Annotated in this window: 56 protein-coding genes and 1 tRNA gene (2 of these 57 cut by a window edge); 35 read left to right on the forward strand and 22 right to left on the reverse strand. The window is 69.4% G+C overall.

Going from position 1 to position 56,198, the window contains the following annotated elements; all coding sequences use genetic code 11:
• The 3 genes in view from SHK19_RS08280 to SHK19_RS08290 are tightly spaced (at most 16 nt apart) and all read left to right on the forward strand, a layout consistent with a single transcriptional unit that may run on beyond the window.
• Positions 1-75 carry the 3' portion of a phage tail protein gene (locus tag SHK19_RS08280; RefSeq protein ID WP_322458104.1) on the forward strand. Its footprint begins 441 nt before the window's first position, so only the last 75 of its 516 coding nucleotides appear in the window; its start codon lies beyond the left edge, outside the window; it ends in the stop codon at positions 73-75.
• A gap of 16 nt (positions 76-91) precedes the next feature.
• Positions 92-619, forward strand: coding sequence for a phage tail protein (locus tag SHK19_RS08285; protein WP_322458105.1), 528 nt, complete (start codon positions 92-94; stop codon positions 617-619).
• Between the two features lie 2 nt (positions 620-621).
• Positions 622-1,107 carry a GNAT family N-acetyltransferase gene (locus SHK19_RS08290; protein ID WP_322458106.1) on the forward strand — a complete coding sequence of 162 codons (486 nt, stop codon included), beginning with the start codon at positions 622-624 and terminating at the stop codon, positions 1,105-1,107.
• Positions 1,108-1,124: 17 nt separating this feature from the next.
• Here SHK19_RS08290 and SHK19_RS08295 read toward each other — a convergent pair whose 3' ends face one another.
• The gene (locus tag SHK19_RS08295) at positions 1,125-1,439 is read right to left on the reverse strand and encodes a DUF6916 family protein (RefSeq protein ID WP_322458107.1); all 315 of its coding nucleotides are present in this window, start codon (positions 1,437-1,439) and stop codon (positions 1,125-1,127) included.
• A 41-nt stretch (positions 1,440-1,480) separates the two neighbouring features.
• Here SHK19_RS08295 and SHK19_RS08300 point away from each other — a divergent pair, with 41 nt between their 5' ends.
• Positions 1,481-1,882, forward strand: a complete 402-nt coding sequence (locus tag SHK19_RS08300) for a DUF6916 family protein (RefSeq protein ID WP_322938359.1) — start codon at positions 1,481-1,483, stop codon at positions 1,880-1,882.
• Here the strand turns inward: SHK19_RS08300 and SHK19_RS08305 are convergent.
• Entirely contained in the window at positions 1,874-4,075 is a 2,202-nt protein-coding gene (locus SHK19_RS08305; RefSeq protein WP_322938360.1) for a molybdopterin-containing oxidoreductase family protein, read from the reverse strand. The genes SHK19_RS08300 and SHK19_RS08305 overlap by 9 nt on opposite strands.
• Before the next feature lie 35 nt (positions 4,076-4,110).
• Here SHK19_RS08305 and SHK19_RS08310 point away from each other — a divergent pair, with 35 nt between their 5' ends.
• The 4 genes from SHK19_RS08310 (at position 4,111) to SHK19_RS08325 (ending at position 7,578) form a co-directional block, all read left to right on the forward strand.
• Positions 4,111-4,920: a siderophore-interacting protein gene (locus SHK19_RS08310; RefSeq protein ID WP_322938361.1), complete on the forward strand. Its 810-nt coding sequence runs from the start codon at positions 4,111-4,113 to the stop codon at positions 4,918-4,920.
• Between the two features lie 77 nt (positions 4,921-4,997).
• On the forward strand, positions 4,998-5,948 hold the full coding sequence (gene era, locus SHK19_RS08315; RefSeq protein WP_322938681.1) for a GTPase Era: 951 nt from the start codon (positions 4,998-5,000) through the stop codon (positions 5,946-5,948).
• Positions 5,949-6,133: 185 nt separating this feature from the next.
• Entirely contained in the window at positions 6,134-7,162 is a 1,029-nt protein-coding gene (locus SHK19_RS08320; RefSeq protein ID WP_322938362.1) for a hypothetical protein, read from the forward strand.
• Positions 7,102-7,578, forward strand: coding sequence for a hypothetical protein (locus SHK19_RS08325; protein ID WP_322938363.1), 477 nt, complete (start codon positions 7,102-7,104; stop codon positions 7,576-7,578). The genes SHK19_RS08320 and SHK19_RS08325 overlap by 61 nt, the downstream gene beginning before the upstream one ends.
• A gap of 23 nt (positions 7,579-7,601) precedes the next feature.
• Here the strand turns inward: SHK19_RS08325 and SHK19_RS08330 are convergent, their stop codons facing one another.
• The 4 genes from SHK19_RS08330 to SHK19_RS08345 all read right to left on the reverse strand — a co-directional run bounded on the left by SHK19_RS08330 (position 7,602) and on the right by SHK19_RS08345 (position 10,595).
• Positions 7,602-8,339, reverse strand: coding sequence for a nucleotidyltransferase domain-containing protein (locus SHK19_RS08330; RefSeq protein WP_322938364.1), 738 nt, complete (start codon positions 8,337-8,339; stop codon positions 7,602-7,604).
• Between the two features lie 69 nt (positions 8,340-8,408).
• Positions 8,409-9,257 carry a septum formation family protein gene (locus tag SHK19_RS08335; protein WP_322458114.1) on the reverse strand — a complete coding sequence of 283 codons (849 nt, stop codon included), beginning with the start codon at positions 9,255-9,257 and terminating at the stop codon, positions 8,409-8,411.
• Complete coding sequence (locus SHK19_RS08340) at positions 9,250-10,056, reverse strand: septum formation family protein (protein ID WP_322938365.1); 807 nt, start codon at positions 10,054-10,056, stop codon at positions 9,250-9,252. Before SHK19_RS08340 ends, SHK19_RS08335 begins: the two co-directional genes overlap by 8 nt.
• Before the next feature lie 29 nt (positions 10,057-10,085).
• Positions 10,086-10,595, reverse strand: coding sequence for a flavodoxin family protein (locus SHK19_RS08345; protein WP_322458116.1), 510 nt, complete (start codon positions 10,593-10,595; stop codon positions 10,086-10,088).
• A 188-nt stretch (positions 10,596-10,783) separates the two neighbouring features.
• Here SHK19_RS08345 and leuA point away from each other — a divergent pair, with 188 nt between their 5' ends.
• Both leuA and SHK19_RS08355 read left to right on the forward strand, forming a co-directional pair.
• Positions 10,784-12,514, forward strand: coding sequence for a 2-isopropylmalate synthase (gene leuA, locus SHK19_RS08350; RefSeq protein ID WP_322938366.1), 1,731 nt, complete (start codon positions 10,784-10,786; stop codon positions 12,512-12,514).
• 21 nt (positions 12,515-12,535) lie between these two features.
• Positions 12,536-13,405 (forward strand): alpha/beta fold hydrolase, encoded by an 870-nt coding sequence (locus SHK19_RS08355; protein WP_322938367.1) that lies wholly within the window; start codon positions 12,536-12,538, stop codon positions 13,403-13,405.
• On the opposite strand, the gene SHK19_RS08360 is transcribed toward SHK19_RS08355, so the two are convergent.
• Positions 13,406-13,921 (reverse strand): gluconokinase, encoded by a 516-nt coding sequence (locus tag SHK19_RS08360; protein WP_322458119.1) that lies wholly within the window; start codon positions 13,919-13,921, stop codon positions 13,406-13,408.
• A gap of 11 nt (positions 13,922-13,932) precedes the next feature.
• Positions 13,933-15,339, reverse strand: coding sequence for a GntP family permease (locus tag SHK19_RS08365; protein WP_322938368.1), 1,407 nt, complete (start codon positions 15,337-15,339; stop codon positions 13,933-13,935).
• A gap of 139 nt (positions 15,340-15,478) precedes the next feature.
• Here SHK19_RS08365 and recO point away from each other — a divergent pair, with 139 nt between their 5' ends.
• The 5 genes from recO (at position 15,479) to SHK19_RS08390 (ending at position 20,002) form a co-directional block, all read left to right on the forward strand.
• Complete coding sequence (gene recO, locus SHK19_RS08370) at positions 15,479-16,234, forward strand: DNA repair protein RecO (protein ID WP_322458121.1); 756 nt, start codon at positions 15,479-15,481, stop codon at positions 16,232-16,234.
• Between the two features lie 29 nt (positions 16,235-16,263).
• Complete coding sequence (locus SHK19_RS08375; protein ID WP_322938369.1) at positions 16,264-17,064, forward strand: isoprenyl transferase; 801 nt, start codon at positions 16,264-16,266, stop codon at positions 17,062-17,064.
• A 244-nt stretch (positions 17,065-17,308) separates the two neighbouring features.
• Positions 17,309-18,241, forward strand: coding sequence for an ABC transporter ATP-binding protein (locus SHK19_RS08380; RefSeq protein WP_322938370.1), 933 nt, complete (start codon positions 17,309-17,311; stop codon positions 18,239-18,241).
• Positions 18,238-19,089 carry an ABC transporter permease gene (locus tag SHK19_RS08385; protein WP_322938371.1) on the forward strand — a complete coding sequence of 284 codons (852 nt, stop codon included), beginning with the start codon at positions 18,238-18,240 and terminating at the stop codon, positions 19,087-19,089. Before SHK19_RS08380 ends, SHK19_RS08385 begins: the two co-directional genes overlap by 4 nt.
• Before the next feature lie 94 nt (positions 19,090-19,183).
• Complete coding sequence (locus tag SHK19_RS08390; RefSeq protein WP_322458125.1) at positions 19,184-20,002, forward strand: neutral zinc metallopeptidase; 819 nt, start codon at positions 19,184-19,186, stop codon at positions 20,000-20,002.
• A gap of 21 nt (positions 20,003-20,023) precedes the next feature.
• Here the strand turns inward: SHK19_RS08390 and SHK19_RS08395 are convergent, their stop codons facing one another.
• Genes SHK19_RS08395 through SHK19_RS08405 form a run of 3 tightly spaced genes read right to left on the reverse strand, consistent with a single transcriptional unit; the run spans position 20,024 to position 22,772 of the window.
• The gene (locus SHK19_RS08395) at positions 20,024-21,031 is read right to left on the reverse strand and encodes a metal ABC transporter permease (RefSeq protein ID WP_322458126.1); all 1,008 of its coding nucleotides are present in this window, start codon (positions 21,029-21,031) and stop codon (positions 20,024-20,026) included.
• The gene (locus SHK19_RS08400; RefSeq protein WP_322458127.1) at positions 21,028-21,843 is read right to left on the reverse strand and encodes a metal ABC transporter ATP-binding protein; all 816 of its coding nucleotides are present in this window, start codon (positions 21,841-21,843) and stop codon (positions 21,028-21,030) included. Before SHK19_RS08400 ends, SHK19_RS08395 begins: the two co-directional genes overlap by 4 nt.
• On the reverse strand, positions 21,840-22,772 hold the full coding sequence (locus SHK19_RS08405) for a metal ABC transporter substrate-binding protein (protein ID WP_322458128.1): 933 nt from the start codon (positions 22,770-22,772) through the stop codon (positions 21,840-21,842). The genes SHK19_RS08400 and SHK19_RS08405 overlap by 4 nt, the downstream gene beginning before the upstream one ends.
• Before the next feature lie 64 nt (positions 22,773-22,836).
• Here SHK19_RS08405 and SHK19_RS08410 point away from each other — a divergent pair, with 64 nt between their 5' ends.
• The 5 genes from SHK19_RS08410 (at position 22,837) to SHK19_RS08430 (ending at position 27,614) form a co-directional block, all read left to right on the forward strand.
• Positions 22,837-23,154 (forward strand): antibiotic biosynthesis monooxygenase family protein, encoded by a 318-nt coding sequence (locus SHK19_RS08410; protein WP_322938372.1) that lies wholly within the window; start codon positions 22,837-22,839, stop codon positions 23,152-23,154.
• A 91-nt stretch (positions 23,155-23,245) separates the two neighbouring features.
• Positions 23,246-24,643, forward strand: a complete 1,398-nt coding sequence (locus SHK19_RS08415; protein ID WP_322458130.1) for a glycine--tRNA ligase — start codon at positions 23,246-23,248, stop codon at positions 24,641-24,643.
• Positions 24,644-24,671: 28 nt separating this feature from the next.
• Positions 24,672-25,415, forward strand: a complete 744-nt coding sequence (locus SHK19_RS08420) for a hypothetical protein (RefSeq protein ID WP_322938373.1) — start codon at positions 24,672-24,674, stop codon at positions 25,413-25,415.
• Between the two features lie 37 nt (positions 25,416-25,452).
• Positions 25,453-26,601 carry a tRNA dihydrouridine synthase DusB gene (dusB, locus tag SHK19_RS08425; protein ID WP_322938374.1) on the forward strand — a complete coding sequence of 383 codons (1,149 nt, stop codon included), beginning with the start codon at positions 25,453-25,455 and terminating at the stop codon, positions 26,599-26,601.
• Positions 26,602-26,846: 245 nt separating this feature from the next.
• Entirely contained in the window at positions 26,847-27,614 is a 768-nt protein-coding gene (locus SHK19_RS08430) for a mucin-2 protein (RefSeq protein ID WP_322938375.1), read from the forward strand.
• 85 nt (positions 27,615-27,699) lie between these two features.
• On the opposite strand, the gene SHK19_RS08435 is transcribed toward SHK19_RS08430, so the two are convergent.
• A complete protein-coding gene (locus SHK19_RS08435; protein WP_322938376.1) occupies positions 27,700-28,311 on the reverse strand; it encodes a hypothetical protein in 612 nt (203 codons plus the stop codon).
• 139 nt (positions 28,312-28,450) lie between these two features.
• On the opposite strand from SHK19_RS08435, the gene SHK19_RS08440 reads away from it, so the two are divergent.
• Both SHK19_RS08440 and SHK19_RS08445 read left to right on the forward strand, forming a co-directional pair.
• Positions 28,451-29,527 carry a sensor histidine kinase gene (locus SHK19_RS08440; RefSeq protein ID WP_322938377.1) on the forward strand — a complete coding sequence of 359 codons (1,077 nt, stop codon included), beginning with the start codon at positions 28,451-28,453 and terminating at the stop codon, positions 29,525-29,527.
• The gene (locus SHK19_RS08445; protein WP_322458136.1) at positions 29,524-30,195 is read left to right on the forward strand and encodes a response regulator transcription factor; all 672 of its coding nucleotides are present in this window, start codon (positions 29,524-29,526) and stop codon (positions 30,193-30,195) included. Before SHK19_RS08440 ends, SHK19_RS08445 begins: the two co-directional genes overlap by 4 nt.
• 221 nt (positions 30,196-30,416) lie before the next feature.
• Here the strand turns inward: SHK19_RS08445 and SHK19_RS08450 are convergent, their stop codons facing one another.
• Together SHK19_RS08450 and SHK19_RS08455 are read right to left on the reverse strand one after the other, a co-directional pair.
• Positions 30,417-30,797: a DUF5994 family protein gene (locus SHK19_RS08450; RefSeq protein WP_322938378.1), complete on the reverse strand. Its 381-nt coding sequence runs from the start codon at positions 30,795-30,797 to the stop codon at positions 30,417-30,419.
• Positions 30,798-30,928: 131 nt separating this feature from the next.
• Entirely contained in the window at positions 30,929-32,197 is a 1,269-nt protein-coding gene (locus SHK19_RS08455; RefSeq protein WP_322938379.1) for a deoxyguanosinetriphosphate triphosphohydrolase, read from the reverse strand.
• A gap of 41 nt (positions 32,198-32,238) precedes the next feature.
• Here SHK19_RS08455 and SHK19_RS08460 point away from each other — a divergent pair, with 41 nt between their 5' ends.
• The 4 genes from SHK19_RS08460 (at position 32,239) to SHK19_RS08475 (ending at position 35,692) form a co-directional block, all read left to right on the forward strand.
• Positions 32,239-33,153, forward strand: a complete 915-nt coding sequence (locus SHK19_RS08460; RefSeq protein ID WP_322938380.1) for a 2-hydroxyacid dehydrogenase — start codon at positions 32,239-32,241, stop codon at positions 33,151-33,153.
• Positions 33,154-33,187: 34 nt separating this feature from the next.
• The gene (dnaG, locus tag SHK19_RS08465) at positions 33,188-35,062 is read left to right on the forward strand and encodes a DNA primase (RefSeq protein WP_322938381.1); all 1,875 of its coding nucleotides are present in this window, start codon (positions 33,188-33,190) and stop codon (positions 35,060-35,062) included.
• Positions 35,059-35,544 carry a hypothetical protein gene (locus SHK19_RS08470; protein ID WP_322938382.1) on the forward strand — a complete coding sequence of 162 codons (486 nt, stop codon included), beginning with the start codon at positions 35,059-35,061 and terminating at the stop codon, positions 35,542-35,544. Before dnaG ends, SHK19_RS08470 begins: the two co-directional genes overlap by 4 nt.
• A 72-nt stretch (positions 35,545-35,616) precedes the next feature.
• Positions 35,617-35,692, forward strand: a tRNA-Asn gene (locus SHK19_RS08475).
• A 308-nt stretch (positions 35,693-36,000) separates the two neighbouring features.
• On the opposite strand, the gene SHK19_RS08480 is transcribed toward SHK19_RS08475, so the two are convergent.
• Complete coding sequence (locus tag SHK19_RS08480; protein WP_322938383.1) at positions 36,001-36,516, reverse strand: LURP-one-related/scramblase family protein; 516 nt, start codon at positions 36,514-36,516, stop codon at positions 36,001-36,003.
• An 89-nt stretch (positions 36,517-36,605) separates the two neighbouring features.
• Between SHK19_RS08480 and cls the strand changes: the two genes are divergently transcribed.
• On the forward strand, positions 36,606-38,138 hold the full coding sequence (cls, locus tag SHK19_RS08485) for a cardiolipin synthase (RefSeq protein ID WP_322938384.1): 1,533 nt from the start codon (positions 36,606-36,608) through the stop codon (positions 38,136-38,138).
• Positions 38,139-38,764: 626 nt separating this feature from the next.
• On the opposite strand, the gene SHK19_RS08490 is transcribed toward cls, so the two are convergent.
• Both SHK19_RS08490 and SHK19_RS08495 read right to left on the reverse strand, forming a co-directional pair.
• Positions 38,765-39,907 (reverse strand): AI-2E family transporter, encoded by a 1,143-nt coding sequence (locus SHK19_RS08490; RefSeq protein WP_322938385.1) that lies wholly within the window; start codon positions 39,905-39,907, stop codon positions 38,765-38,767.
• 4 nt (positions 39,908-39,911) lie between these two features.
• On the reverse strand, positions 39,912-40,247 hold the full coding sequence (locus tag SHK19_RS08495; RefSeq protein WP_322938386.1) for a carboxymuconolactone decarboxylase family protein: 336 nt from the start codon (positions 40,245-40,247) through the stop codon (positions 39,912-39,914).
• A gap of 227 nt (positions 40,248-40,474) precedes the next feature.
• Here SHK19_RS08495 and SHK19_RS08500 point away from each other — a divergent pair, with 227 nt between their 5' ends.
• Positions 40,475-40,900 (forward strand): DUF7144 family membrane protein, encoded by a 426-nt coding sequence (locus tag SHK19_RS08500; RefSeq protein WP_322938387.1) that lies wholly within the window; start codon positions 40,475-40,477, stop codon positions 40,898-40,900.
• Positions 40,901-41,093: 193 nt separating this feature from the next.
• Positions 41,094-41,993 carry a YhjD/YihY/BrkB family envelope integrity protein gene (locus tag SHK19_RS08505; protein ID WP_322938388.1) on the forward strand — a complete coding sequence of 300 codons (900 nt, stop codon included), beginning with the start codon at positions 41,094-41,096 and terminating at the stop codon, positions 41,991-41,993.
• A 223-nt stretch (positions 41,994-42,216) separates the two neighbouring features.
• Here the strand turns inward: SHK19_RS08505 and SHK19_RS08510 are convergent, their stop codons facing one another.
• Positions 42,217-42,696 (reverse strand): hypothetical protein, encoded by a 480-nt coding sequence (locus SHK19_RS08510; RefSeq protein ID WP_322938389.1) that lies wholly within the window; start codon positions 42,694-42,696, stop codon positions 42,217-42,219.
• A gap of 174 nt (positions 42,697-42,870) precedes the next feature.
• Here SHK19_RS08510 and SHK19_RS22095 point away from each other — a divergent pair, with 174 nt between their 5' ends.
• The 3 genes from SHK19_RS22095 (at position 42,871) to SHK19_RS08520 (ending at position 47,240) form a co-directional block, all read left to right on the forward strand.
• Positions 42,871-43,113 carry a sulfatase-like hydrolase/transferase gene (locus SHK19_RS22095; RefSeq protein WP_405030491.1) on the forward strand — a complete coding sequence of 81 codons (243 nt, stop codon included), beginning with the start codon at positions 42,871-42,873 and terminating at the stop codon, positions 43,111-43,113.
• A complete protein-coding gene (locus tag SHK19_RS08515) occupies positions 43,110-44,843 on the forward strand; it encodes a SulP family inorganic anion transporter (RefSeq protein WP_322938390.1) in 1,734 nt (577 codons plus the stop codon). The genes SHK19_RS22095 and SHK19_RS08515 overlap by 4 nt, the downstream gene beginning before the upstream one ends.
• A gap of 153 nt (positions 44,844-44,996) precedes the next feature.
• On the forward strand, positions 44,997-47,240 hold the full coding sequence (locus SHK19_RS08520; protein ID WP_322938391.1) for a LuxR C-terminal-related transcriptional regulator: 2,244 nt from the start codon (positions 44,997-44,999) through the stop codon (positions 47,238-47,240).
• A gap of 26 nt (positions 47,241-47,266) precedes the next feature.
• Here SHK19_RS08520 and SHK19_RS08525 read toward each other — a convergent pair whose 3' ends face one another.
• Positions 47,267-47,599, reverse strand: a complete 333-nt coding sequence (locus SHK19_RS08525; RefSeq protein WP_322938392.1) for a carboxymuconolactone decarboxylase family protein — start codon at positions 47,597-47,599, stop codon at positions 47,267-47,269.
• Between the two features lie 288 nt (positions 47,600-47,887).
• Between SHK19_RS08525 and SHK19_RS08530 the strand changes: the two genes are divergently transcribed.
• The 3 genes from SHK19_RS08530 (at position 47,888) to SHK19_RS08540 (ending at position 50,925) form a co-directional block, all read left to right on the forward strand.
• Positions 47,888-49,456 carry a DUF1254 domain-containing protein gene (locus SHK19_RS08530; RefSeq protein ID WP_322938393.1) on the forward strand — a complete coding sequence of 523 codons (1,569 nt, stop codon included), beginning with the start codon at positions 47,888-47,890 and terminating at the stop codon, positions 49,454-49,456.
• A gap of 56 nt (positions 49,457-49,512) precedes the next feature.
• Positions 49,513-50,265, forward strand: a complete 753-nt coding sequence (locus SHK19_RS08535; RefSeq protein ID WP_322938394.1) for a ZIP family metal transporter — start codon at positions 49,513-49,515, stop codon at positions 50,263-50,265.
• 129 nt (positions 50,266-50,394) lie between these two features.
• Positions 50,395-50,925: a potassium channel family protein gene (locus SHK19_RS08540; RefSeq protein WP_322938395.1), complete on the forward strand. Its 531-nt coding sequence runs from the start codon at positions 50,395-50,397 to the stop codon at positions 50,923-50,925.
• 753 nt (positions 50,926-51,678) lie between these two features.
• Here the strand turns inward: SHK19_RS08540 and SHK19_RS08545 are convergent.
• The 3 genes in view from SHK19_RS08545 to SHK19_RS08555 are tightly spaced (at most 44 nt apart) and all read right to left on the reverse strand, a layout consistent with a single transcriptional unit that may run on beyond the window.
• Positions 51,679-53,265 carry a phytoene desaturase family protein gene (locus tag SHK19_RS08545; protein ID WP_322938396.1) on the reverse strand — a complete coding sequence of 529 codons (1,587 nt, stop codon included), beginning with the start codon at positions 53,263-53,265 and terminating at the stop codon, positions 51,679-51,681.
• Between the two features lie 7 nt (positions 53,266-53,272).
• Positions 53,273-54,475, reverse strand: a complete 1,203-nt coding sequence (locus SHK19_RS08550; RefSeq protein WP_322458143.1) for an aminomethyltransferase family protein — start codon at positions 54,473-54,475, stop codon at positions 53,273-53,275.
• A gap of 44 nt (positions 54,476-54,519) precedes the next feature.
• Positions 54,520-56,198: the 3' portion of a prolyl oligopeptidase family serine peptidase gene (locus SHK19_RS08555; protein WP_322938397.1), read on the reverse strand. Its footprint extends 337 nt past the window's final position; 1,679 of the gene's 2,016 nt are visible here — the last part of the coding sequence; its start codon lies off the right edge, out of view; it ends in the stop codon at positions 54,520-54,522.

A 56,198-nucleotide genomic window follows, 5' to 3' on the forward strand; every position in this document is an offset into this window, starting at 1 on the left:
CACGAGAACCGGCAGCCCTTCCTCTGCATCAACTTCATCATCTCGCTGTTCGGGGTCTACCCGAGCCAGACCTGAGGACTCAAGGAGCACCATGTCCGACCAGTTCCTGGCCGAGATCCGCATCTTCACGGCCAACTTCCCGCCGACCGGCTGGGCGTACTGCAACGGCCAGCTGATGCCGATCTCCCAGAACACGGCTCTCTTCGCCCTGCTCGGCACGACGTACGGCGGCGACGGCAAGTCGACCTTCGCCCTGCCCAACCTGATGAACAACGCGCCGATGCAGCCCGGTCAAGACATACCGGGCCTCAGCAACTACGACCTGGGGCAGGAAGGCGGCGTCGAGTTCGTCACCCTGTTGGAGAGCGAGATGCCCGCCCACGCGCACTCGATGAACGGCGCGTCCCAGGACCCGGCGCTCGCCAAGGCAGTCAACCCGGCCGCGTCGTGGGCACTGAGCCAGGGCGGCGGCATCTACCAGGACACCCAGAACACCCAGCTGTCCCCGCAGGCGCTCTCGATCGCGGGCGGCAGCCTGCCCCACAACAACCTGCAGCCCTACCTGACCCTGAACTTCTGCATCGCGCTGCAGGGGATCTTCCCGTCGAGGTGGTCGTGACCGTGACTGCCCTGACCCTGCCCGCCCAGGTCGTTCTGCGTCCCGTCACCGGCGACGACCACGAGTTCCTCGTCGGGCTCTACGCGTCGACCCGCGCCGACCTGGCGCTGCTGCCGCTCGACGAGGAGCAGCGTGACGACCTCGTACGGATGCAGTTCCATGCCCAGGACCTTCACTACCGTCAGACCAGCCCGAACGGCAGCTTCGACCTGGTCGAGATCGACGGCAAGCCGGTCGGGCGCCTCTACGTCGATCGGACCGTCGGCGACATCCGGATCATCGACGTCAGCCTGCTGCCCAGCCTGCGCGCCGCGGGGATCGGGAGCGCCCTGATCCGGGCCGTGCAGGACGAGGCGGCCGCGACCGACCGGACCGTGAGCCTGCACGTGGCGATGGGCAACCGGGCCGAGGTGCTGTACGAGCGCCTCGGGTTCCGGCTGTCCGCCGACCTCGGCGTCTACCGGCTCCTCGAGTGGCGGGCGCCGTGATCATCCGAAGCGACGGCTCAGGCGAACGCAGCCTCGAAACGCGGACCGTCGGCGTCCGGTTCGATCGGCACCAGGAACAGCGCGAGCTCGCCCATCCGGTCGTGCTCGAGCTCCCAGGTGCCCTGGCTCAGCTGGTGGCCGGACGGACTGCGGAAGATCAGCGAGAACTGCTGGCGCTCCGCGCCGTCGGGACCCGTACCGCTGGGCTCGGCGCCGGCTGTCACCTCGCTCAGGACCAGGGTGAGGTGGTCCGCGTCGGGGACGCGCACCCGGAACTCGTCTCCGACACGGTCGGCGAAGTCGTCGTACGTGAACCACGCGGTCTCGGCCACGCGCCGATGCTATCCGGACCGCCGCACCTCAGGAGGAACCCATGACCGACGTCTCTCGCCGCAGCCTGATCGGAGCCGGTGCTGCCGCGCTCGCCGCGGGCGCCCTGGGCGTCGGTCCGCCTACCGTCGCCCACGCCGCCGACCCGTCGTACACCTCGGCGGCGAGCCTCTACCGGCGGTCGCGGTTCGCAGTGCTCCGCGGCAGGGGTTTCGCCATCTCGGCGGGCGGGGCGCGGTTCCGCGTCCGACTCACCGGGGTCGCCGACCTTCCGGAGGAGGCGGCGGGCTCCGAGACCAGCTTCCGGCTGACCTTCACGTCGCGTTCGCCCGGTCCGGAGCAGGGCACCTACGCGCTGCGCCGCGACGGCTTCGCGAAGACCTCCGTGTTCCTCGTGCCCGATGCCGGCCGGCGGACCTACACGGCGGTCGTCCACTCAGCCTGAGACGGCCGCCGCCTCGATCCGCACCGGCACGCCGTTGAGGTGTGCCATCCCGGACGCGCGCTCGAGGTCCGCCGCCTCGGCCGGGAGCACCTCGTTGACGTTGGCGCCGCCCGCGGCGTTGGCGATCTGCCAGCCGCCGTCGAGATGACCCCAGCCGTGCGGGACCGCGATGCAGCCCTGCACCACCTCGTCGGTCACCCGGGCCGGGACCTCGATCGAACCCTTGGCCGTTCTCACCCGCACCAGCTCGCCGTCGGACAGGCCGATGTCGGCGGCGTCCTTCGGATGGACCATCGCCCATTGCCGGCGCTCGGGGTCACGATGCTTGGGGGTGTTGTGCATCCACGAGTTGTGGGAGCGCACGTCGCGGCGGCCGATGAGCAGGAGCGGGTAGTCGACGTCGGGCGGCGGGCTGCCGAGCAGCCGGTCGAGCTCGCGCTCGATCACGTCGCCGTCGAGGCGGACGTGGTGACCTCGGTGGAACACCCGTCGCCTCAACATCCCGCCCTCGAGGTGCTCGGCGAGCACGACGCCGCGCGGGTTGGCCTTCAGCTTCTTGAGCGACAGGCCGCCGCGGCGCAGCCCGAACCGGTCGCCGTCACGGCCGGTGCGGATCAGCAGGTCGATCAGCAGCGCCGGAGTGACCCGTCCGGCAGCCGGCGCGAAGGCGCGCAGAGCGAGCCGTCCCAGCCTTCCGGTCCCCACGAGCTTGGTGGCCAGTCCGGAGACAGCGGCGAACCCGAGCTCGCGAGCGAGGTCGTCGATGATCTCCCAGTCCGGTCGCGCCTCGCCCCGCGGCGGCACGACCGCCTCGGTCCACTGGACGAACGGCTTGAGGTGGAAGTCGAGCGCGGCGATGACCAGGTCGTCGCGCTCGAGGAAGGTGGCGGCCGGCAGCACGTAGTCGGCGTGCTTGTGCGTCTCGTTGAGATACAGGTCGATGCCGACCTGGAGGTCGAGCTTGCCGAGTGCCCGCTCCAGTCCGGTGCTGCCGGGCACCGAGAGCACCGGGTTGCCGGCCGAGACGATGAGGGCCCGCAGCTGCCCCTTGCCGGGCGTCTCTATCTCCGCGGCCATGAGCGGAGCGGGCAGCTGACCGATCACCTCCGGCAGGTCGCCGACGCGCGAGCGGTAGGTGTCATAGGTGTCGACGCCCGCCAGGTGGGCGATGCGGGTCAGGTCGACGGTGCCCCGGCCGAAGAGGAGGCCGCCCTCCTTGTCGAGGTTGCCCGTGACGATGGTGAGCGCGTCGATCAGGTAGTTGACCAGCGTCGCGTGGGCGCCCAGGCAGGCTCCGGTCCGCCCGTGCGCAGCAGCGGTGGGAGCGGTCGCGAAGGCACGGGCGAGCCCGCGGATGTCGGCAGCGGGTACGCCGCACCGCGGCTCGGCCAGCTCCGGTGGGCACCGGTCGGCCGCCGCGCGCAGCGCCTCGTTGCCGGTGGTCTGCGCGGCGATCGCCGCTTCGTCGGCGAGCCCCTCGGTGAAGATCACGTGGAGCATCGCGAGCAGCAGCCAGGCATCGCCGTCGGGACGGACGGCGACGTGCTCGAAGGCGTTGGCCGTCTCGGTCCGGCGCGGGTCGACCACGACGACGCGACCGCCGCGGGCGACGATCTCGGTGAACCGCTCGCGCAGGTTGCCGGCACTGATCAGGCTGCCCCGGGAGACGAGGGGGTTGGTGCCGATCAGGAGCAGGAAGTCGGTGCGGTCGAGGTCGGGCACCGGCACGACCACGGGGGAGCCGTAGAGGAGGGCGGACGCGACGAACCGGCTGGACGTGTCCTGGGTGTTGGGCGTGTAGAGGTGGCGCGAGCCGATGCCGCGGAGGAACCAGCCCAGCCAGAGGGCGTGGGAGTGGCTGAACGCGGTCGGGTTGCCGCCGTACCAACCGATCGACTCGCCGCCGTGCTCGCGGCGGATCTCGCGCAGCCGGGCACCGATCTCGCTGAGAGCGGTCTCCCAGGAGATCTGCTCGAACCCGCCGTCCGGGCGCCGCCGCAACGGGTGGAGCACGCGGTCCTGGTCGTTCTGGACGTGCACGAACTCGAGACCCTTGGGACAGGAGAAACCGGCCGTGATCGGGTGCTCCTTGTCCGGCCGGAGCTTGATGAGACGTCCGTCCTCGACCGTGGCGATCAGGCCGCAGGTCGGCTCGCAGATCCGGCAGAACGTCGGCTGTTCGGCGGGGAGCACCCGTCGATGCTAGCCCCGATCGCTAGCCTGAGCAGGTGAGCACCCGCGCCGAGCAGTACGTCGCCGACGTGCTCCGACGCGAGCAGCTCTCGCCCCACCTCGTGCGGCTCACTCTCGGCGGCCCCGGCCTCCTCGGCTTCGCGTCGACCGGGATCCCGGACGAGTGGGTCGGCCTGGTCGTGCCCGGCCAGTTCCAGAGCCGCTACTACACCGTGCGGGCCTGGGACCGTTCGACAGGCTCAGGAGGGACCGGCGCCGAGCTGGTCCTCGACGTCGTCGTCCACGACGTGGGGCTGGTGACGGAATGGGCCCGGGGCGAGTGCGTCGGTGACCAGGTGACCATCACCGAGCCCAAGGGCTCCTTCGCGATGCCGGACGGCGCCGCATGGCTGCTGCTCGTCGGTGATCTCACCGCGCTGCCGGCGATGGCCCGGATCGCGGAGACCCACGCCGGTGCGGTGCCGACCCGGATCTGGGCCGAGGTGGCCGACGTTCCGGAGCTCGAGGGCTACCTGCCGGGTGCCGCCGACGTGACCTGGCTGCCGTCGGACGGATCCAGCCGACTGGCAACGGTGGTCGAGGAGATCGACTGGCCCGAGGGCGACGGCTACTTCTGGATGGCGGGGGAGTCCGCGCAGATGCGGGCGATCCGGAAGTTCCTGATGCGGGAGCGACGGCTACCGTCGACGGCGTACGACGTGATGGGCTATTGGCGCGCCGTCACCGCCCGGCAACCCCGGCCCGTCGACCCGGGACCGATCTGGCGCGCTGGCAAGGCCGCCGGCAAGTCCGACGACGAGATCTGGGCCGACTACGACCGGGCCAGCCAGGAGCAGGTGCAGTAATGAGCCGCGAGTTCGACCACGAGAACGACGACCTCGACGACGAGCGCGACGACGAGCTCGACCCTGGCCCGGCCGGGATGCCGGCGCCGGCGCCGCCGACGTTCAGGGCGACCGAGGGGTTCCGGAGCGGTTTTGCCTGCTTCGTGGGCCGTCCCAACGCGGGCAAGTCGACGCTCACCAACGCCGTCGTGGGCCAGAAGATCGTCATCACCTCCGACAAGCCGCAGACCACCCGCACGGTCGTTCGCGGCATCGTGCACCGCGAGGACGGCCAACTGGTGCTGGTCGACACCCCCGGGCTGCACAAGCCACGCACGCTGTTGGGGGAGCGCCTCAACGACCTGGTGATGGCGACCTGGTCAGAGGTCGACGTGGTTGCGGTCTGTTTCCCGAGCGACGAGAAGATCGGCCCGGGCGACAGGTTCCTGGTCAACGAGCTGGCCAAGGTCCGCCGTACGACGAAGATCGCGGTCGCCACCAAGACCGACCTCGCCGACCCCGAGCGGATCGCGAGCCACCTCGTGGACATCGCCGAGCTCGGTCGCGAGACGGGCACCGAGTGGGCGGAGATCGTGCCGGTCTCCGCAGTGGCTGGCGACCAGGTCGACCTGCTGGCGCAGCTCCTCGTCGGGCTGATGCCGGAGGGTCCCGCCCTCTACCCCGACGGCGACCTCACCGACGCCCCCGAGGAGGTGCTCGCCGCGGAGCTGATCCGTGAGGCCGCGCTCGACGGCGTCCACGACGAGCTGCCCCACTCGATCGCCGTCGTGGTCGACGAGATGGGGCTGCGCGAGGGGCGGCCCGACGACAAGCCGTTGCTCGACATCTACGCCAACCTCTATGTCGAACGCGACTCGCAGAAGGGCATCGTCATCGGCAAGAAGGGCGCGCGGCTCCGCCAGGTCGGCACCGTCGCCCGCAAGCAGATCGAGTCACTGCTCGGCACTCCCGTCTACCTCGACCTCCACGTCAAGGTCGCCAAGGACTGGCAGCGGGACCCACGTCAGCTGCGGAAGCTGGGGTTCTGACCGCGACCCCCCGTGGGTTCCCGCGCCGCCCGCGCAAGCGAGGGCACGGCAGCAGCCCGTTGGTCGAGTAGCCCGAGCCGCTGGGCGAGGGCGTATCGAGACCCGGTGACTGTGACGAATTCCCTGTCCACAGGCGGGTTCTGAGACATCTCGAAGTGTCGGAGGTGCATTGTTGGATAGGTGTCATGGATCTCGGGAGCGACTCACTCGGTGACCTCGACGCGGCGGCCACGCTGGCGCTCGCCGAGCGCGACGTGCCGACCCGGCGCCAACAGGCGGTGGACCGGCTGCTGCTGCTGCAGCACTGGGCCGTCCTGCATGCGGAGGACCCGCAAGCCCGGCCGGGTGCGGTGCCGGTGAGCAGGGGTGGTGACCGGCTGGTCCGGCTGGGCGGGGAGGGCACGCCGTTGGCGTCGGAGCTGTGCTGGGCCGAGCTCGCGATAGCGTTCGAGACCGGTGCGATCGCGCTGCGGAACCAGGCCGGGCAGGCGTTGGACCTGCGGCACCGGCTCCCTTTGTTGTGGGCATTGGTCCAGGAGCTGCGGGTCGAGCCGTGGGTGGGCCAGAAGGTCGCGGCGATGACCCGCGGACTGACCCGGGAGCAGGCAGCGGTCGTCGACGCAGCGGTCGCCGACGCCGCAGCGGAGTCCCCGGGGCGGCTGTTGGCGATCGCGGAGGCCAAGACCATCGAGGCCGACCTGGAGGGCTACCGCGCCCGGCTGGCCGAGGAGGCGAAGCGGACCGGTGTGTGGGTCTCCCGGCCCAAGGCGGGGGACCTGGTGGACGCCGAGAAGGGTGAGCCGGGCACCGGTCGGATGTCGGCGAAGCTTCCCCTCACCGAGGTGGTCGAGGGCGCTGCGATGGTCGACGACGTGGCCGAGGTCCTCGCCGTGCACGGCGACCACGACCCCCACGATCCGCCGACCAGGGACCAGCTCCGCGCCCAGGCGTTCGGGCTGCTGGTCACCGACCCACACGCCGCGGCCGCGTTGCTCGACCAGGCCGACGCCCCACCCTCCCCGGAGACCGAGGACCGCGAACCCGCACGGTGCCGAAGAGGAAGCGTCGCCCGGCCACCTTGTTGGTGCACCTCACCGACCGCGTCCTATCCGGACAAGAAGACGGGATCACCCGGGTGGAGGGCATCGGCCCGATGCTGCTGGAGCAGGTCGCAGACCTCCTCAAGCATCGTCAGATCACCGTGCAGCCGGTGATCGACCTCAACAGCGGTCACAGCGTCAACGGCTACGAACACCCCACCGCGGTCAAGCTCCGCACCCGGCTGCGCACCGTCTACGACGTCTTCCCGCACAGCACCAGCCGCGCCACCGCCCGGCTCGACCACGACCACCCCACGCCCTATGACCCCGACGGGCCGCCCGGCCAGACCGGCGACCACAACGACGCACCCCTGACCCGGTTCCACCACCGCGCCAAGACCCACGACCGCTACACCGTCGACCAGCTCGGCCTCGGCGCCTACCGCTGGGTCACCCGCCACGGCCTCGCCCGGGTGGTGACACCGCGGGGCACGAAGAAGGTCCAGCTCATCCGAGCACGCGACGGCACCATCACCGGCGAGATCTACCGAGACGCCCGCATCGACATCGACTACCGACCCCGACCCTGACCGCGGCCCGCCGATCGCTGAGCTCATGGAGCCGTGGATCGCATGACCGACGACGTAGTCCGCCGGACGTCTCGCCAGGCGGCGTAGGCCGCACGCCACCGGGGGGAGGTGGTGCTCTCACCGCGACGGCGGGCACGGAGGTCGTCTGCAAGCCATCGCGGGGCGCGTGCCTGCTCGATTGCCGCGGTCTTGGTCAGCAGCTCGCCGGTGGAGAGTGCATGCCTGCCCCGCGCCATTGCGGTCAGTCCGAGATCGACCATCACAGGGAGACGTAGGAACATCTGCGGCCGGCGAGCCGCGTATGACCAATAGCCGGCCAGCTCGGCGCGAGCGGCGCTCCGCACGTCGTCCGGCGTTACTGGTGGCAGCAACTCGTGGGGTGGCGGGCCGAGAACCGGGAACCCGTGCAGGACGAGCTCGGCGCGCGTCACCAGGGAGACGCTCCTCTCGACCATTTCGCCGTGCGTCCACGTGGGGTGCTTGATCGCGATGTGAAGGAGCCGCCCAGCGTCGGCGTACTGACAGCCGAGGTCCATCCCTCTGGCGAGGCCAGCGTCGAGCTCCTCGTGAATGCGCACGACCTGCTCCAGCGCATCGCCGACCACCGGTTCCGAGGTGACGGCGACGAGGTCAAGGTCGCTCACGCCCGGGACGTAGTCGCCAGTGGCGAGCGAGCCTCCCACCCAGAGTGCGTCCACGACGCCCGCCGCCTCAAGACGGCGCCCGAGCTCACGCAGGACGAAGTCGACGTTGGTCGGCACAGGCCGAACTCTGTCACCACAGAAGGTGCCGAGCGCTCGCTCCTCCTCGGTGTCGGACAGACGGGTGCCTCAGTCAGGGGCCCAGCACAGACCCCAGGTCTGGCCCATCTCCCACTGCTCCTCGGTGGGGTACTCATAGCCCCACTCGTAGTCCAGCGGGTCGTCGGCGACGTCGAGGCCGGCGTTCTCGCATGGTTCCGTGAGCCGGTCGCGGACGGTTTCCTCGCCGGGATAGCTGCCGGGCTCATAGGGCACGACCTGGATCGCCCGCCACGAGTGCTCCGCGGCGCAGATCACCCGCTCGAAGTCCTCGTCGTCGGGAGCAGCCGTGCCGCACATGGCGTAGCGGTCGCGCACCTCGTCTTCGTCCAGCGCACCCTGCAGGCTGCCATCGGGCTCGGCCAGCTCCATGTCGCCGGCGATGACGACCACGTCGCAGCGGTACCAGTCCGCGCCGCGGTCGGACTGGGCGAGGCTCGGGGTGAACCAGACGGGTCGGATCATGCTGAGCCGCAGGTCGGCCTGGTCGCCGCCGAGGAACGGCGCGAGCGCGTCCGGGCACCGGTCGGCGACCTGCTCCTGCACCCGGTCGGAGTCCACGGCCAGCAAGTGCCCGTCGACCACGGTGTCGAGGGTCCCGACGGCGTAGGTCTCCGACGTGTGCGGTCCGCCGCACGGCGTCGGCTTCCGGGTGGTGGTCGGAGCAAGAGCCTGGCGGAAGCTGAGGGCGTAGCAGGCACCTTCCTCGGGAGGACGGGGCGGCGTACCGGCCGTCGGCCGGGGAGCGGGCGCAGTCGTCGTGCCCGGCGCGGTCGGGTCCTCCTCGTCGGTGCCGGAGCACCCGGCGAACGCGGTCAGTCCGACGGCGACCGCCAGCAGGACAGCGGCGGCGCGACGTCGTACGACGCGCTCAGTCACTCGTCTTCGCCCAGCACACCGAGCGCCGGTTGCCGGCCTGCCACTCGGCCTCGTGGAAGTGCGTGTAGGCGTACTCGAACGTCGCCGGGTAGTTGAGCCAGGCCTTGATCGAGTTGGCGCAGAACGCCTTGGTGCGGCTGGCCACGACCTCGTCGCCGGGGTACTTGTCCTCCGGCTCGCCCAGCTTGATGGTGGTCGCCGCCCGCCAGTCGTGGTCCTGCGCGCACGGAACCTTCTCGGCCGCGGCCACCGTCTCGCCCACCGCGCAGATCAGCCACCTGTCGTCGGGGCGCCCGAGGAGGAGCCCCTTCGCCGTGGGTGGAAGCGGCCGGTACTCCTCGCTGGTCGCGCTGCCGCCGATCACGTCACAGCGGTACCAGCGGGCGCCGTCGTCCCACGCCTTCTGCGACGGTCGGAACCAGGCCCAGCTGACGATCGTGCGGAGCACCAGGCTCTCGTCGGACGCACCGAGGAACTTCTCGAACCTCTTCGTGCAGGTCCGGTAGGCGTACTCGCCGACCTCCTTGTCGTCGTACTCGACGTCCTCGAACTCGTCGGGGAGCTCGCCGATGGCGAACGTCTCGGCCGTGTGCTTGTCGTCGCAGTCGACCGTGCGGGTGGCGTTCGCGGGCTGCTCGACGTCCGCCGGCGTCAGCAGCCGGCACGCGCCGAGCTCGGGGATCTCGGTCGAGTCGACCTGGTCGGGATCGACGTTCTCGCCCTGCGGCTCGGAGGAGCAGCCGACGAGGACGAAGACCGCCGCGACGGCGGCAGCGACCGCTGCGCGAGCGTGCGGCATCGCCCATCCCCCTCGTGTCCCGGTGTACTTCAACTGCTGAGCAGTGCGGCGATCGTAGCGCCCAGCTCGTACGCCGCCGACCGCTCCTCCTCGCCCACCTCGCCGAGCACCGCGAGCACGTCGTACGACTGCTTCCAGCCGAGCGCGCCCACGATCGACTGCACCGCCCGGACACCGCCAGTGAGGTCGTAGCGCCCGTGCATCCAGAGCCCGTACGGACGGCCCGTGGTCGCGCCGCCTTCGCTGGCCGAGCCTGTCGAGACGTCCGCACGGCCGCTCGGGTCGAGCGCGCCACCGACACTGAGGAAGACGGTGTCGAAGAAGTGCTTGAGGGCCCCGCTCATGTACCCGAAGTTCACGGGCGACCCGAGCAGGTAGCCGTCGGCGTCGAGCACGTCGTCCGCGGTCGCTTCCAGTGCCGGCCGTACGACGACCTCGACCCCTTCGATCGCGTCGTCCTGCGCTCCCGCCAGCACCGACTCGAGCAAGGCCTGCGTCGAGCGGGTGGGCGAGTGGTGGACGACGAGCAGTCGGGCCATCCGGTCAGGCTATCCAGGGCGCGCCGACCGTCCGGCAGGTGCGCTAGAGTGACCTCGTCATGATGCGCGCGCTTCTCCTTGGTTGCCGCAGCGAGGTCCCAGCCGAAATGGCTCAGTAGCCGGACCCCCTCGCTGCGGGCGTTTGTGCGCGACCGGCGCCCATCCTTCGCCGATCTCCGAGGTAAGTCATGACCACGATTCCCCCGCAACAGCCCAGCGGGATGCCGTTCCACCGGTACACCGCGTTCGAGCCCGTCACCGTCCCGGACCGCACCTGGCCGGACCGCAAGATCACCCGCGCGCCGCGATGGTTGTCGACCGACCTGCGCGACGGCAACCAGGCGCTCATCGACCCGATGAGCCCCTCGCGCAAGATGAAGATGTTCGAGCTCCTCGTCCGGATGGGCTACAAGGAGATCGAGGTCGGCTTCCCGGCCGCGAGCCAGACCGACTTCGACTTCGTCCGCCAGCTCGTCCAGAGCGACAAGATCCCGGATGACGTACGCATCTCCGTGCTGACCCAGGCCCGCGAGGACCTGATCGAGCGGACCGTCGAGTCGCTGGTCGGAGCCGACAAGGCGACCGTGCACCTCTACAACGCGACCGCGCCGCTCTTCCAGCGGGTCGTCTTCGGCGTCTCCGAGGCCGAGTGCATCGCGATCGCGACGCGCGGCACCGAGTGGGTGATGAAGTACGCCGAGGGCCTGCTCGCCGGCACCGACTTCGGCTACCAGTACAGCCCCGAGATCTTCACCCAGACACCCACCGACTTCGCGCTCGAGGTGTGTGAGCGGGTCTCCGACGTCTGGCAGCCGGAGCCCGGCCGCGAGATCATCCTCAACCTGCCGGCGACGGTCGAGATGTCGACGCCCAACACCTACGCCGACCAGATCGAGTACTTCGGCCGCGGCCTGACCCGGCGCGACGTCACCGCGATCAGCCTGCACCCGCACAACGACAGGGGTACGGCGGTCGCCGCGACCGAGCTGGCACTGATGGCCGGCGCCGACCGGGTCGAGGGCTGTCTGTTCGGGCATGGCGAGCGCACCGGCAACGTCGACCTGGTGACGCTGGCGATGAACCTGTTCAGCCAGGGCATCGACCCGCAGGTGGACCTCTCGGACATCGACGAGGTCCGGCGCACCGTGGAGTACTGCACCCAGCTGCCCGTCCACCCGCGCCACCCCTACGCCGGCGACCTCGTCTACACGGCGTTCTCCGGGTCCCACCAGGACGCCATCAAGAAGGGCCTCGAGGACCTCGACCGGATCGCGGCCGAGGTCGGCCGGCCGGTCAGCGAGATCCCGTGGGAGGCGCCGTACCTCCCGATCGACCCGAAGGACGTCGGCCGCACCTACGAGGCCGTGATCCGCGTCAACAGCCAGTCCGGCAAGGGTGGTGTCGCCTACGTGCTCAAGGCCGAGCACAGCCTCGACCTGCCACGGCGGGCGCAGATCGAGTTCAGCCGGGTGATCCAGCAGCACACCGACACCCAGGGCGGCGAGGTGACACCGGAGGAGATCTGGTCGATCTTCCGCGCCGAGTACCTCGACCGCGACCAGCCCTACGCCCTCGAGCGGTGGACGTCCGTCACCGACGCCGAGGGCGACGACCAGCAGGAGGTACACCTCGTCGTCCGCGGTGAGGAGCGCACCTTCTCCGGCATGGGCAACGGCCCGGTCGCGGCGTTCGTCGACGGCATGCGACAGGCAGGTGCCGACATCCGCGTGCTCGACTACGCCGAGCACGCCCTCTCCTCGGGCGGCGACGCGGTCGCGGCGGCGTACGTCGAGTGCGAGATCGCCGGCGAGATCGTCTGGGGCATCGGCATCCACCACAACATCGTCACCGCGTCCCTGCGTGCGGTGGTGTGTGCCGCCAACCGGGCACAGGCGGAGACCATCCCCCAGGTCGGCTGAGCGGCCTGTCAGGATGGAGGTGTGAGCGAACGACACCTCGCGTCCGAGCGGGTCGGACAGTTCTTCGTCGAGACCGACAGCGGTCGCGACCGGCTGGAGTACACCGAGTACGGCACCGGCGACAAGTGGGTCGTGCTGCTGCCCGGGCTGTTGATGCCGCGGCGCATGCACGACCACCTCGCCCGGACGCTGGCGTCCGCCGGGGCCCACGTGGTCACCCTCGACTTCCTCGGGCACGGACGCTCGGACCAGCCGGACGACCCGTTCGGCTACTCCGTGTCGTCGTTCGCCCGACAGGTCGTCGCGCTGCTCGACGAGCTCGGAGCGGCGCAGGCGGTGGTCGGCGGCACGTCGCTCGGGGCCAACGTCGCACTCGAGGTGGCGGCGATCGCCCCTGACCGGGTGCGCGGCCTGATCCTCGAGATGCCGGTGCTCGACAACGCGCTCGAGGTGGCGATCGTGGCGTTCGCGCCGCTGCTGCTCGGCGCTCGGGTGTTCCCGTTCGCGTTCTCGGGCATCCGGTTCCTCAGTCGCCGGGTACCGCGCGGGGTCGTGCCGTGGTGGCTCGGCATCGGCCTCGACACGGTCGACCACAAGCCCGGCCCGCTGGCGTCGTACGTCCACGGCCTCTTCTTCGGCCGGGTGGCGCCGCCGCGTGCCGAGCGCCGCCGGATCACCGCGCCGGCCCTCGTCGTCGGTCACCCGCGCGACCTGCTGCACCCCGCCTCCGACGCGGCGATGGTGGCCGACGAGCTGCCCAACGCGACCCTCGTGACGGCAACCTCGATCCTCGAGTGGCGGCGCAAGCCCGAGCGACTCGACCTGGTGACGACCAAGTTCGTGCTCGACAGCTGGCGGCCGGCGCGCCGCGCGCGGCGGACCGGCGCCTGATCAGAGCCGACGCACGATCGCGAGCGTCTCCTCCACGACCTGCTCGAGCGGTCGGTCGACGTCGACGACCTCGCCGTCCTCGTCCGGCTCCAGATCCTCGAGCGTCTCGAGCTGCGAGTCGAGGAGCGATGCCGGCATGAAGTGGTCGCGCGCTTCGATCCGTTCGGTCAGGACGTCCGCGGAGCCGACGAGGTGGATGAAGAACGTCGACTCCGGGACGCCGCCGCGGAGCGTGTCGCGATAGGGCCGGCGCAGGGCGGAGCAGGTGAGCACCGTGTCGTGCCCTGCCTCGTGCTGCTCCCGCGTCCACTGGGCGAGGGCCTCGAGCCACGGCGTCCGGTCGTCATCGTCGAGGGCTATCCCAGCGCTCATCTTCTCGATGTTGGCCTCTGGGTGGTAGTCGTCGCCCTCGGCCATCACCAGGTCGAGCTCGGCCGCGAGCGCCTGCGCCACCGTCGACTTGCCGGTGCCGGTCACGCCCATCACCACGATGTGCAGGTGCTGCGAGTCGCTCACTGTGGACGCACCTAGACCCCGACCGCGCCGGCCACGCCCCAGAGCACGACCGCGACCGCGAACGCGGTGAGGCCGATCGTCGTCTCCATCACCGTCCAGGTGCGTAGTGTCTGCTTCTCGTCCATCTGGAAGAACCTGCTGACCAGCCAGAAGCCGGAGTCGTTCACGTGCGAGAGCACGGTCGCGCCGGCCGCGATCGCGACCACGAGAAGGGCGATCCGGAAGTCACCGAAGCCCTCCTCGGCGACAGGAGCGGCGATCACGCCGGCGGTGGTGGTGAGCGCGACCGTCGCCGATCCCTGAGCGACCCGCAGGGCGGTGGCGATGACGAACGCCTGGGCAAGCACCGGCATTCCGATGTCCTCCAACGACGTGGTCAGCGCCTCGCCGATCCCGCTGATGTAGAGCACGCCACCGAACATGCCGCCGGCGCCGGTGATCAGGATGATCGAGCAGATCGGCCCCAGCGCATCATCGAGGACCGAGGTCGTCTCCTCGTAAGTGCGCCCCCTCCGGCCGAGGACCACAATGGCGACGAGAAGGGTGATCAGCAACGCCACCGGCGTGTTGCCGACGAGCAGGAGGATCCCGGTGAGGGTGCTCTCGTCGAGTGTCCCCGACTCGATGAGTGTCGAGACGAGGGTGTTGAACGAGATGAGCACCATCGGCAGCAGCAGCAGGCCGAGGACCAGCGCGAAAGGCGGTGCGTCGGCGTCAGAACGCTCCTGGTGCTCCTCGCCGCCGTTCTCCTCGCCGAACAGGACGGTCGGTACGTCGACGTGCACCCGCCGACCCACCGCTTGGGAGAAGAGGTACGAGCCGAAGTACCACGCGATCACCGCGGTGGGGACGCCGACGAGGAGGATCACGCCGATGTCGCCCCCCAGGCTCACGCCGGCAGCCACCGGGCCCGGGTGCGGCGGCACGAGTGCGTGCATCGCTGCGAACCCGCCCGCTGCGGGGAACGCGTAGAGCAGCAGCGAACCGCCGAAGCGCCGGGCGACCGTGAAGATGATCGGCAGGAACACCACCAGGCCAGCGTCGAAGAAGATCGGGAAGCCGAAGAGCAGCGCGGCGACGCCCAAGGCGAACGGAGCCCGCTTCTCGCCGAAGCGAGAGATCAGGGTGTCGGCGAGCACCTGTGCGCCTCCGGTGACCTCGAGCAGTCGGCCGAGCATCACGCCGAAGCCGACCAGCAGCGCGACCTCGCCGAGGGTCTCGCTGAATCCGGCGAAGAGCGCGTCCGGTACGTCACCGATCGGGATCCCCGCCGCGACCGCGGTGATCACGCTCACGAGGACCAGGGAGATCATGGCGTGCAACCGCACGACCATGATCAGGATCAGGAGCAACGCGACCGCTGCGGCCGCGATGAGAAGCAGGGCGACGGAGCCGTAGGCCGGTTCGATCGGTTCCATGGCAAACCTTCCGAGTCAGGTTGGCGCTGGGAGCACAGCGTGCGGCAACTTTGCCTCTGGTGGCGACGGAGGGCAAGGGTCGCGGGGTCGAGCCGGAGCGTCGCCCCGGTTGTGCCCGCACGAGGGGCAGAATGGGACGGTGCCGCTCTACAGTGACGAGGCGATCGTCCTCCGTACCCACAAGCTGGGCGAGGCCGACCGCATCATCACGCTGCTCACCCGTCAGCACGGCCGCGTACGTGCGGTGGCGAAGGGCGTCCGTCGTACCACCTCGCGCTTCGGCTCCCGGCTCGAGCCGTTCACCCACGTCGACCTCCAGCTCGCCGAGGGACGCAACCTCGACACGATCACGCAGGCCGACACGCGGGGGGCGTACGCCGCCGCCGTCGGCGCCGACTACGAGCGCTACACGGCGGGCACCGCAATGCTCGAGACCGCCGAGCGGCTGGTGGTCGAGGAGCGTGAGCCGGCCGTCCAGCAGTTCCTGCTGCTGCTCGGTGCGCTGAAGGCGATGGCGTCGGGGGAGCGGCGGTCCGGGCACGTGCTCGACTCCTACCTGCTGCGCTCGCTGGCCGTTGCCGGCTACGCCCCGTCCTGTGTCGACTGCGCCCACTGCGGCCGCGCGCCCGGGCCGAGCTCCGACGGCGGGACAGGTAGCCACCGGTGGTTCAACCCGGCGATGGGCGGCGTGCTGTGCGCGACCTGCCGGATCCCGGGCTCCGCGAGCCCGGCACCCGAGACCCTCGCGCTGCTGGGCGGGCTGCTCGCGGGCGACTGGCCGGTCGTCGAGGCCGCCGAGCCCCGCCACCTCCGCGAGGCGAGCGGGCTGGTCGCGGCGTTCGTCCAGTGGCAGCTGGAGCGGGGCCTGAAGTCGCTGGCGTACGTCGAGCGCTGACGACTCCGGCAGCCCACTAGCCTTCATCCGTGCGCAGCACCCGCCGAACCGCCAACTCGCGACGCGAGCCGCGACCGCCGACGCCGCATCCCTCGGGCGCGCGACCGCCGGCGATCCCCGCGGAGCTGGTCCCGGAACACGTCGCGATCGTGATGGACGGCAACGGGCGGTGGGCAAAGGAGCGGGGGCTGCCGCGCACCAGGGGCCACGAGCAGGGTGAGCACTCGCTCTTCGACGTCGTCGAGGGTGCGATCGAGATCGGGGTGAAGGCGGTCTCGGCCTACGCGTTCTCCACCGAGAACTGGTCGCGGAGTCCGGACGAGGTCAAGTTCCTCATGGGGTTCAACCGCGACGTGATCCGCCGTCGTCGCGACGAGATGCACGAGCTGGGGGTGCGGGTGCGCTGGGCGGGCAGGGCACCGCGGCTGTGGAAGTCGGTGATCAAGGAGCTCCAGGTCGCCGAGGAGATGACCCAGCACAACGACGTCCTGACGCTGACCATGTGCGTCAACTACGGCGGCCGGTCCGAGCTCGGTGACGCCGCCCGGGCGCTGGCGAAGGACGTCGCGGCCGGCCGCGTCAACCCCGACAAGGTCACCGACGCCACGCTCGGTCGCTACCTCTACGTCCCCGAGCTGCCCGACGCCGACCTGATCTGGCGGACGTCGGGGGAGCAACGGCTCTCGAACTTCATGCTCTACCAGGCGGCGTACGCCGAGCTCGTCTTCACCGACGTGCTGTGGCCCGACGTCGACCGACGGTACCTGTGGCAGGCGCTCGACATCTACGCGCGGCGCGACCGGCGGTACGGCGGCGCCGAGGACGTCTAGGAGTGCGCTGAACAATCCGGCCGTCGCGAGCGGCGCATCCGCGGGATGCTCCGCAAGGCGCGGTCGCGACGGCGCTGTAGGCCCATCTCCGAGCGGCCGCAACGCCGCGGAGCGCCCGCGGGGCGTCGCGCAGCAGGTCGGATTGTTCAGCGGGCTCCTAGATCCGGCCCCCTCCCAACGGCTGTGCCGGACCCCGACCAAAGTTCGTTGTCCCGCGGGCCCTGAGCCGCATAGCGTCGGTCGCGTGGGCGAGGTCGTGATCCGGGCACGGGACCTGCGGATGCGGTACGGCACGAAGGACGTGCTCACTGGCGTCGACCTCGACCTGCGAGCAGGCGAGGTCGTCTGCCTGCTCGGGCCGAACGGCGCCGGGAAGACGACCACGATCGAGATCCTCGAAGGGTTCCGGATCCGCTCGGCGGGTGAGGTCGAGGTCCTCGGCCAGGACCCGGCCACGGCGAGCGAGGACTGGCGCGCTCGGACCGGCGTCGTCCTCCAGTCCTGGCGCGACCATCCGCGATGGACCCCTCGCCGGTTGCTCACCCAGCTCGGTGAGTACTACCGGCCGTACGCGACCCCCGACCGGCAGCGACCGCACGACATCGACGACCTGCTCGAGACTGTCGGGTTGAGCCAGCTCGCGGACCAGAAGATCAACACCCTGTCGGGAGGTCAGCGCCGCCGGCTCGACGTCGCGATCGGGATCGTCGGTCGCCCCGAGCTGCTGTTCCTCGACGAGCCGACGGCTGGGTTCGACCCGCAGGCTCGCCGCGAGTTCCACGAGCTGATCCGTCGCCTGTCCCAGGTCGACCGCACCACGATCCTGCTCACCACGCACGACCTGGACGAGGCCGAGCGGCTCGCGACCCGGGTCCTGGTGCTCGCCGGCGGCCGGATCGTCGCCGATGACACGGTCTCCGGGCTCGCGGACCGCGTCGAAGGGGAGACCGAGGTGCGGTGGCGCCAGGGGGGCACCGCCCACACCGAGCGCGTGCCCGACGGCACCGCATTCGTGCGCGAGCTGTTCGCCCGGTCGGGCGAGGAGGTCCACGACCTCGAGGTACGCCGTTCGAGCCTCGAGGACGCCTACCTCGCGCTCGTCCAGCAGCACGAGGCCGGGCACGAGGACGCCGCCGCCCGATTGTTCTCGGCCACGACAGCGGAGGTGGAGCCATGAGCCCGACCGTTCACGCCGTACGGATCGGTGTCCGCCGGGGGCTGCGGGAGTTCTGGCAGAGCGTGCGGAGCACCCAGGACCAGGGGTTCTACCTGTTCACCGGGATCCTCACGGTCGGCTACCTCTTCCTCCGTCGCAACACGGAGGTCGAGGGCACCGATCTGTTGCTCCCGTCGGTCGCCCTGCCGAGCCTGCTGGGCCTGCTGGTCGCGTTCGGCGTCGTGATCGGTCCCGCCTACGCGCTGGCGATGGAGAAGGAGGACGGGACCCTCCTGCGCCACAAGGCGGTGCCGCACGGGCTCAAGGGCTACTTCGCGGGGCAGCTGACCTTCCAGTCCCTCTCCCTCGTCCCGCAGATGCTCGTCATCCTGGTGCCGAGCTTCTTGCTGTTCGACGACCTGATGGCCGCGCCGTCAGGATGGCTCACGGTCGCGTGGGTGCTGGGACTCGGGATGATGGCAACGATGCCGATCGGCATGGCCATCGGCGCGCTGGTGCCGAGCAGCCAGAAGGTCGGCACCTGGGGGATGTTGCCGGTGATGGTGCTCGCCGGCACCTCCGGGATCTTCTACCCGGTGCAGCGGTTGTGGGACTGGGTGGAGGTCGTCGTCCAGGTCTTCCCGCTCTACTGGATCGGCCTCGGGATGCGCTCGGCGTTCCTGCCGGACTCGGCTGCGGCGGTCGAGGCCGGCGGCAGCTGGCGTACGCTCGAGACCGTCGCTGTTCTGGGCGTCTGGGCGGTCGCGGGTGCACTCGTGACACCGGTGCTCCTCCGCCGGATGGCCCGCCGCCAGACCGGGTCGCAGGTGGAGGCGGCCCGCGACGCGGCGGTGCAGTGGGTGAAGTGAGGGCTGGTCCGGAGGGATGAAACTCGGTCTCGGCCGGAACGAATCACCCCAGATCTCCGGACGGCGGGCGCCCGGTCGCCGTACGCTTCGCGCCATGCATCCCACCCGACTCGCTGGTCTGGTCGCGCTCGCTCTGGTCGGTCCTCTCTCGCTCGCCGGCTGTGGCGGAGATGACGACGACAGCGCATCCGACCCCGAGACCGTCGCCACCGTCACGGTGCCCCCGTCCCCGGCCGCATCCGAGACGACCACCACGACGGAGCCTCCGACGGAGTCGGTCACGACCGACACGACAGACACGACCGAGTCGATGACGATCGCCCCCACCGGCACCGTCGACGAGGAGGAGCTCGCGGGGGACATCGACAGCGCCGTGGCCATCACCGACGACTGGTGGCAGCGGCACTGGAAGGACTACTTCACCGGTCGTTACACACCGCCGAACGTCGTCGGCCTCTACGACGGCTACGACGAGGCGAGCGCGCCGACCTGCTTCGGTGAGTCGCTCCCGCCGGGCAACGCGTTCTACTGCCCGGACGGCGACTACGTCGCGTGGGACAAGACGCTGCTCGAGCTCGGCTACGAGATCGGTGATGCCTGGCCCTACCTGATCATCGCCCACGAATGGGGCCACGCGATCCAGGCCGACCTCTCGATGGAGCTGCAGTCCGAGAAGTACGAGCTGCAGGCCGACTGCCTCGCTGCCGCCGTGCTCTACGGACAGGAGGCTGACGGCAACCTGACCTTCGAGGACGGCGATGAGAAGGAGATCGTCGACGGCCTCAACTTCATCGCCGACGAGGTGCCGTGGGGCATGAGCGGCGACCACGGCGACTCGTTCCAGCGGATCGAGGCGTTCAACCTCGGTCGCACCGCCGGCGTGCCCGGCTGCCTCCCCGGCATGACCAACTGACCTGGAGCAACGCCGTCCAGCTCAGTGCTCGTCGTAGTGGGCACCGTGCTCGGCGTGTCGGTGCCCGTCGTGCACGTAGTCGATGTGGTCGTCGTGCGGGACCGCCAGGTGCCCGCAGTCCGGACCGTGCTGGTGCGGATGGGTCTCGGTCGGCTCGTGCTCGGTCGGGCCCGCGTCCGGGAAGGGAGCTCGCAGCCGGGCCCGGTGACGGGTCCACACGCCGACCGGCCACGCGACGACGTACCCGGCGAGCGCCAGCAGCACGATGGTCGGCCCGGGCATTGCGTTGACGTCGTAGGTCGACGCGACCGCCGCCAGCACCAGTCCGCCCACCGACGCCACGGTGCCGAGCACCATGGCGGCGGCGATGGTCGTACGGAACGATCGCGTGAGCTGCTGGGACGTGGCGACCGGCACCACCATCAGCGCTGAGACCAGCAGCAGGCCGACCGTCCGCATGGCCACCGTCACGCTGACGGCTGCGAGCACCGCGACCAGCACGTTGTAGAAGGAGACGCGGAGGCCGGCCACCCGGGCGAAGTCCTGGTCCTGAGCGACGGCGAACAGCTGTGGCGCCAGGCCGAGGCACAGCACGATCACCACGGCGGCCAGCACCATGGTCACGATGACGTCGTCCACCGAGATGGTCGTCAGCGAGCCGAAGAGGTAGCGCTGGAGGGTCGCGGTGCTGTTGCCGCCGATGCCGCTGATCAGGATGCCGCTGGCGAGACCGCCGTAGAAGAGCAGGGCCAGGGCAACGTCGCCGCTGGTCCGGCCGCGCTCCCGGATGATCTCGAGCAGGACTGCGCCGCCGATGGCGACGAGCACGGCGGTCCAGGTGGGCGAGGTGCCGGTCACAAGTCCGAGCGCGACGCCGGTGACGGCCACGTGGCCGATGCCGTCACCCATCAGCGCCAGCCGCCGCTGGACCAGGAACGTTCCCACCGCGGGAGCCGCGAGGCCGGTGAACAGCGCGGCGATGAGCGCCCGCTGCATGAATGGCTCCGAGAGCAGCTCGGCCGGGCTCATGTCGAGGATCCGTTCGGCCGGTCGAGCGGGGACGCGACCTGGGGGGTGTGGTCGTGAGGGGTCGTCGCGGCGTGGTGGTGGGTGTGCGGCTCGCCGAACCAGGGCTCGTGTGCCTCGTGGTCACCCAGTGGCTCGCCGTCGTAGATCACACGACCGTCGCGCATCACGACGGCCCGGTCGACGAGGGAGGCGAGCGGCCCCAGCTCATGGGTCACCAGCACGACGGTCGCCTGCCGCGCCTTGAGGGCGGCGAGCGCGCCCGCGAGCGCCTGCTGGTTCGGACGGTCGACGCCGGCCGTCGGTTCGTCGAGGAAGAACAGGTCCGGCTCGCCGGCGAGTGCGCGGGCGATGAGGACCCGCTGCTGCTGGCCGCCGGAGAGGTGGCTCACGGCGTCGCGCCCGCGATGCGCGAGGCCGACGATCTCGAGCGCCTCCTCGATCGCGGCGCGATCGGCGCGGGACAACGGCCGGAGCAGCTTGCGTCGGGTCAGTCGGCCGGCGGCGACGACCTCCCAGACCGAGGCCGGCACTCCGGAAGCCGCGGTCGCGCGCTGTGGCACGAAGCCGATCCGCTGCCACGAGCCGAAGGCGCTCAGCGGCGTGCCGTAGATCCGGACCTCGCCGCTGCTCAGCGGCCAGAGGCCCAGCAGGGCGCGGACCAACGTGGACTTGCCGGACCCGTTGGCCCCCATCAGGGCGAGGAAGTCGCCCACCTCGACCGTCAGGTCGATCCCGCGGAGCACCGGACGGCCGCCGATCTCGACCGCGCCGTCGGCGATCGATACGGCTGCCGTCCTCGAGTCGGGCGTCACGTGCATTCGTTGGCTTTGCGGATCGCCTCGAGATTGTTCTGCATCAGTGAAAGGTAGTCCTCGTCCGAGGACGCGTCTGCCAGACCCTCGATCGGGTCGAGCGTCGCGGTGGTGAGGTCGAGGTCGGAGGCGAGACCCTCGACCAGGTCCGGCTCGAGCGGCTCGCTGAACACGGTCGTGATCCCTTCCTTCCTGATGAGCTCCTGCAGCTCGCCGATCACTGCGGGCGACGGCTCGGCGTCGGGGGAGAGGCCGACCAGTGGTGCGATGTGCACCCCGTACTTCTCGAGGTAGCCGAACGCGTCGTGCGACACGACGATGGTGTCCCGCTCGCATGCGGCGAGACCGCTGGTGAACTGACTGTCGAGCCCCTCGAGCTCGCTGCGGAGGTCGGTCGCGTTCGCCCGGTAGTCGTCGGCGTGGTCGGGGTCGATCTCGGCGAGCTCGTCGGCGACGGCGTCGGCGAGGTCGGCCACCCGCAGCGGGTCCTGCCAGAAGTGCGGGTCGGTGTCGCCGTGGTCGTGCTCCTCCTCGCCCTCGTGCTCGGCGTGCTCCTCGTGCGACTCCTCGGCTGCGACCAGGTCGACGACGTCGGCAGCGTCGAGTGCAACACCCTCGGCGTTCTGCTCGACGGCGTCATCCACGGCGGGCTGGAAGCCATGCTCGAACACGACCAGGTCAGCGCCTGCGATCTCGGCGGTCTCGTTGACGTTGAGCTCGAGGTCGTGCGGCTCGGTCCCGGGCTGGGTCAGCAGCTCCACGTCCGCGTTGTCGCCGGCAACCCGCTCAGCGACGTACGCAAGGGGATAGAACGCGGCCGCAACGGTCACGCCGTCCTCCGCGCTGGCGCCGCCCTCGTCGAACGCGGAGCAGCCGGCACCGGTCAGGGCGAGGACGGTCAGGGCAGGCAGGAGTACTCTGGAGCGCATGAGAATCATTCTCAACTCCGGATCCGGTTGCGTCAATTCCGCACTGTCGCCGTAGGGTCGTCCGGTGCTCGTCGTCAGTCGTTTCCGCGTCCCTGCGCGGGAGGCCGACGGGATCCGCGCCCAGCTCCACGAGGCGCACGCGCTGCTCGCCGCCAAGGCCGGGTACGTCGACGGCACCCTCGGCCGCAACCTCGACGAGCCCGACCTCTGGGTGCTCGCCACCCGGTGGGACAGCGTCGGCGCCTACCGGCGGGCGCTGTCGTCGTACGACGTGAAGCTCGCCGCGGTCCCGACGCTGAGCCGGGCGATCGACGAACCCAGCGCCTACGAGGTCGTGGAACCGAACGCGGTTCTGAACGTGCAGGAACCCCGCGTAACCTAAGGGTCTCGTGACGCTCGCCAGAACGAGCTCCTCGACCAGCGAAAGAACGCTCCGCAGCCGGCGGAGTCGTCCCCATAGAGAAGGAATTGCCGTGGCGAAGCCGCCTCCCTCCGCCGTCGACCAGGTCGTCTCCCTCGCGAAGCGGCGAGGGTTCGTCTATCCATGCGGCGAGATCTACGGCGGTACCCGCTCGGCGTGGGACTACGGCCCGCTCGGCGTGGAGCTCAAGGACAACATCAAGCGCCAGTGGTGGAAGTCCATGGTGCAGATGCGCGACGACGTCGTCGGCCTCGACTCCTCGGTGATCCTGCCGCGGCAGACCTGGGAGGCCAGCGGCCACGTCGCGACGTTCTCCGACCCGCTGACCGAGTGCCAGTCGTGCCACAAGCGGTTCCGAGCGGACCACCTGCAGGAGGAGTACGCCGAGAAGAAGGGGATCGACGACCCCGATTCGGTGGACCTCGCCACGCTTGCCTGCCCCAACTGCGGCACCCGCGGCGCATGGACGGAGCCGCGACAGTTCTCCGGCCTGCTGAAGACCTACCTCGGCGTGCTCGAGGACGAGAGCGGTCTGCACTACCTGCGCCCCGAGACCGCGCAGGGCATCTTCCTCAACTTCGCCAACGTGGTGACCTCGAGCCGGGTGAAGCCGCCGTTCGGCATCGCGCAGGTCGGCAAGAGCTTCCGCAACGAGATCACGCCCGGCAACTTCATCTTCCGAACCCGTGAGTTCGAGCAGATGGAGATGGAGTTCTTCGTCAAGCCCGGCGAGGACGAGGAGTGGCACCAGTACTGGATCGACGAGCGGACCCAGTGGTACGTCGACCTGGGCGTGAAGAAGGACAACCTGCGCCACTACGAGCACCCCAAGGAGAAGCTCTCCCACTACTCCAAGCGCACCGTCGACATCGAGTACCGCTTCCGGTTCGCCGGCTCCGAGTGGGGCGAGCTCGAGGGCATCGCCAACCGGACCGACTTCGACCTCTCGACCCACGCCGAGGCGTCGGGGCAGGACCTGAGCTACTTCGACCAGGCCGCCGGGGAGCGCTACGTGCCGTACGTGATCGAGCCGGCCGCCGGTCTGTCGCGGAGCCTGATGACCTTCCTCGTCGACGCCTACGAGGAGGACGAGGCGCCGAACACCAAGGGCGGCGTCGACAAGCGCACCGTGCTGCGGCTCGACCCGCGGCTGGCACCCATCAAGGTCGCGGTGCTGCCGCTCTCCCGGAACGCGGACCTCACACCGAAGGCCAAGGACGTCGCCACCGAGCTGCGGCGCGCCTGGACGGTCGACTTCGACGACTCGGGAGCGATCGGCCGCCGCTACCGGCGCCAGGACGAGATCGGCACGCCGTACTGCGTCACCGTCGACTTCGAGACCCTCGAGGACCACGCGGTGACCGTGCGGGAGCGCGACTCCATGCAGCAGGAACGTGTCGGTCTCGACCGCCTTTCGTCCTACTTCGCCGAGCGTTTCATCGGCTCCTGACGTGCGGTCCACCTGCCACAATGGGCGGGTGACTCCTGGCCGACCCCTGGTGAGCCGCGCCGCTGCCGCGGTCGCGGGAGGCGTGCTCGCCGCCGGGTTGCTTGCCGCGTGCGGCGGCTCTGCCGACGGCGACGGCAACGAGGAGGATGAACCCGCCGCGGACTCCTCGGCCACCGGGACCACGAGCGCGGCGCCCACCGACTACCTGCCGGTGCCCGAGGGCGTGGTCCTGACCGAGCCGGGTGCCGCCCTCGGCTTCGGCGACGAGGCGACGATCGCGTGGCGTCCGCGTCAGGACGACGCGGTGGTCGCGCTCGACCTCACCGTGGACCGGATCGACCGGACCACCTTCGACGAGTCCTTCGAGGGCTGGGTCGTCACGCCCGAGATGCGCGGCCAGGTGCCCTACTTCGTGCGGGCGACGGCCACCAACGTCGGCGAGCAGGCGGTCGGTCGGCTGCTGGTGCCGCTGTACGGGTTCTCCGCCGCGGAGAGCATGTACGAGCCGCTCGACTTCCGCGAGGAGACCTTCGAGCCGTGCCCCGGCGGGAGCCTTCCCGAGACCCTCAAGCCCAGCCGGTCCGTCGACCTCTGCTTCGTCTACATGCTGCCTGAGGACCAGGAGCTCGCGTCGGCGGCGTTCGGCCCGGTCGGCGATGTCCCGCCCATCACCTGGAGCGGCGAGATCACGGAGATCGAGAAGCCGGAGAAGAAGAAGGACAAGAAGGGCAACCGGGACGACCAGGGCGACCAAGGCGACCAGGGCGGCTGATTTCGCGCCCGCGGTGGGTCGCCCGGACAATGGACGGATGACGTCGACCGCCGCCGCGCACCCGGGCCTCGAGCTCGGATCCCTGCGCGTCGCGACGCCGGTGGTGCTGGCGCCGATGGCGGGCATCACGAACGCCGCCTACCGACGGCTGTGCGCCGAGCACGGCGCGGGCCTCTACGTCTGCGAGATGATCACCAGCCGCGGGCTGGTCGAGGGCGACCCGACGACCCGGCGGATGCTCGTGTTCGACGATGCCGAGCAGGTGCGGTCCGTGCAGCTCTACGGCACCGATCCCGCCTACGTCGGCAAGGCTGCCGAGCTGCTCTGCGGCGAATGGGGCGTCAACCACATCGACCTCAACTTCGGTTGCCCGGTGCCCAAGGTGACCCGCAAGGGCGGCGGCGGGGCGCTGCCGTGGAAGCGGGGGCTGCTGGCCAGAATCCTCGAGTCCGCGATCGCGGCGGCGACGCCGTACGACGTGCCGGTCACCATCAAGACCCGCAAGGGACTCGACGACGACCACCTCACGTACCTCGACGCCGGCCGGATCGCCCAGGACGCCGGCTGTGCGGCGATCGCGCTGCACGGGCGCACGGTCGCCCAGGCGTACTCCGGCGAGGCCGACTGGGACGCCATCGCCCGGCTGGTCGACCACGTCGACATCCCGGTGCTCGGCAACGGCGACATCTGGGAGGCCGCCGACGCCGTCCGGATGGTCGAGCAGACCGGTGCTGCCGGCGTCGTCGTCGGCCGGGGCTGCCTGGGACGGCCCTGGTTGTTCCGTGACCTCGCCGCCGCGTTCGACGGGACCGAGGTGACGACCCTCCCGTCCCTGGGCGAGGTCGCGACGATGATGCGCCGCCATGCCGAGCTGCTGGTCGAGCACATGGGGGAGGAGCGGGGCTGCAAGGAGTTCCGCAAGCACGTGACCTGGTACCTCAAGGGGTTCGGGGCAGGCGGCGAGATGCGTCGTTCGCTCGGCCTGGTGTCGACGCTCGCCGACCTCGACCGGTTGCTCGCGGACCTCGATCCGGGTGAGCCGTTCCCGGTCTCCGAGCTGGGCGCGCCGCGCGGTCGTCAGGGCGCTCCGCGGAGCCGCGTGGTGCTCCCGGAAGGGTGGCTCGACGACGCCGACGGCAGCGACTGCCACCTTCAGGAAGCCGTCGACGAGACCACCGGAGGGTGACCGGGAACACGGTCCGAACACCCCCTCGGGATTCGGAGTGTGAAAACTCGTGTGCTTTAGTCGACCTTCGTGCCCGACGCCGCTACGGTGGCTCGGGCACCTGACAAGACAAGCGAAAGCAAAGGAATCAGCGCGTGGCAGGCAAGCACAGCCACAAGCGGGAGACCGCGCGACGCAAGCCTCGGGCAGCGTTCATCGCGGCCCCCTTGGCAGTACTAGCAACAGGTGCAGCAGTCTCGGCAGGCGTGGCGGGCTCGGTCCCGGCCTCGAACCTGCTGGCTGCCGACTCCTCGTCGGCGGTCGACAGCAGCGGCGACCGCGACAGCATTCGTGAGCGCGACCTGCGCGACCTCCCCGTCGTCTCCCGCGACAGCGGCAATGCCCGTGGCAAGGTCGCGGTGGTCAGCCCGGTCGACAAGATGCTCACCGCCGAGGCGGTCGAGAAGGCCGTCAAGCAGGCAGACTCCGAGCTCTGGACCACGACCACCCTCAACCTGTGGACCCGCCCGGACGCCAAGGCCGAAAAGCTCGGCGAGCTCGCGAGCGACAAGAAGGTCCTCGTCACCGGCCGCTCGATGAACGGCCGCGAGGAGATCGTCCTCAACGGCCAAGCTCGATGGGTGACCGCCGGCTACCTCAGTGCCGACAAGCCGTTCGCCCTCGGTGGCGACTGCACCAACGGCAGCTCCGTGCCGTCGGCCGTCAGCCCCAACATCACGCTCGTGCACGAGGCCGTGTGCGCCAACTTCCCCGAGCTCACCTCCTACGGCACCTTCCGCAGCGACGGCGAGCACGCGCAGGGCATCGCCATCGACATCATGGTGTCCGGCGACCGGGGCTGGCAGGTCGCGGAGTTCGTCCGCGCCCACTACGCCGAGCTCGGCGTCAGCTACGTCATCTACTCCCAGAGCATCTGGTCCGTGGAGCGCTCCGGCGAGGGCTGGCGAGGCATGGAGGACCGCGGGTCCACCACCGCCAACCACTACGACCACGTGCACGTCACGACCTACTGAAACCAGCAAAAGTTGCACCGGATGTAAGCCTGGACGTCTGCCGTGCAGCGGTGCTGTGGTGACGCCGCCGCACCCGGCTCGACGCTCAGACCAGCGCCGACGACGGCGCGACGCGGGAGTGGATCGTCCCGCGCCCGATAACCTTCGACTCGATCGCAGTAACGACCAGCGCGATCACGAAGAACCGTGTCGGCAGCGGGGCAAAGCAGAACAGCGCACCGACGATGAGAGCGACGCCAGCCCAGCGCGGGGCCTCTCCGCTGCGCAGGAGGCCGATCCCGGTCAGCAGCCAGCCGATCGCCATGATGATGTACGACGCGATGAACCCGGCCTGCACGAGCGGGATCCCGGACCCCGCGATCTCGGCGCCGGCGCCGTCCATTTGCGCAAGACCGGGCAGGACGAAGACCATGCTCCAGGCGCCGCCGACCCCGAGGAGGGTGCCGACCATCGCGAGCCAGACGCCGGCCTGACCGACGCCCTCGCGGAGGCCGGCGAACTCCTGGGAGAGGCGGAACAGCGCCAGGACCAGCAGCATGACGCCGACCGTGGCGCACACGGACGCCGCAATCGCGTAGGGAGACTTGGCGATGGCGAGGTCGGAGTCGAAGCCCTCGACGACGAACGTGACCACGAGCAGGAGCAGGCTCAGCAGGGTGAGTGGCCCGGTTGCGAGGGCGGCAGGACGGAGGTTCATGGCGGATTCCTTTGCGACCGAATGGTTGGGACGGCTCACGCTAGGAAGCAGTCGTCTCGTCGATCGACCTCCTGGAAGACCGTCCTTCTCCTCCGCGAGGAGGACGTCGGACGAAGCCGGTCGTGGATAGCCTCGGGCCATGTCGATCAAGCAGGTGGACGTCCTCGTCACGGGCACGCTCGTCGCGCTCGGCTTCGTCCAGCTCGTGTCGGCTCCGCCCGATCATCCCCAGGCAGCCGCGCTGCTCACGCTGGGCATGACGATGCCTCTGCTGGTACGCCGCACCTGGCCGCTGCCGGTCGTCGTCGTCAGCGGCGCCGCCGCGACGACGTACGCGTTCGCGATCGAGCCGAACCCGCCCTTCGCCGGTTTCCTGGCGCTGGTCGTGATGGCCTACTCCGTCGGCCGGTTCTCCGGGGCGGTGGCGACCGTCGCGGGGCTGGTGTGCATCGCGGCGGCAGTGGTGGGGACGAGCGTCACCCAGCCGACGGCGCCGTTCGAGTGGATCTACCCTATCGTGTACTTCTTCGGTGCTTTCGCGGTGGGCCGGTTCGTGCGTGCCCGGTCCGGTCGTCTTGCCGTGGAGACGGACACCAGGGTTCGGGACGCCGTGGTCGATGAGCGGGGGCGCATCGCGCGGGAGCTCCACGACGTCGTGGCGCACGGGCTCGGGGTGATGGTCCTCCATGCCGAGGCCGCGGACGAGCTGCTCGGCTCCGACCCGGAAGCCGCGCGACGGTCACTGCGACAGGTTCAGCGGTCGGGCCGTGAGGCCATCGGCGAGTTGACGCTTCTCTTGGGACTTCTGCGCGAGACCGATCCCCGGGAGGGACACGAGCCCCAACCCATGCTCGCGCAGCTGCCCGACCTCGTGCGCGAGTTCGAGAGCAGCGGTCGTGAGGTCGCACTCACTGTCGACGGTGACATGGGTGGCGTGCCGACCGGGATCCAGCTGACGGTGTACCGCGTGGTCCAGGAGGCGCTCACGAACGCGGCCAAGCACTCCCTCGCCCGGCGCGTCGAGGTCGCCGTGGCTGCGGGCGACCGGCAGGTGCTGGCGACGGTCGCCGACGACGGGCCAGTCCGAAGTGGCGCCGCGGGCGCGGGACACGGGCTGGTCGGCATGCGGGAACGAGCGGCCCTGTACGGCGGCAGCGTGGACGCCTCCCGGGCAGGATCAGGCTTCAGGGTGCGACTGGCGGTGCCGTTGCCGTGATCACGGTCCTCGTTGCCGACGACCAGGCCCTGGTCCGCGACGGCCTCCGCCTCATCCTCGACTCCCAGGCGGACATCGAGGTGGTTGAGGAGGCCGCGGATGGTGATGAGGCCGTGCGCGCCGCCACCCGACTCACCCCCGACGTCGTGCTCATGGACATCCGGATGCCCGGGGTGGACGGGCTCGAAGCTACCAGCCGGATCACCTCCCGCACCGGCTGCCGAGTTCTCGTGCTCACCACGTTCGACCTCGACGAGTACGTCGTCGAAGCGCTCAGGGCCGGAGCCAGCGGTTTCCTGCTGAAGTCCTCGCCGCGTCAGCACCTGCTGCACGCGGTCCGCACCGTGTGCGAGGGGGGCGCGCTGCTCGACCCGCGGCTGACCGTGCGACTTGTCGAGGAGCACGTGCTCGGCCGGACCGTGGCGGACCCGACCGCCCAGCAGCAACTCGGCAGGCTGACCGCAAGAGAGCGTGAGGTGCTGGCGCTCCTGGCGCGCGGTTTCTCCAACACAGAGATCGCGGCGAGACTCCACCTCGGCGAGACGACGGTCAAGAGCCACGTGGCACACACGCTGGCCAAGATTGAGGCCCGTGACCGTATCCAGGCCGTCGTATTCGCCTACGAGGCCGGCTTCGTCCGGGCGGGAGAGCCTCCTGGCATCAGCTGAGCCGGAGGAGCTTGTCGCCCCTCGGGGATGTCCGTGACGCGCCGGCGAGCGTGAATGTTGCTCGGCTTCCCCGCTTCACGGCCGGCGCTCACCTTCAGAGGATGCCACGCGTGACTGGCGGCGCGTGGACACCTGCTTGGCATGCCATTCGGTCACTTCGATCATCCGACTCCGCCAGCAGCTGGATTGCGCGAGCGCGTCGTCGCTTCGCTCGCGCCGCGTCAGCTCGGGCGCATCCGCCAGGTCGGCGCGGCCCACGCGACGCGGAGCTGGACGATCCCGTTGCCGGTGAGCCGGAGGAGCACCACGCCTCCGCGCCGGTCGGCGGACAGGAACCCGACCTTGACCCGGCCCCGGTTGGTGAACACCTCGGTCGCGACGACGTCCCAGTCGATCGGGGCGTAGACCAGGCGATCGATCCGACCACGGTCGGCGGGGAAGTCGTCGATCAGGTGTGCGGCCTCCCGGGTGAGGTCGCGGGAGTAGGGCCACCACAGTCCGGCCGCCTCGGCCCGGTCGAAGGTCGGGGCGAGCTCGAGGCGGAGCGCGCCGAGCGGCTGCGGATAGCGCTGCTGCTGGTTGTGGGCTCTCGGAGCACCCATGGCGAGCCTCTCCTGGGGGCCGGCGGTGCGGCACCGGATGCACCGCCGTTCCCTCGACCTGCACTTCATCGTACGCGGCGGCACAGGAACCTCGGGCGTTCTCGCCCAGAACGGCGCGCTCCCGACAGCGATCAGGTCAGCCGCTCGTGCCAACTGACCGCAGACGCGTCGGTCAGTGACGCCACCTGGTCGACGACCACCCGCAACCGGGCTGCGTCGTCGGCGGCCGCGTGCCAGTCGGCGAGGAACGCCTCGTCGAGCTCTTCCGGAGCCCGGTCCTGCAGGACGATGACCAGCTCGGCGAGGAGCTCCCGCTGGCGTTCCTGGAGTGCTACCCGGTCGTCGTCCTGCATCACGTAGTAGGCGGCGATGCCCTTCAGCGCGGTGATCTCGGTCCAGGTCTGCGCGGGGATGACCAGGTCGCCGCGGTAGCGGACGAACGGTCCGTCGCTCGCCGCGAAGGTCGCCTGCTGCACGGCGCCGCAGAAGCGCCCGATGAGGTCGCTGGTGAGGTTCTTCAGCGCAGCGAGACTGCGCCGCGATCCGTCGTACGACGTCGTCGGCCAGCTGCCGATCTGCCGCAGCCCGGTGAGCACCTCGTCGAGGGCGTCGTCGGTGGTGTTTGGCGCGTACCACGACCGGACCGTCTCCCAGACGGCTTCGCGGTCGAGGCGGGTGAGGTCGATCTTGCCTGCGACCGTGCCGTCCTCGACGTCGTGCACGGAGTAGGCGACGTCGTCGGCCAGGTCCATGACCTGCGCCTCCACGCAGCGCCGCCGGCCGGCCGGCGCGCCGATCCGGACCCAGTCGAACGCAGGTCGGTCGTCGTCGTACACCCCGAACTTGGCGCCCTCCCGGGTCACGCCGTCGCTGTGCACGCCGCCGGGCTGCGGCGCCTCCGCCTTGGGCCACGGGTACTTCGTGCAGGCGTCCAGCGTCGCCCGGGTCAGGTTGAGGCCGACAGAGTCCCCGTCCGTGTCGGCGGTCTTCGCCTCGAGCCGGGTGAGCAGCCGCAGGGTCTGGGCATTGCCCTCGAACCCGCCGCAGTCGGCGGCGAGCCGGTTGAGGGCGCGTTCGCCGTTGTGCCCGAACGGCGGGTGGCCGAGGTCGTGGGCGAGGGCCGCCGTCTCGGCGATGTCGGGATGAGTGCCGAGCGCGCGAGAGAGGTCGCGCGCGATCTGCGCGACCTCGAGGCTGTGCGTCAGCCGGTTGCGGACGAAGTCGTCGCTCTGGGGTCCGACGACCTGCGTCTTGGCCGCGAGTCGACGGAAGGACGCGGCGTGGACGACGCGCGCGCGGTCGCGCTCGAACGGCTTGCGTTCTGGGGCATCGACCCGCTTCGGGGGCTCCGGCACGATCCGCTCGCTGTCGGCGGCGCCGTACCGCTCCTCGACCTCCACCGGCTGGAGACTACCGCTCGCCCGCCGTAGACTCACCAGCCGTGAGCGCACCGCTGGTCTGGCTGCCGTTCGACCCCTCCGTCCTCGACGACCCGCCGGCAGGACTGCGCTATCAGGTGGTCGACCCGACCGCCGAGGTGCCGGACACCGTGGGAGAGGTTGCCTTCTACGTGCCGCCCTACCAGGTCGGACCGCGGGTGGCCGAGGTGCTGGACCGGATGAGCAGCCTGCGCGTCGTGCAGACGATGACCGCCGGTGTCGACAACATCCGCGACCGGATCCCGCAGGGGGTGACGCTCTGCAGCGGACGCGGAATCCACGACACCTCCACCGCCGAGCTCGCGGTGACGCTCGTCCTGGCGTCGCTGCGCGGCCTCCCAGGCCTCGTGCGCGCCCAGGACCGGCACGAGTGGACGCCGGGATGGCGCCCGGCGCTGGCGGACAAGCGGGTGCTGATCGTCGGGTACGGCGCCGTCGGCGCCGCGGTCGAGGCCCGGCTGGCGCCGTTCGAGGTCGAGGTGGTGAAGGTGGCGCGATCGGAGCGGGACGGCGTCCGGACGATCGACGACCTTCCCTCGCTGCTGCCGGACGCCGACGTCGTGATCCTGGTCGTCCCGCTCACCGCGGACACCCGAGGGCTGGTCGACGCCGCCTTCCTGGCCCGGATGAAGGACGGGGCGCTGCTGGTGAACCTCGCCCGCGGCCCGGTCGTCGTCACCGACGACCTGGTCGCCGCGCTGAGCACCGGGAGGATCCACGCCGCGGTCGACGTGGTGGACCCCGAGCCGCTGCCCGAGGACCACCCACTGTGGGACGTGCCGAACCTGCTGGTCTCGCCCCACGTCGGCGGCGCGAGCAGCGCGATGTGGCCGCGCGCGCACCGGCTCGTTCGCGACCAGCTGCACCGGTTCGCAGGCGGCGGGCCGCTGGCCAATGTGGTGACGGGGGAGTACTGACTTCCCGTCGGGACCAACGCCTAGGATCACCGACATGGCCGGCCGGATTCGCGACGACGACATCCAGACCGTGCGCGAGAAGGCCAAGATCGAAGAGGTCGTGTCGGCCTACGTCACCCTGCGCAACGCCGGTGGCGGCTCGCTGAAGGGCCTGTGTCCGTTCCACGACGAGAAGTCCCCGTCGTTCCACGTGCGTCCAGGCCGCGGATTCCATTGCTTCGGCTGCCAGGAAGGCGGTGACGTCATCGCCTTCCTGATGAAGATCGACGGGCTGTCCTTCGTGGAGTCGGTCGAGCGGCTGGCCGACAAGTACAGCGTCGACCTGCGTCGGGAGGAGGGTGGTCCGGACGACCGGCCCAAGGGTCCGCAGCGGCGCCGGCTGATCGAGGCGCACGCGGTGGCCCAGGAGTTCTACGCCGACCACCTCGCGAGCCCGGATGCGGTGCAAGGGCGCCAGTTCCTCGCCGAGCGTGGCTTCGACCAGGCCTCGGCGGCGCACTTCGGCGTCGGGTTCGCCCCGCGCGACGGTGAGTCGCTGTGGCACCACCTGCGCGACCAGAAGTTCTCCCTCGACGAAGTGGTCGCCGCCGGTCTGGTCGCCGTGGGTCGTGGACCGTACGACCGGTTCCGGGGGCGGCTGCTGTGGCCGATCCGCGAGACCTCGGGCGACACGATCGGCTTCGGCGCCCGCCGGATCTTCGACGACGACAAGATCGAGGCGAAGTACCTCAACACCCCGGAGACGCCGATCTACAAGAAGAGCCAGGTGCTCTACGGGGTCGACCTCGCCCGGCGCGACATGGCGCGGTCGTCGCAGGCCGTCATCGTCGAGGGCTACACCGACGTGATGGCCTGCCACCTGGCCGGCGTCACCACCGCGGTGGCGACCTGCGGCACGGCGTTCGGCGACGAGCACGCCAAGGTGCTGCGCCGGCTGCTCGCCGACCACGAGGAGTTCCGCGGCGAGGTGATCTTCACGTTCGACGGCGACGAAGCGGGACAGAAGGCCGCGCTCAAGGTGTTCCAGGGCGACCAGAAGTACGTCGCCCAGACCTACGTCGCGATCGCCCCGGACGGCATGGACCCGTGCGACCTGCGGATCAAGGAGGGGGACGCCGCGGTCCGCGAGCTGATCGCGACCCGGCAGCCGCTCTACCGCTTCGTCCTCGCCAACGTGGTGACGAGGTTCGACCTCGACCGGGCAGACGGTCGCATCGACGCCATGCGTGAGGCGGCGCGGCTCGTGTCCTCGATCCGCGACCAGTCGAAGGTGACCGCCTTCGCCCAGGAGATCTCCCGGATGATCGGCGGCGATCTCGACACCAACCAGATCCTGTCCGAGGTCCGCCGGGCCGCGGCCCGCGGTGGCCGCGCCGACACCCGCGCGGCGCCGGGGGATCAGGCTGAGGCGCGACCCCGACGCGAGCTCCCCGACCTGCGTGACCCCCGGTTCGCCATCGAGCGCGAAACGCTCAAGCTGGTCCTGCAGCACCCGATCGCGATCGGCCGCACGACGGCCGACATCGGCGCCAACGACTTCACCCACCCCACGTACCGGGCGGTCTGGGCACTGGTCGAGGCGGCCGGTGGCCCCGCCGCGGGCGACGGCGACCCGAGCTGGGCGAGCAGGGTCCGCGAGGCCGCCACCGAGCCGGAGGTCTCCTCCGCGGTGAGCGCGCTGGCGGTGGAGCCGATCCCGGCGACGCACGAGCCGGACGCGGCGTACGTCGCCCACTACGTGTTCCGCCTCCTGGAGCTCACGACCCTGCGGCGGATCGCCGAGATCAAGTCGCGCCTCCAGCGCACCAACCCGGAGGAGCACACCGCCGACTACAACCGGATGTTCGGCGAGCTCGCGGCCCTCGAGCAGCACCGCCGCACGCTTCGCGACCGGATCGTCGGCGCGTGAGGCGCCGGCCCCGACTGGCGTCCATGGCCACCGGCGAACGCCTGCTCGCCTGGGCCGACACGACGAGCGGTGCCCTCGTCGGCGGCACCCGCGACGCCCTCCACCTGCCCGACCGCGAGCCTCCCCGGCTGCCGTGGGAGGAGATCGCGACGGCCGACTGGGACGCCGACGAGCGCGAGCTGCACGTGATCGAGGTCGGCAGCTACGGCGAGCCACAGCCGGAGCACCGGCTCGCCCTCGCTGATCCGGACCGGCTCCTGGCGCTGGTCCGCGAGCGGGTCACCGCGAGCATCGTCGTACAGCGCCATGTCCCCGTCCGGGGTCGGCTCGGGGTCCGGGTCCTCGGCCGGCGGGCACCCGGAGGTCAGGGCGCGATCGCCTGGTTCGTCGACTACGACGACGGTCTGGACCCCCTCGATCCGGACGTCGCGACTGTCGTCGACGAGGCGCTCGCCTCGGCTCGCGGCGACGTCGGCGAGTAGTCGATACCGATTTCATCGGCACCCGCCGACCTTGCTAATCTGTCCGGGCTGTCCAGCGTGCTGGGCAGCCGGTCCCCTGTAGCTCAACTGGCAGAGCATTCGGCTGTTAACCGGAGGGTTGTTGGTTCGAGTCCAACCGGGGGAGCCAAGAAGGGCCTCTGACCTGGGAAAAGTCCCAGGCGGAGGCCCTTTGTGATTCGCTCAATCCGGCATTGGTCACACATTATGGTCACGGATTGAACCTTGATCCGCACGTGGGCATCTGGCAAGCGCCCGCTCGGCGAGAGTTCGACGTGTGACGCGGGCCCAGTCTCGTGGCGACTGCCGCCACCGGTGTCCCTGTTCTTCTACCGCAACGCCGTCGGCAAGCTCGCCGCGAAGGCATTCGTCAAGCGGTTCGAGGTGCGCGCACGGTCGACCGCGACCAGCCGATCGGCGTCAAAGGGCTTGGCCCGGCTACTCGTCGTCCGTTAGCGACTCCAGGGCGACCACAGTCGCCAGCACGAGCGCCGCGTCCTCGCCATCCTTGATCTCGACGCCATAGCTGTCACGGACCCGGAACCACTTCTTCGAGATGTGGGCAACGGTGTCTCCGTCGCGCTCGATCTCGTACTCGTGGTCGACGATGTTGCCGTGCGCCTTCAGGTCGGTCCCGTCTTCGAGATCGATCGCGAACCGGGCCCGGATGCCCACGAGTGCCTTGTGGACGGTGGCCACGGTCCTCCCGTCGCGCTCGATCGCGATCTTGTCGCGCACGCTCAGCTTCTTCTCCTGGATCTTCGCCACCTCCTGGCCAGCCGAGTCCTCGAGCACGAACGTGTGGCGGGCGCGGAGCGCCTTTCCGTTCACGCGGTAGACGCGGTCTCCCTGCTCGTCCTCGATCCAGAAGTCGTCGCCGATCGATGCCAGCTTCTCCTTCATCTGGAAGCGCCGTACGTCGTCGCTTCTTCCCCGGTCGCGCAGTCTGCCCATGGTCGTACCTTCCGTGGCTTGGTGGTCACGGCAGCGTAGGCCCGGCCAGACGCGGTCCACACCCTCCAGAACGGACGACGTCGCTTCGGATGAGAGCCCACGCGCCTGGCGGGCCGCGCCTCAGCACTACGCGTCTTCATACATGCTGGGTGAGGACGGTTCACGTCGCGCACGGCAGGCTGGCGGGCATGGCTGCTTGGGTCGGGATTGCTCTGTACCTGCTGGATCTGTCGTTGAAGTTGATCGCGCTGGGAGTGGTGCCCAGGAACAGGCGGCCCTCCAGCGGCATGGCGTGGCTGCTTTTGATCTTGGCACTCCCGATCTTCGGGTGGGTGATCTTCCTCGTGCTGGGTCGGACCAAGCTCGGGCGCCGGCGGTTCGAGCAGCAGGCCGAGGTCAACGCGATCGTGGCGGAGCGGACCGCGAACGTGCCCACTCTCGAGGCCGGCTTCCCCGGGCCCGCGTACGTCCAGTCGGTGGCCACCTTGAACCGAAATCTGGGGGCGCAGCCGGCGATGCCCGGCAACCGGGTGGACCTGTTTTCCGTGTACAGGGAGTCGGTTGCGGCGATGACAGCCGAGATCGACAAAGCCACCACCTGGGTGCACGTCGAGTTCTACATCACCGCCTGGGACGACGTGACCGGCCCGTTCTACGAGGCGCTGGTACGCGCCGTCGAGCGCGGAGTCACCGTCCGCCTCCTCTTCGACCACCTCGGGTCGCGCGGCATCCCCGGGTACAAGGAGTTCACGGCGCGGCTGGACACGACGGGGATCGAGTGGCACCCGATGCTGCCGATTGCGCCGTTCAAACGCCGGCCGGACCTGCGCAACCACCGCAAGATCCTGGTGATCGACGGCGTGGTGGCGTTCGCCGGCTCTCTGAACCTGATCGAGCCCGGCTACAACAAGCCGAAGAACCACGAGCTCGGGCGCGAGTGGGTCGAGCTGGTGGCGCGCGTCGAAGGTCCGGTGGTGAGCGCGCTCAACCTCCTCTTCGCCACCGACTGGTACAGCGAGACAGAAATCAAGCTCACCGAGGAGATCGGTACGGCGCCTCCACCGGCAGGCGAGATCGAGGGGCAGGTGATCCCGAGCGGGCCCGGCTTCGCGACCGAGAACAACCTGCGCGCCTTCACGACGTTGCTGTACTCGGCACAACACCGGCTGTCGATCACCAGTCCCTACTTCGTGCCGGACGAATCCCTGCTGTACGCCATCACCACGGCGGCCCAGCGTGGCGTCGAGGTGGAGCTGTTCGTGAGCGAGGCCGGTGACCAGTTCATGGTGTACCACGCCCAGCGCTCCTACTACGAAGCCCTGTTGCGTGCGGGAGTGCGGATCTACATGTACCCCGCGCCGGCGATCCTGCACTCGAAGTTCTTCAGTGTCGACGACGACGTCGCGGTGATCGGCTCGAGCAACATGGACATGCGCTCCTTCGGCCTGAATTACGAGGTCTCGCTCATGGTCCTCGGACCAGAGGTCGTCGCCGAGGTGCGGAAGGTGGAGAACACCTACCGTGCGATGGCCAAGGAGCTCCTCCTCGAGGACTGGCTGGGCCGATCGCGGGGATCGGCGTACTGGGACAACGTGATGAGGTTGACCGCAGCCCTGCAGTGACATGCCCGGTCAGGTCGTTGCGGGTTCCTCGCCGAGAGCCGCCGAGCTCGCCAGCACCCACGTGGACGTCGAGGCGCTCCTCCGCCCACTGCACGGCGACGATGGCCAGGCAGACGCTGAACGCGGCCGCCACGACGATCAGCACCGCGATCGCGAAGGGGCGGCGAACGGCGTCGGGGGAATCGGGGAGGTGGGGGCTCACACACCTCTCACGGACGGCCCAGCGCGGGCCCACATCCACCGGCACCTCTGGTCGGGCTCACACGCTCAGGTCCGGACTCGCCTGCGCCTCCGATCACGGGGCGGCGCTAGCCTCGGCAAGCTCCTTGGTGCTCAGCAGCGGCTCCAGTGCGTCCAGTGCGGCCACGGGTTCGACAGCGTGTCCATGTCGATGAGGTGTGCACTCGACGCCACAGCAACGGGAGTCGGCGTGCCGGTGCAGACCATCTGCGAGTGGCGCACCTGCAGTCACGGGCCGTGTGGTCCGGGTCACCCCGTCCCACGCGGTGATGTAGAACTCGACGTGCACCCAGTAAGAGGCAGGATCAACCTCGGCGGTCATCGCCGCACAGGTCGATGGGTGTTGGGGGAGTCACCGTCCTCGCCCGGCGCCATCCAAGGGTGCGTCATTCGAGAATGCGTTGCACCGTGGGCTCGGCCTTGTCGGCGACCCTGTCGAAGAAGCCCAGTTCGCGAAGGCGCCCGATGCCGCGGCTGGCGATCACCCAGGCGGGAACCGCCAGAATCAGGCCGACGATGCCGCCCACGAGCCCGCCCAGGGCGGTGACGACGAGAACCACCAAGGGATGGATGTCGAGAGTCCGACTCATCACCTTTGGCTCGACGAAGTTCTCCAACAGGAGGTTGGAGGCCACCACAGCGACGAGCATGATCACGGCGGAATCGACCCCCCCCTCGCCAAGGGCGATGATCACGGCCAGTCCTCCACCGAGGAACGCGCCGATGTACGGGATGTAACCGCCGATGAAGTTGACGACCAGGATCGTTAAGACCAGGGGCAGCCCGAGCAGCAGCGCGACCAGTGCGACAAAGACGGCCACGATTGCCGACATGATGGTTCGTCCACGGCCGTAGTCGCGAAGGGTCGCGAAGGAGTCCCCGAGGAAACCGTCGACCTCCCCTTGCGCCGCGGGATCGAACTGGGCGACGACGGATTGTCTGAGCCTGCTTCCGTCCTTCAGCAGGTAGAACATGATCAGAGCGCCGAGGATCAGTCCACTCGCGAGCCCGATGACTTTGTCGATTCCATCAGTCAGATGGGTCACGAAGCCCTCGCCGACGGTGGGAGCCGCACCCTCGATCGCCTCGCGCGCCGTCTCGAGCGACTCCTCGTCGGCGTCCAGTTCATCGACCGCGTTGGCGACCGCCGCGTCGACGGAGCTGGAGATCTCGGCCGTCTGCTGGGTGATCCCCCGGACGGTCGAGTAGCCCACGACGACGCCGAGAGCGAGCAGCCCGAGGACGACCAGGCCTGCGGCGGCGCCGGGCTTGAGCCCGCGGTGTACCAGTCCCCCCGCCATCGGGGAGAAGCACACGGCGAGAACGGCGGCGAACGTCAGCGGCAGCACTATCTCGCTCACTGCCCCCACGGCGAAGAGGACGATGGTGACCGCCACGACGACGCCGACGAAGCTCCAGGCCCAGACACCCAGCTTCGGTCCCCACCCGATCAGCCTCCCCAGCCTGACCGGTGTCTCGCCCGACTCTGGCCCGATGCCGAGGGCGCCGTTGTCGTCCTCGACGGCCATGCTGCTAGACCTCGTCTTGGCTGTCGAGTTCGGCGACCTCGAGCTCGACAACGAGCGCCTTGACGATGTTGCCCGTCGCTGCCGCAACCCGCGCGGTGCCGACGATCGGCGCCACCGCAGCGAGGACGCCACGAAGCTTCTCGGGGTCGATCCCCATCGCACCGGCGACCTCGAGGTTCAGCGCATACGACACCGGGGGAGCGTCGACGGCGACCAGGGCAGCGACGCGGACCAGAATCAGGGTCTCTTCGTCGAGGTTCGATGCGTCGACCGAGTCCGCAGTCATCCTCGCGAGCAGATCCAGCACCGGAGTCTCGTTCGCGTTCGTCGTGTCGGTCATGATGTCTCCCTGTCGTTGTCGGGGGTTCGGGTGTGTCGAAGACTCGCGGCAGGGTTGCCGCTGAACTCAGTGCACTCCGGCAGCGGCTGAGAGGCATCATTGAGATCGTGTGAAACCAGCGCGGTCGTTGGATTCTTCGTCCAATCTGGGTGACGACAGGCACACCTCTCGGGATCCAGACTCGTGGTGCGCCGCACACTCGGTGCTGCGAGAGAGGAGACTCGGCCATGACCGAGCAGACGACGTCACAGCAGAGGTCCGATGGCGAGCCCCCGAACAGCTGGGCCGTCGGCTTCACTGCGTTCGCCGGCGTGATGATGATCATGGCTGGCGGCTTCCAGACCTTCGCAGGGATTGCCGCTCTCGCCAAGGACGAGTTCTACGTCGCCACGCCGAACTACATCCTGGAGTTCGACGCCACCGAGTGGGGCTGGATCCACCTCCTGCTCGGGCTGCTGGTGCTGTTCGCAGGATTCGCGGTGCTGTCTGGCCAGATGTGGGGCCGGGTGGTCGCCATCATCCTGGCCGTCCTCAGCGCACTGGCCAACTTCGCGTTCATCCCCTACTACCCGTTCTGGGCGATCACCGTCATCGCGCTGGACGTCTTCATCATCTGGGCGCTCTCCGCTCACGGCCGCGACATCGTGCGATGAACGGCGGCCTCCGAAGGAGGCCGCCCCGCTCCTGCCATGGCGAGTGGGGTCAGGAGCTCACTGGCTAGGGCGGGTGGCAACGATGGGATCGGCAGAGGGCACGGCAGGCCGGCCAGCGGGTAACAAGCCCGCTGGCGCGCCAAGCCACCGTGAGCCGGCTGACGACGCCGAGAATCCCCCGGGCAGGTTGCTGGTGTTCTGGCGCCGTCTGGTGTCATGGCTGTTGGTGCACTGGCCGGGACGCGTGGTGGTCCGCACCGTAAGGTCGTTCAACCGGGTCGAGTTGTTCGACCGGTCGATGACGATCGCCGCCCAGCTCTTCACGTGCATCTTTCCGATCCTGATCCTGCTGGCCACGTGGGCGACACGGAAGGACGCAGACCGGATCGGCGACTCGGTCAGCATGCCGGAGGAGTCGCGGGTGCTTCTCGAGGAGGCGGTCACCGCCGCCGGGGACGCCGCCTTCGGCATCGTCGGCACGGTGGTCGTGGTGGTGACGGCCACTGGTGTATCGCGGGCTCTTACACGGGCGTTCGCGGCCATCTGGGACCTGCCGCGTCCGAGGAGCAGCCTGGGGCACGTGTGGCGGTGGATCGCGGTCGTCCTGGCGCTGGCGTTCTCGCTTCTGGTGGTCCGCATCGTGGGTCAGCTGGTGAGCGGTGTGCCGCCTGAGACTGTGTGGCCGGCTGCGGTGTCGTTGGTCTGCGACCTGGCCATCGCGATGTTCGTGCCGTGGATTCTCCTGTCCGGCGCCGTGCGCCCGCGCCTCCTGCTCCCGGGCGCGCTGATCATGGCTCTCGTCATGCTTGCGGGGCGGCCGGTCATCGCTGCCTGGTTGCCCGGGGCACTGGAGACCAGCGCCGACCGCTACGGCTCCATCGGCGTCGCGTTCACGTATCTCGCGTTGTTGTACTCGGTGTCGTTCGCCTTCATGGCCACCGCCATCCTTGGCCAGGTGATCGCCACCGATGAGGGAGGACTGGGCCGATGGATCCGGGCCGATGCTGCCGGGGCGGTCATGCAGCCCGACGGGGCCAACGAAGACGAGAAGGCCTCACACGGTTCAGGTGACGACCCCCAACCCGGCTCCTGACATGTTGTGGACATCGAAGCAAGGTCTGACAGCCACCATCATCGAGGAGGGCATTACCATGCGACTACGGGATCGCCGGAGGGGACGACGACTCAGGCACGACGCGCTACCAGATGCGTGAGCAGCTGTGGACGATCGGCGACGACTACTGGATCGAGGACGAGTCCGGACAACGCGCGTTCAAGGTGGACGGCAAGGCGGTCCGGTCCGCGACACGACTGAGTCACGACTCGGGGCACTCCTGCGACAGCGTTGCGGTGAGGGAGGTCAGCGCCGTCTCCAGGCCTCGAAGCGCGGTGACGATACCGGGCGCCTTCTCTTTGAGATTGTCGGTCGTCAGCCCGTCCGCGGCTGTCTGCACGGCAGCGAACGCGGTCTCGAGCTGCCCGACGGCCGGTTGCAGCTCCGCCGAGACCGATGCCACCGCGGTGTCCAGCGCCGTGTTGGTGTCGGCGAGCGCGGCCTCCAGCGCGTTGAGCCCGTCCTGCAGCGGCTCGATGTCCGTCAAAGTCTGGACCGCGGACTTCAGTGCGGCCACGTCTGTGCACCCCGCGGCGGCGGTGGCCGTCGCGAATGGGCTGGACGAGTCGGCCGTGGTGGTCGTATCGCTCGGGTCGCTCGAACCGCAGCTGGCCAGGAAGACCCCAGCGACCACGGCGAGCAGTGCCGATCCGAATCGTCGAGAGCGCTGAGCTGGTCCCATGCGGCCACCATGCGCCCGTTGGGTGACCACCGCATCACCCACACCACATGATCCGAGATTCACACACGTTGGGTGACGCTCCTCCGTCCGGTTCTCCCCATGATGGTGGTGCCGCACGCCCGCAGCTGAGGGAGTACTTCCATGACCAATGGACCAGGCCGCCACGCCCGAGCGATGTTGCCGAACGTCCTGGTCGTACTGGTCGACGATGTGGGCTTCGGCGCCGGCAGCGTCTGTGGTGGTCCGTGCCAGACCCCCACGGCGGAGCGTCTGGCGGCTGGAGGGTTGCGGTACAACCGCTTCTACACGGCCGCTCTGGGCGCGCCGACTCGGCAGGCGCCGGCGAACATCCGCGCGCCCTCGGCAAATGAGCCCGAGAGGACCCCAGAGGTGCAGATGCAGTGGGGGACGCTGTGAGTCAGCAGACGACCGGCCGACCGGGCTGGTTCGAGGCCCATCTGCCCATCCTGGGCTGGGGTCGGCGATACCAGACATCGTGGCTCAGCCGCGACATGGTTGCCGGCCTGACCCTGTGGGGGCTGGTCGTTCCCGAGGGAATGGCCTATGCCGGTATCGCCGGCCTGCCTCCGGAGGCCGGGCTGTACACCGCCATGGGGGGCCTCATCGCGTACGCCGTATTCGGCTCGTCTCGTCAGCTGGTGGTGGTGGGGACCTCTGCGACGGCAGCGTTGCTCGCCGGCACAGTGGTTGCGCTGAAACCTGAGGACGCGGAGACGTACGCGGCGTACGCGGCCGCACTTGTCCTCCTGGTGGGAGTCCTGTTCGTCCTTGCCGGACTGGCCAAGCTCGGCTTCATCGCACAGTTCCTATCGCGCCCGGTGATGGAGGGTTTCGTCCTCGGGCTGGCGATCTTCGTGGCCGTCGGACAGCTGAACAAGCTGTTCGGGGTCGAGAAGGGCGAGGGAAACGTGCCGCGAAAGCTGTGGCACGTCGTGACCCAGCTGGACGAGGCGAACTGGTGGTCGTTCGCAGTGGGGATCGCCGCGTTGGCCGCACTCTTCATACTTCCGCGCATCTCCAAAGCGCTCCCCGGAGGTCTGGTCGTGCTGGCCGGTGGCATCCTTCTGAGCGCGGTGCTCGACCTCTCCGGGAACCACGGAGTGGAGGTAGTGGGCACGCTGCCTTCAGGGCTCCCATCGCCTGGGATCCCTCAGGTGGACGCTGGAGTCCTGTGGACGCTGGTGCCGGCGGCGATCGGGATCCTGCTCGTGTCCTACAGCGAGGCGCTGGGAGTGGCGGGGTCGCTGGCGAACAAGCATGGCTATGACATCGATCCCAACCAGGAGCTCCTCGCTCTCGGCGCCGCCAACCTGTCGTCGGGCTCTCTCGGTGGACTGGTCGCGGGAGGGAGCATGTCGTCGTCGGCGGTGAACGACGGGGCGAAAGCCCGCAGTCAGGTGTCCGGATTGAGCGCGGCGATCTTCGTCGTGCTGACCATCCTCTTCCTGACCCCCATCTTCAAAGATCTGCCGGAGGCTGTGCTTGCGGCGCTGATCATCCATGCGGTGAGCCACCTGATGAGGGTGACCAGTCTCGTGAAGGTGAGGCGTCTCGCTCCCGCAGAGTTCTGGATGGGAATCCTCGCCTTCGCCGGGGTGTTGCTGATCGACGTCCTCGAGGGCCTGGTGATCGCGATGCTGGCATCCCTACTGCTGGTGATCTATCGGTCCAGTCGATCCAGTGTGACGGCCCTTGGCAGGTTGCCTGGTTCGGAGGACCTGTACACGGCCATGGTGCGCAACCCCGATGCAGTCCCGCTGGATGGTGTGCTCATCATCCGGACGGACGAGCCGGTCTACTACGCCAACGCGGTCTCCAACCGCGACGCGGTGAGGGACTTGGTGCGTTCGACGGTTCCTCCTGTCACCACGGTGGTCTTCGACCCCCAGACCCAGCACGACCTCGACTTCACCACGCTGGAGATTCTGACCGAGCTGCTTGACTGGCTGGAGGGGCGGAACATCGAGGTCCACCTCGTCGCGACCCACAGCGACCTGGTCGCCATCGCGAAACGCGCCGGTCTCATCCACCTCGGCGGCCGCGTGCACGTCGCGCCGACGCTGACCGACGTGATCGCGCAACTGAAGCGCAACCCGCCCGCCGAGACCAGCGCTGCCGACTCGTAGCCCGTCAGAGGCGGCCGCACCCCCCGAGGGCCCGGCACGATCACCTTCGGGTTGAACCAGCCGAACGCAGCTGCCACAACCTCGCCTGGAACCGTGCGATCACCCGCTACGGGGGAAGGGGCACCCGTCTCTCGGCGTTATACGCTCATCGCCGTGGAGGATTCCCTCTCGGCCGCCCCTGTGGCTATCGGGCTCGAACGTTCCTTGCTCGAGGTCAAGTTCTCGGTGCCCGAGACTCGTCCGGGCATGGTGAGTCGCACCGAAATGATCGACGCGACCCGGGCAAGTGACTGCCGGGTGGTCGGCGTGACCGCGCCCGCCGGCTATGGCAAGACAACCCTGCTCGCCCAATGGGCACTCGTGGAGGATCGTCGTGTGGCCTGGGTATCCCTGGACCGTTACGACGACGACCCCGGGGTGCTGCTCATCCTGCTGGCCTCGGCCTACGCTCGTGTTTCGCCGGGCAACGACGACCTCGTCGCCGACATGAGTGGCCTATGCGTGGACGCCCTGGGACGGGCCGCGCCCCGCCTCGCCTCGGCATTCAAGTCGAGCCCGCAGCCATTCGTGCTCATGGTGGACGACCTGCAAGAGCTGCAGACGTCGGCGTGCTACGACGCCCTGGGCGTGGCGATCTCGGGGATTCCGCAAGGCTCCCAGTGGGTCGGGGCGAGTCGGTTCGAGCAGCCCCACCTGCCTCGGCTCCGCGCCTCCGGAGACGCGTTGGAGCTCGTGGGCGACGACCTGGCCCTGGATGTGGTCGGGGCCGAGCAGGTCTTCGCCGAAGCCGACGTTGAGGTCTCCCGCGAGGTGGCGACAGAGGTGACCGGGAGGACCGAGGGTTGGCCGGCTGGTCTCTATCTGGCGGCGATGATCGCTCGCTCCGACCGCGACCAGGGGCTCTCGGTGTCCGGAGACGACCGGTACGTGGCCGACTACCTGTACCGCGAGTCCCTGATGCTGTTGCCCAAGAAGACCCAGCGCTTCCTGCGCCGGACGGCGATCCTCGACCAGATGTCCGCCCCCCTGTGCGATGCCGTCCTCGGCGAGTCCGGTAGCCAGGCCCGGCTCCGTGCGCTGGAGGCATCGAATTCGTTCCTGGTCCCGCTCGACCGTCACCGTGAGTGGTTCCGTTACCACGGGCTGTACCGGGAGTTTCTCCTCGGTGAGCTGCGACGCGTCGAGCCCGACGTCATCACCAAGCTGCACCTGCGCGCCGCTGACTGGTACCAGTCCCACGGATCCCCGACCCTGGCCATCGAGCACCTGCTGGACACCTCCGAGCACGACCGGTGCGTCCAGCTGGTCACCGAGCAGGTGCTGCCGATGTACATGGCCGGCCAAGTGCCGACCGTCCAGCGGTGGCTCTCGGCACTGGGCGAATCCGCTGTGCAGGACTACCCACCGTTGGCAGTCCTGGCCGGATGGATCAGCGCACTGACCGGGCAGACCGCGGCGGCGGAACGGTGGGCGGCGGTCATCGACGCCGCCTCGTTCGACCAGACGCCATTGGACGGCAGTGCATCGTTCAGCTCCGCCCGGGCCATGCTGCGTGCAGTCATGTGCGCATCGGGACCCGAGCAGATGATGATCGACGCCGACGTCGCGATGGCCCAGGAGCCGGCCTGGAGCCCGTTTCGCGACACGGCGCTCGTGATGGCCGCGCACGCGCACCTGCTCGCCGGCCACGAGGCCGAGGCCGCGGCGCTGTTCGCCGAGACGATCACCGTCGGCACGAACCTCGGCAACACCGACAATCGCGTTGATGCAGCGGCCGAGCTCGCGCTGCTGGCGACGGATCACGGCAGGTGGGCCGAGGCGGCCGAACGCGTCGGCCAGGCGCTCGAAGTCATCGACGAGCATCGACTGCAGGATTATGCCGTCAGCGTGCTCGCCTTCGCGGTGGCGGCGCGCCTGGCGGTACGCCGTGGCGATCTGGACGAGGCGGACCGACAGCTCACGCGGGCGATGCGAGCCCGACCGTCGTGCACGTTCGTGCTGCCCTTCTTGGCCGTGCGCGCCCGGCTGCAGCTCGCCAAGGTCTACTCCATCCGAGGAGACCAGGCCGCTGCTCGCCACCTGGTGCGAGAGATCGACGAGCTCCTGCTCCACCGACCCGCCCTGGGCGCGCTCGTCGACCAGGTAGCGGAGGTCCGCCAAACGGTGGCCGCGAACGCCCAACTCGGCGCCACCGGCGCAGCACCCCTGACTGGTGCGGAGCTGCGGCTGTTGCCCTACCTTCAGACGCATCTGACGATCGCCGAGATCGGGGAACGGCTGTTCGTCAGCCGCAACACAGTCAGCTCCGAAGTGGCCTCGATCTATCGCAAGCTGGGCGTCTCCTCACGCAACAGCGCGGTACTACAGGCCACCCGAATCGGCCTCCTCGGCGCGTGACCGCCGTCGCCACCAGGCAGGACACCTCACGCGTCGTCGACGTCGTGCCCGAGCGCTAGCGCCAGTTTCGGGGCTGCCGCCACCACGCACGGCAGCCCTACCACCGGTAGAACTGCCACCAACACCTCCACGATCTCGGCAGCCGTCGCACCCGCATTGATCGCAGCATCCGCCTGGGCGCCGAACGAAGGCACGGCCCCACCGACCGCAACTAGGGCGGCGAGCCGTACCAGGGCCAGCGACCTCGGATCGAGGATGGCAGCGGGCCCCTCGAACTGGGGGTCGGAGCCGCAGAGGACCTCCGCCACCACCCGCTCGTCGTGGAGGGAGAGGCGGCGCAACAGGTCGGTGTAGTCCAACGGAAGTTCCTTCTTTCGGGGCAGCACGCAGACCCGGGGGGCTGGCTGGTCCCCCCGTTTTCGGACTCGTCGACGCCATTGAACGGCCGCGCTGCCTGCGTGCGCATCACTCACATGATGTGAAACGCCATCCGTGTGGCGGTGGAGCGAAATGTGATCAGTCAGGGCGACGATCCGGAGGCGGACGTTCGTTTGTCGAGGCTCCGCTTCACACGATCAGGGTGATGACCGGAGCGGCGACCGAGCCTACGTTCCAAATAACCGAGCCCTGAACCTGAGGAGACCACGATGCCCGCCGATGTGACCAATACGCCTGTGCCCGCAGCGATCACGACTCCGGCCCAGGTGGGGTCTGGGATCGGAACCCTGGAGTTCACCGACGGCTACCCGACCGCGGGGACCGCGGAGAAGGTCCGCGACCACCTCGACTACCTGCACGGTGTCGAGACGTTCATGAACACGATCCAGGGGGTGTCCCTTTACGCCATGCGGGAGGGGTTCCTGGAGGCCGGGGTCATGGACGGCGACGTGCTGATCTTCTCCGAGCTGATGGACTCCCGGTCGCTGTTCCTGACCGCGAATGCCGACACGGTGTACTACATCTCCTTCCTTGACCTGTCCGACGGCCCCTTGGTTTTGGAAACACCCCCGGACGCGTTGGGCCTCATCGACGACATCTGGTTCCGCTGGGTCACCGACTTCGGACTGCCCGGCCCGGACCGCGGCCAGGGAGGCACCTACCTGCTGGTCGGCCCCGGCTACGACGGTCCGCTGCCCGAGGGTGGCTACCACGTCCGGCACTCTCGCACCAACCACGTATGGCTGGGCGCCCGCTCGTTCATCAACGAGAACCCGGGCATGGACCCCGGCCCGACCGTCGACGTGATCAAAGAGCGGCTGAAGATCTACCCCTATACACCGGGCGGTGTGGGCAGCAGCATCGGCGCTTTCCTGACCGGGAAGGGGCCGCTCGGCCAGCCAGCCACTGCGCAGAGTCCCCGGTTCGTGGAGGGCACCGGCCTGGCGTTCAACACGATCCCGCCCAACGACTTCGGCCACTACGAGATGCTCGATGCCCTCGTCCAGCTGGAGCCGGCCGAGGCGCTCGACACCGAGGTGGCCGGTCAGTTCGCCGCCCTCGGGATCGTCAAGGACGCGAAGTTCGCACCCGATGATCGGCTGCGGAAGGTCCTCGACGACGCGGTGGCCGCTGGCAATGCTGCGTCCCGGACCCTCGGGATGGGCGCCCACCCGACCGAAGGCTTCCGCTACTACGACCATGACTCCGCATGGTGGAACATGCTGTTCGTCGGTGGGTTCGAGTTCACCAACCCGCCGCCAAACATCACTGCCGAAGGAGTGCAGCCCTTCCCGAACAAGGGGGCGCGGCGACTGCACTCGCGCACGTCGTTCTTCTACGCCGCGACCGGGATCACCCCCGCCATGTGCATGCGGTTGACCGGCGTCGGCTCGCAGTACATGTTCGCCAATCTCGACGCCGCCGGCGACCCATTCGACGGCGGCAAGACCTATCGGCTGAGGCTGCCCAAGGACATCCCGGCGGCCAGGTTCTGGTCGCTCACGCTCTATGACAACCAGACCCGCTCCATGCTGCAGACCGAGCAGCTCTACCCACGGGCCGGAAGCCAGGAGTACCCCTCACCCGCCGCCGAAGCCGAGCCCGACGGCAGCACCGTCATCCACTTCTCACCCACTCGACCCGACGACGTGCCGCCGGGCAACTGGGTCCAGACCGACCCCGAACGAGGCTGGTTCGTCATCCTGCGCCTGTACAGCCCGCTTCAGCCGTTCTTCGACAAGTCCTGGCGAGTCGGCGAGATCGAACCGGTGGCGTAGACCCTCCGGCCGGATATCCCTCCTGCCGGATATCCACGTAGCGAAGAGGGGTCAACATGGGTGAGGCATTCGTCTGGGGGCTGGTCGCCAGCACCTCTCTGGTGATCGGCGCGCTCTTCGCGTTCTGGTTCCATATCAGCCTCCGGGCGATCGGCCTGATCATGGGCTTCGGTGCCGGCGTACTGATCAGCGCAGTGTCGTTCGACCTGATCGAAGAAGCGGCCGAGACGTCCCTGGGCTCCGGCTGGGTCGCCGCGGGGGTGTTCGCCGGCTGTTTGGTCTTCTTCGGCGGAGATCGGCTCATCGACCGGCTCGGCGGCGGCGGACGCAAGGACGCCACAGGCGGTGAGGACGCCACGGACGGGGAAGAGGAGGGCGGCTCCGCGCTGCCCATCGTGCTCGGCACCGTGCTCGACGGGATACCGGAGTCGATGGTGATCGGTCTGACGATCTACGAGGGCGGAGCGGTGGGCGCCGCCTATCTGGCCGCGGTCTTCCTGTCCAACCTGCCCGAGTCCATCTCGGCCACCACCGGCCTCCTGAAGGGAGGCTGGAAGAAGTCCCGGCTCCTATGGATGTGGATCGGGATCGCCGTGATCTCCGGCCTCTCCTCCCTCACCGGCTACGCGGTCTTCCAGGACTCCTCAGACGACACCGTCGCCTTCGTCCTGGCGTTCGCCGCGGGCGCGATCCTCACCATGCTCGCCAACACGATGATGCCCGAGGCATTCAAGCACGGCGGCAAGCTGGCCGGGGTCATCACCACGCTCGGTTTCGTAGTCGCCTACTCGATCCACGCGCTCGCGTGAGCCGCCAACTCACCGCGACGTACCGCGACAACGACGGCGGGACGAGATCCCTCAGGAGGGCTCACGATGGCCGACGAGAATGAGCCAGGTCCTGCACCGTCATCAGCGACTGACGCACACAGGGACGGGATGACGAGCGTCCGCGCTGAGTTGTCGCCGGCCAGGCGACGTCGCCTCATCGGTCGCGGCCTGCTCAAAGCGGCGGCCTCGACCTTGGTGCTGGTGGTGTTGTACTTCGTCTCACCGCTCGAGCGCGTGGACGGTGTCCCCGTGGGCGTGTCTCTCGTCGTCGGGCTGCTGTTACTCCTCGGCGTGTGCACATGGCAGATACGTGCGATCCCGCGGGCAGCCCACCCGGGGGTGCGTGCGATCGAAGCGCTAGCAATCACCGCACCGCTATTCCTCTTGCTGTTCGCGGCGGCCTACTTCGTCATGGCACAAGACGATCCCGAGAGCTTCAACGTCCAAGGATTGACGCGGTCAGATGCGCTGTACTTCACGGTCACGGTCTTCGCGACCGTCGGCTTCGGCGACATCTCGGCCACCAGTCAGATCGCGCGACGTCTCGTCACGGTCCAGATACTGCTGGATCTACTCGTGCTCGGCCTGGGGATCCGAGTGTTCGCCGGCGCCGTTCAACGCGGCCGTGAACGGCAATGACCCGAATCGATTGCACCCACGCGGGATCGCTCCTAGCAGGACGCGGACGACAGCACACGGGCTCCGATCGGCGCGGAGTTGCTCGCCCGGTCGCTAGTGTGGCCTAGATGTCGCGGTACAGAGAACCGGGTGGCGAGCAGAGAACGGAGTCTGCCGCCGCTGCTCGCCGGGCCGGCCGTGGCCCAGCGTGACGTCCACGGGCAGCACGAGATGTGTCCAGGATTCGACCTGCCTCCACTTACCCTCCGGAATCAATCGGGAGCGTGACGAGTTCGTCGGATACAGTCGGAACCGTCAGCGAGGACTCCTCCTCATCAAAACAGAGGATCCGGCTGCATCCCGCATTGATGCGTACCGGTCGGCAACGTGCCGATCCAAGCCAGAGGTCTCAGGTTCAAATCCGCGGCGCCACGCGGCGCCACTGCTCTTCGCGTTCGCACTCGACTGCGGCTTGTTCTCTCCCTTGCATGTTGTCCGGGGCAAACACGGTGTGGGGTCAGGCGAGCCCCAGATGGTGACTCGCAAAGTCCGGCGATTAGGTCACGCATTGGTCACGGATTGAGTGACGGCCACTGAAAGCCAGTCACGACGGGTGAGTGATGTATGCCCAGGTCAGGGGGCATTTCTGAGAGCTTGCGAAAGTTGGTGAAAGTGCTCGTGTTAATCGGAGGGTTGTTGGTTCGAGTCCAACCGGGGGAGCCAGACGACGGGCCCCTGATCTGCGCGAGCAGGTCAGGGGCCCGTCTCCGTTGGTCAGCGGGGGAGGTCGCGCAGGATCCGCTGGCTGGCGAGCTTGCCGGGAGCACCGATCACGCAGCCGCCGGGGTGGGTGCCCGACCCGCACTGGTAGTAGCCGTCGATCGGCGTGGCGTACTGGCTCCAGCCCGGCGCGGGGCGGAAGAAGTACATCTGCGGCGCCAGGAACTCGCCGGCGAAGATGTTGCCCTCGGTGAGCCCGGTGCGGGTCTCGATGTCGACGGGCGTGACCACCTCGCGGTGCAGCACCAGGTCGCCGAAGCCCGGGAAGTGCGACTCGAGCACGGCCTGCGCCTTGTCGCCGAAGGCGTCGCGCTCGGTCTCCCAGTCGCTGCCCTTCAGCTCGTACGGCGCGTACTGCACGAAGCAGGACATGACGTGCTTGCCCGGCGGGGCCATGTCGGGGTCCACGACAGACTGGATCGCGGCGTCCATGTAGGGCCGCTCGGAGTACCAGCCGTACTTGGCGGCGTCGAAGGCGCGCTCGACGTACTCGATGGTGGGGCCGATGTTGAGGAAGCCGCCGTAGTGGTCGACGGTATCCGGCAGGGCCGGAAATACCGGCAGCCCGTCGAGGGCGAAGTTGACCTTGGCCGAGACCCCCCGGAACTTCATCCGCCGCACGTTGTCGACCAGGTCGAGCGGGAGCTCGCGGGGCTCCACGAGGTCGAGGAAGGTGCGCCGCGGGTCCAGCGCCGAGACCACGACCGGCGCCCGGAACTCGGTGCCGTCGTCCAGGACGACGCCGACCGCGCGGCCGTTGTCGGTCAGCACGGAGGCCACCGGTGCGCCCAGCCGGATCTCGGCGCCGTAGGCCCGCGCCGCCCGGGCCAGCACCTGGGTGAAGCCGCCGTTGCCGCCCTTGTGGAAGGCCCACGAGCCGAGGTGGCCGTCGTGCTCACCCATCTTGTGGAAGAGCAGCACCAGGCCGGAGCCCGGCGACATCGGCCCGACCTTCGAGCCGATGATGGAGGACGACGCGTGGTAGCCCTTGATCGCCTCGTGCTCGAAGTAGTCGTCGAGCAAGTCGGCGGCGCTGCCGGTCAGCAACCGAACGACGTCGTGCATCGTCTTCCGGTCGACACCCTTGAGGTGGTCGACGAGCCACTTCACGTCGACGGCGTCGTCGGGGTCGCTGCCGAAGATGTTGGGAGGGGGGTTGTCGAAGAGCGGGCGGATCGCCCGGCACACCCGGTCGAGGTCGTGGTGGTAGCGCTCGTAGGCGTCGGCATCGCGCGGCGAGTGCCGGCGGATCTCCTGGATGTTCTGGGCGTGGTCGTCGCCGAACAGCAGGTAGTCGCCGTCGCCGGTGGGGTGGAACGACGACGGCATCATCAGCGGCAGGAAGCCGTGCTTCACCAGGTCGAGCTCGTGGATGATCTCCGGCCGCAGCAGGCTCAGCGCGTACGAGAACGTCGTGAACGAGAACCCGGGCATCAGCTCCTCGGTGATGGCGGCGCCGCCGACGAGGTCGTTCTTCTCCAGCACCAGGGTGCGCAGCCCGGCTTTGCCGAGGTACGCCGCGTTGGTGAGGCCGTTGTGACCGCCACCCACGACGATCGCGTCGAAGTCGTGCGAGCTCATGCCTTCCTCACTCATCCTTTTTCCGGGCAGGGTCGAAGAACGGCATCGAGGCCGTGGTGACCTTCACCGTCGTGTTGTGGTGGGCGATCGCGAGCTCGAGCCGAAGGTCGGTGCCGACCGCCGCGAGCTCGGGGCGGACCCGGGCGATGCCGACGTGCCGCTGCAGCATCGGCGAGTACACCAAGCTCGTGCAGTAGCCGACCTCCGCCCGATCGTTGTCCCGCACCATCGACTCGTAGGGCAACGGGTGCTCGGACTTCGGCGGGAACAGGCCGACCTCGCGGTGGATCCGGTCCCAGTCGGCGGGGTCGACGACGATGCCGGTGGTCGCCCAGCGGGATGTGCCGTCGAGGAGCTCGCGGCGGATCGCCTCGGACCCGACGAACCGCCGGGAACCGTCGCGGACGCCGCGAAGCATCCAGCCGAAACCCAGCTCCTTGGGGGTGACGCAGTCGGCGTCGCTCATCGCCAGTCGGGCGTCGTGCCACTCGATGTCGATGAGCGGGAGGCCGGCCTCGATGCGCAGCGTCATCAGCGCCTCCTCCCCGAACGGGCGGATGCCGTGGGTGGACCCGGCGTCGAGCACCGCGTCGAGCACGGCGACCGCGCTGTCGGCCCCGACGGTGATCTCGAACCCGAGGTCGCCGGTGTAGCCGGTGCGCGAAAGGGTCACCGCCGCGTCGGCCACCTTGGCCGGCGAGTGGCCGAAGAACGCCAACGTCTCGGCCTCGGGCATCAGGGCGGCGAGCACCGCCCGGGAGCGCGGTCCCTGGACGGCGAGCATCCCGTAGGCCCCGGACACGTCCTCGAGGTGCACCCGCAGGCCGGACGCCAGCTCATCGAACCACGAGAGCGCGGGGCGGCCCGCGGTGAGCAGGAAGTCGTCAGCGGAATGGCGGAACGCGACACCGTCGTGCATGACGAAGCCACGGTCGTCGCACCACGCCGTGTACTGCGCCTGGCCCGGCCGGCAGGTGCGGATGTCCCGCACCAGCGCGCCGGACAGCAGCCGCTCGGCGTCGGGCCCGGTGATGCGGTACTTGTACAGGGGCGAGGTGTCGAAGACGCCGACTGCGTTGCGCACCGCGAAGTACTCGTGCTTCGGCGCGTGGGTGTACCGCAGCGCGGACAGCTGCCCCTGCCAGTGTGTGTAGAGGCCCTGGGTGTTGAGCTCGCTCAGGCGTGGGTGGAAGGGCGTGGTCGTGATCATCGCGTCAACAGGCTAGTTGCTACTGACCTGAGAGTCAGTAGCGCTCAGTCATTTCCGGGGCGGAGTCGATCCAGGACCCAGGCGTAGATCTCGGCCTCGTACCCGAGGTGGGCGAACCGGCCTGCGGGCCCGACATGGGCGCCGGCGCCGGTCTCGACCCGGAACAGACAACGCGGTGACCATCCTGGATCGGTCTCGCGCAGTCGGGCGACCCACTTGGCCGGCTCGAAGACCATCACGCGCGGGTCGTGCAGCGCCCCGGTCACGAGCAGGTCGGGTCGGGGGCCGCTGGGCGGGTTGTCGTACGGCGAGTAGGCGAGCATCCAGTCGAAGTCCTCCCGCCGGCGTGGGTCCCCCCACTCGTCCCACTCGGTGATGGTCAGCGGGATCGAGGCGTCGAGCATCGTGGTCACCACGTCGACGAAAGGCACCTCGGCGACCACGGCCCGCCATCGGTCCGGCCGCTGGCTGAAGACCGCGCCCTGCAGCAGTCCGCCGGCACTCAACCCACGGGTGGCGAGCCGCTCGCCGTCGACGAGCCCAGCCAGCCCGTCGGCCGCGGCGGCGTAGTCGGTGAACGTGTTCTGCTTGTGCTCCAGCCGTCCCCCCAGCCACCACCGCCGACCGCCCTCTCCGCCGCCCCGGACGTGGGCATGGACGTAGACGACCCCGCGGTCCAGCAGTGAGGGGATCGCGGGGTCCCACTCCTGGTCCGGGTAGACGGCCTCGTAGGCGCCGTACCCGTAGAACAGGGCGGGTGCGGTGCCGTCGAGCGGGGTGTCCCGGTGGCGCACCAGCGTGACCGGCACGGGAGTCCCGTCGGGGGCCGGAACGCTTCGGCTCTCGCAGACGTACGCCGACGCGTGGTGGCCCGGCGCTCGGCGCCTCAGCAGCTCGGTGCGCTCGCCAGTCCGGAGGCTGACCGCCGACCAGACCGGCGGCTCGATGTAGGACTGGTCCTCCACGGTCACCGTCGTGGCGTGGTGGTCGGTGTTGGGCCCGATTTCCACCGTGCCGCGGTCGAACGCCGGCTCGATCACGATGCCGTCGCCGTCCAGCGCGTCGAGCGGCAGGATCCGTAGCCGGTGCTGGGTCTGCGACCGGAAGCTCAGCACGGCGTGTCCGGCGAACCCGTCCACCCGCTCCAACCGCTCGTCGGGGCGCTCCGCCCGCGCCGGCGACCACGACGTGTGGTCCTGGTCCGAATCGCTGGGCACCGGACAGCGGGCGAGTCGGAACTCGGTGGCGTCGTCGTTGGTGACCAGCAGCAGCGTGTCCGTGCCGTCGGGGAGGACGACGTGCTCGGCGTGGTACTCGACGCCCGGGCGCCGTCCGCCGACCGAGCGCGGCGGCGACGTCGGCGACGCGGCGTCGACCACCCACACCTCGCGGGTGTCCCGGCTCTCCGACCAGATGACGACCAAGGCGCCGCTTCGCGTCGCCCTGATGCTCAGCTCGAAGCGCTCGTCCGGCTCCTCGAGGACGAGCACGTCGTCGGCCACTGGCGCGCCGAGCTCGTGGCGCCACACCTGGAAGGGGCGGTAGGCGTCGTCGTGGACCGTGTAGAAGAACTGGTCCGACCCGCTGCTCCAAGCGCCTCCGTAGTACGTGCGCGGTGCCACCTCGGGCAGGTCGGCGCCGGTCTCGAGGTCACGGAACCGCAGCTCGTAGACCTCGTCGCCGGTGCGGTCGACCGAGTAGGCCAGCCACTTCTGGTCGGGGC

Origin of the sequence: Nocardioides bizhenqiangii (genome assembly GCF_034661235.1) — a bacterium.
In the GTDB taxonomy this organism is placed as follows: Bacteria; Actinomycetota; Actinomycetes; order Propionibacteriales; family Nocardioidaceae; genus Nocardioides; species Nocardioides bizhenqiangii.

Coding starts and splice junctions, on each gene's coding strand:
- SHK19_RS08545 (WP_322938396.1), bottom strand. CDS start 53,265: ATGAGCTCGCACGACTTCGACGCGATCGTCGTGGGTGGCGGTCACAAC.
- SHK19_RS08345 (WP_322458116.1), bottom strand. CDS start 10,595: ATGGCCCGACTGCTCGTCGTCCACCACTCGCCCACCCGCTCGACGCAG.
- SHK19_RS08510 (WP_322938389.1), bottom strand. CDS start 42,696: ATGGGACCAGCTCAGCGCTCTCGACGATTCGGATCGGCACTGCTCGCC.
- SHK19_RS08550 (WP_322458143.1), bottom strand. CDS start 54,475: ATGATCACGACCACGCCCTTCCACCCACGCCTGAGCGAGCTCAACACC.
- SHK19_RS08285 (WP_322458105.1), top strand. CDS start 92: ATGTCCGACCAGTTCCTGGCCGAGATCCGCATCTTCACGGCCAACTTC.
- era (WP_322938681.1), top strand. CDS start 4,998: ATGCCGGCGCCGGCGCCGCCGACGTTCAGGGCGACCGAGGGGTTCCGG.
- SHK19_RS08435 (WP_322938376.1), bottom strand. CDS start 28,311: ATGAACCTCCGTCCTGCCGCCCTCGCAACCGGGCCACTCACCCTGCTG.
- SHK19_RS08300 (WP_322938359.1), top strand. CDS start 1,481: ATGACCGACGTCTCTCGCCGCAGCCTGATCGGAGCCGGTGCTGCCGCG.
- SHK19_RS08390 (WP_322458125.1), top strand. CDS start 19,184: ATGCATCCCACCCGACTCGCTGGTCTGGTCGCGCTCGCTCTGGTCGGT.
- dnaG (WP_322938381.1), top strand. CDS start 33,188: ATGGCCGGCCGGATTCGCGACGACGACATCCAGACCGTGCGCGAGAAG.
- SHK19_RS08495 (WP_322938386.1), bottom strand. CDS start 40,247: ATGACCGACACGACGAACGCGAACGAGACTCCGGTGCTGGATCTGCTC.
- SHK19_RS08340 (WP_322938365.1), bottom strand. CDS start 10,056: ATGCCGCACGCTCGCGCAGCGGTCGCTGCCGCCGTCGCGGCGGTCTTC.
- cls (WP_322938384.1), top strand. CDS start 36,606: ATGAGAGCCCACGCGCCTGGCGGGCCGCGCCTCAGCACTACGCGTCTT.
- SHK19_RS08365 (WP_322938368.1), bottom strand. CDS start 15,339: ATGGAACCGATCGAACCGGCCTACGGCTCCGTCGCCCTGCTTCTCATC.
- SHK19_RS08325 (WP_322938363.1), top strand. CDS start 7,102: ATGCTGCTGGAGCAGGTCGCAGACCTCCTCAAGCATCGTCAGATCACC.
- SHK19_RS08530 (WP_322938393.1), top strand. CDS start 47,888: ATGCCCGCCGATGTGACCAATACGCCTGTGCCCGCAGCGATCACGACT.
- SHK19_RS08500 (WP_322938387.1), top strand. CDS start 40,475: ATGACCGAGCAGACGACGTCACAGCAGAGGTCCGATGGCGAGCCCCCG.
- SHK19_RS08385 (WP_322938371.1), top strand. CDS start 18,238: ATGAGCCCGACCGTTCACGCCGTACGGATCGGTGTCCGCCGGGGGCTG.
- dusB (WP_322938374.1), top strand. CDS start 25,453: ATGACGTCGACCGCCGCCGCGCACCCGGGCCTCGAGCTCGGATCCCTG.
- SHK19_RS08490 (WP_322938385.1), bottom strand. CDS start 39,907: ATGGCCGTCGAGGACGACAACGGCGCCCTCGGCATCGGGCCAGAGTCG.
- SHK19_RS08450 (WP_322938378.1), bottom strand. CDS start 30,797: ATGGGTGCTCCGAGAGCCCACAACCAGCAGCAGCGCTATCCGCAGCCG.
- SHK19_RS08395 (WP_322458126.1), bottom strand. CDS start 21,031: ATGAGCCCGGCCGAGCTGCTCTCGGAGCCATTCATGCAGCGGGCGCTC.
- SHK19_RS08440 (WP_322938377.1), top strand. CDS start 28,451: ATGTCGATCAAGCAGGTGGACGTCCTCGTCACGGGCACGCTCGTCGCG.
- SHK19_RS08540 (WP_322938395.1), top strand. CDS start 50,395: ATGACGAGCGTCCGCGCTGAGTTGTCGCCGGCCAGGCGACGTCGCCTC.
- SHK19_RS08320 (WP_322938362.1), top strand. CDS start 6,134: ATGGATCTCGGGAGCGACTCACTCGGTGACCTCGACGCGGCGGCCACG.
- leuA (WP_322938366.1), top strand. CDS start 10,784: ATGACCACGATTCCCCCGCAACAGCCCAGCGGGATGCCGTTCCACCGG.
- SHK19_RS08480 (WP_322938383.1), bottom strand. CDS start 36,516: ATGGGCAGACTGCGCGACCGGGGAAGAAGCGACGACGTACGGCGCTTC.
- SHK19_RS22095 (WP_405030491.1), top strand. CDS start 42,871: ATGTTGCCGAACGTCCTGGTCGTACTGGTCGACGATGTGGGCTTCGGC.
- SHK19_RS08405 (WP_322458128.1), bottom strand. CDS start 22,772: ATGCGCTCCAGAGTACTCCTGCCTGCCCTGACCGTCCTCGCCCTGACC.
- SHK19_RS08535 (WP_322938394.1), top strand. CDS start 49,513: ATGGGTGAGGCATTCGTCTGGGGGCTGGTCGCCAGCACCTCTCTGGTG.